The sequence below is a fragment of the Streptomyces sp. NPDC031474 genome (assembly GCF_055581185.1).
The window spans coordinates 1-54978 of record NZ_JBVIJX010000032.1 but is presented as its reverse complement, the minus strand read 5'-3'; the positions used below and the strand labels follow the sequence as shown (position 1 = coordinate 54978).

General features: G+C 69.3%; 51 protein-coding genes and 15 pseudogenes. 24 read left to right on the top strand and 42 right to left on the bottom strand.

The window, feature by feature from the left end; all coding sequences use genetic code 11:
• Nucleotides 1-568 precede the first annotated feature (568 nt).
• The 3 genes from ACZ5SK_RS43765 to ACZ5SK_RS43755 all read left to right on the top strand — a co-directional run bounded on the left by ACZ5SK_RS43765 (nucleotide 569) and on the right by ACZ5SK_RS43755 (nucleotide 2126).
• Complete coding sequence (locus ACZ5SK_RS43765) at nucleotides 569-1360, top strand: hypothetical protein (RefSeq protein ID WP_334581590.1); 792 nt, start codon at nucleotides 569-571, stop codon at nucleotides 1358-1360.
• Nucleotides 1361-1522: 162 nt separating this feature from the next.
• Nucleotides 1523-1777, top strand: a complete 255-nt coding sequence (locus tag ACZ5SK_RS43760; protein WP_334581591.1) for a TetR/AcrR family transcriptional regulator — start codon at nucleotides 1523-1525, stop codon at nucleotides 1775-1777.
• Nucleotides 1778-1802: 25 nt separating this feature from the next.
• A complete protein-coding gene (locus ACZ5SK_RS43755; protein WP_334581593.1) occupies nucleotides 1803-2126 on the top strand; it encodes a hypothetical protein in 324 nt (107 codons plus the stop codon).
• 69 nt (nucleotides 2127-2195) lie between these two features.
• Here the strand turns inward: ACZ5SK_RS43755 and ACZ5SK_RS43750 are convergent, their stop codons facing one another.
• From ACZ5SK_RS43750 to ACZ5SK_RS43730, 5 genes are read right to left on the bottom strand one after another with little or no spacing between them, the layout of a single operon-like run.
• Nucleotides 2196-3404: a lipid-transfer protein gene (locus ACZ5SK_RS43750; RefSeq protein WP_457495957.1), complete on the bottom strand. Its 1209-nt coding sequence runs from the start codon at nucleotides 3402-3404 to the stop codon at nucleotides 2196-2198.
• 1 nt (nucleotide 3405) lies between these two features.
• Nucleotides 3406-4116, bottom strand: coding sequence for an AMP-binding enzyme (locus tag ACZ5SK_RS43745; protein WP_468577729.1), 711 nt, complete (start codon nucleotides 4114-4116; stop codon nucleotides 3406-3408).
• On the bottom strand, nucleotides 4032-4955 hold the full coding sequence (locus ACZ5SK_RS43740) for an AMP-binding protein (RefSeq protein WP_457495956.1): 924 nt from the start codon (nucleotides 4953-4955) through the stop codon (nucleotides 4032-4034). Before ACZ5SK_RS43740 ends, ACZ5SK_RS43745 begins: the two co-directional genes overlap by 85 nt.
• 32 nt (nucleotides 4956-4987) lie before the next feature.
• Nucleotides 4988-6109 (bottom strand): DUF5938 domain-containing protein, encoded by a 1122-nt coding sequence (locus ACZ5SK_RS43735; RefSeq protein ID WP_334581595.1) that lies wholly within the window; start codon nucleotides 6107-6109, stop codon nucleotides 4988-4990.
• A gap of 43 nt (nucleotides 6110-6152) precedes the next feature.
• On the bottom strand, nucleotides 6153-6956 hold the full coding sequence (locus ACZ5SK_RS43730; RefSeq protein ID WP_334581596.1) for an SDR family NAD(P)-dependent oxidoreductase: 804 nt from the start codon (nucleotides 6954-6956) through the stop codon (nucleotides 6153-6155).
• A gap of 225 nt (nucleotides 6957-7181) precedes the next feature.
• On the opposite strand from ACZ5SK_RS43730, the gene ACZ5SK_RS43725 reads away from it, so the two are divergent.
• Nucleotides 7182-7826 carry a TetR/AcrR family transcriptional regulator gene (locus ACZ5SK_RS43725; RefSeq protein WP_468577726.1) on the top strand — a complete coding sequence of 215 codons (645 nt, stop codon included), beginning with the start codon at nucleotides 7182-7184 and terminating at the stop codon, nucleotides 7824-7826.
• Here ACZ5SK_RS43725 and ACZ5SK_RS43720 read toward each other — a convergent pair.
• Nucleotides 7825-7929: pseudogene (locus ACZ5SK_RS43720) on the bottom strand (IS5/IS1182 family transposase); the annotation flags it as partial. The gene ACZ5SK_RS43725 and the pseudogene ACZ5SK_RS43720 overlap by 2 nt on opposite strands.
• A 154-nt stretch (nucleotides 7930-8083) precedes the next feature.
• Here ACZ5SK_RS43720 and ACZ5SK_RS43715 point away from each other — a divergent pair.
• Nucleotides 8084-8242, top strand: a pseudogene (locus tag ACZ5SK_RS43715) (IS5 family transposase); the annotation flags it as partial.
• Nucleotides 8243-8260: 18 nt separating this feature from the next.
• Here the strand turns inward: ACZ5SK_RS43715 and ACZ5SK_RS43710 are convergent.
• Nucleotides 8261-8761 carry a GNAT family N-acetyltransferase gene (locus tag ACZ5SK_RS43710; protein WP_334581599.1) on the bottom strand — a complete coding sequence of 167 codons (501 nt, stop codon included), beginning with the start codon at nucleotides 8759-8761 and terminating at the stop codon, nucleotides 8261-8263.
• A 636-nt stretch (nucleotides 8762-9397) separates the two neighbouring features.
• Between ACZ5SK_RS43710 and ACZ5SK_RS43705 the strand changes: the two genes are divergently transcribed.
• Nucleotides 9398-11158, top strand: a complete 1761-nt coding sequence (locus tag ACZ5SK_RS43705) for a S8 family peptidase (protein ID WP_334581600.1) — start codon at nucleotides 9398-9400, stop codon at nucleotides 11156-11158.
• A 150-nt stretch (nucleotides 11159-11308) separates the two neighbouring features.
• Here ACZ5SK_RS43705 and ACZ5SK_RS43700 read toward each other — a convergent pair whose 3' ends face one another.
• The gene (locus tag ACZ5SK_RS43700; protein ID WP_334581601.1) at nucleotides 11309-11482 is read right to left on the bottom strand and encodes a hypothetical protein; all 174 of its coding nucleotides are present in this window, start codon (nucleotides 11480-11482) and stop codon (nucleotides 11309-11311) included.
• A gap of 36 nt (nucleotides 11483-11518) precedes the next feature.
• Here ACZ5SK_RS43700 and ACZ5SK_RS43695 point away from each other — a divergent pair, with 36 nt between their 5' ends.
• The 4 genes from ACZ5SK_RS43695 to ACZ5SK_RS43680 all read left to right on the top strand — a co-directional run bounded on the left by ACZ5SK_RS43695 (nucleotide 11519) and on the right by ACZ5SK_RS43680 (nucleotide 13410).
• Nucleotides 11519-11665, top strand: coding sequence for a hypothetical protein (locus tag ACZ5SK_RS43695; RefSeq protein WP_457496026.1), 147 nt, complete (start codon nucleotides 11519-11521; stop codon nucleotides 11663-11665).
• Nucleotides 11666-11684: 19 nt separating this feature from the next.
• Nucleotides 11685-12356 carry a hypothetical protein gene (locus ACZ5SK_RS43690; RefSeq protein ID WP_468577722.1) on the top strand — a complete coding sequence of 224 codons (672 nt, stop codon included), beginning with the start codon at nucleotides 11685-11687 and terminating at the stop codon, nucleotides 12354-12356.
• 68 nt (nucleotides 12357-12424) lie between these two features.
• On the top strand, nucleotides 12425-12811 hold the full coding sequence (locus ACZ5SK_RS43685) for a sensor histidine kinase (RefSeq protein ID WP_468577720.1): 387 nt from the start codon (nucleotides 12425-12427) through the stop codon (nucleotides 12809-12811).
• A complete protein-coding gene (locus tag ACZ5SK_RS43680; RefSeq protein ID WP_457496028.1) occupies nucleotides 12805-13410 on the top strand; it encodes a response regulator transcription factor in 606 nt (201 codons plus the stop codon). Before ACZ5SK_RS43685 ends, ACZ5SK_RS43680 begins: the two co-directional genes overlap by 7 nt.
• Before the next feature lie 245 nt (nucleotides 13411-13655).
• On the opposite strand, the gene ACZ5SK_RS43675 is transcribed toward ACZ5SK_RS43680, so the two are convergent.
• From ACZ5SK_RS43675 to ACZ5SK_RS43650, 6 genes are all read right to left on the bottom strand, one after another.
• On the bottom strand, nucleotides 13656-14594 hold the full coding sequence (locus ACZ5SK_RS43675) for an alpha/beta hydrolase (RefSeq protein WP_468158882.1): 939 nt from the start codon (nucleotides 14592-14594) through the stop codon (nucleotides 13656-13658).
• Nucleotides 14595-14650: 56 nt separating this feature from the next.
• A complete protein-coding gene (locus ACZ5SK_RS43670) occupies nucleotides 14651-15673 on the bottom strand; it encodes an alpha/beta hydrolase (protein WP_334581610.1) in 1023 nt (340 codons plus the stop codon).
• Between the two features lie 101 nt (nucleotides 15674-15774).
• Nucleotides 15775-16179, bottom strand: coding sequence for a (R)-mandelonitrile lyase (locus ACZ5SK_RS43665; RefSeq protein ID WP_334581611.1), 405 nt, complete (start codon nucleotides 16177-16179; stop codon nucleotides 15775-15777).
• A gap of 141 nt (nucleotides 16180-16320) precedes the next feature.
• Nucleotides 16321-16650 carry a carboxymuconolactone decarboxylase family protein gene (locus ACZ5SK_RS43660; protein WP_334581612.1) on the bottom strand — a complete coding sequence of 110 codons (330 nt, stop codon included), beginning with the start codon at nucleotides 16648-16650 and terminating at the stop codon, nucleotides 16321-16323.
• Between the two features lie 584 nt (nucleotides 16651-17234).
• Nucleotides 17235-18629 (bottom strand): MFS transporter, encoded by a 1395-nt coding sequence (locus ACZ5SK_RS43655; protein ID WP_334581613.1) that lies wholly within the window; start codon nucleotides 18627-18629, stop codon nucleotides 17235-17237.
• The gene (locus ACZ5SK_RS43650; protein WP_334581614.1) at nucleotides 18626-18796 is read right to left on the bottom strand and encodes a hypothetical protein; all 171 of its coding nucleotides are present in this window, start codon (nucleotides 18794-18796) and stop codon (nucleotides 18626-18628) included. The genes ACZ5SK_RS43655 and ACZ5SK_RS43650 overlap by 4 nt, the downstream gene beginning before the upstream one ends.
• Before the next feature lie 116 nt (nucleotides 18797-18912).
• Between ACZ5SK_RS43650 and ACZ5SK_RS43645 the strand changes: the two genes are divergently transcribed.
• Nucleotides 18913-19479, top strand: coding sequence for a TetR/AcrR family transcriptional regulator (locus ACZ5SK_RS43645; RefSeq protein ID WP_334581615.1), 567 nt, complete (start codon nucleotides 18913-18915; stop codon nucleotides 19477-19479).
• 40 nt (nucleotides 19480-19519) lie between these two features.
• Here the strand turns inward: ACZ5SK_RS43645 and ACZ5SK_RS43640 are convergent, their stop codons facing one another.
• The 5 genes and pseudogenes from ACZ5SK_RS43640 to ACZ5SK_RS43620 all read right to left on the bottom strand — a co-directional run bounded on the left by ACZ5SK_RS43640 (nucleotide 19520) and on the right by ACZ5SK_RS43620 (nucleotide 23516).
• Nucleotides 19520-20308: an SDR family oxidoreductase gene (locus ACZ5SK_RS43640; protein WP_334581616.1), complete on the bottom strand. Its 789-nt coding sequence runs from the start codon at nucleotides 20306-20308 to the stop codon at nucleotides 19520-19522.
• 472 nt (nucleotides 20309-20780) lie between these two features.
• Entirely contained in the window at nucleotides 20781-21323 is a 543-nt protein-coding gene (locus tag ACZ5SK_RS43635; RefSeq protein WP_334583743.1) for an MmyB family transcriptional regulator, read from the bottom strand.
• Nucleotides 21324-21497: 174 nt separating this feature from the next.
• Nucleotides 21498-21572: pseudogene (locus ACZ5SK_RS43630) on the bottom strand (hypothetical protein); the annotation flags it as partial.
• 95 nt (nucleotides 21573-21667) lie between these two features.
• Nucleotides 21668-22387 (bottom strand): annotated as a pseudogene (locus ACZ5SK_RS43625) (FAD:protein FMN transferase); the annotation flags it as partial.
• 229 nt (nucleotides 22388-22616) lie between these two features.
• Nucleotides 22617-23516, bottom strand: a complete 900-nt coding sequence (locus ACZ5SK_RS43620) for a helix-turn-helix transcriptional regulator (protein ID WP_334581618.1) — start codon at nucleotides 23514-23516, stop codon at nucleotides 22617-22619.
• Between the two features lie 368 nt (nucleotides 23517-23884).
• On the opposite strand from ACZ5SK_RS43620, the pseudogene ACZ5SK_RS43615 reads away from it, so the two are divergent.
• Both ACZ5SK_RS43615 and ACZ5SK_RS43610 read left to right on the top strand, forming a co-directional pair.
• Nucleotides 23885-24484, top strand: a pseudogene (locus ACZ5SK_RS43615) (aldo/keto reductase); the annotation flags it as partial.
• A 49-nt stretch (nucleotides 24485-24533) separates the two neighbouring features.
• Nucleotides 24534-24944, top strand: a pseudogene (locus tag ACZ5SK_RS43610) (zinc-binding dehydrogenase); the annotation flags it as partial.
• Nucleotides 24945-25131: 187 nt separating this feature from the next.
• Here ACZ5SK_RS43610 and ACZ5SK_RS43605 read toward each other — a convergent pair.
• Nucleotides 25132-26040, bottom strand: a complete 909-nt coding sequence (locus tag ACZ5SK_RS43605; RefSeq protein WP_334581619.1) for a helix-turn-helix transcriptional regulator — start codon at nucleotides 26038-26040, stop codon at nucleotides 25132-25134.
• A gap of 152 nt (nucleotides 26041-26192) precedes the next feature.
• On the opposite strand from ACZ5SK_RS43605, the gene ACZ5SK_RS43600 reads away from it, so the two are divergent.
• The 6 genes and pseudogenes from ACZ5SK_RS43600 (at nucleotide 26193) to ACZ5SK_RS43575 (ending at nucleotide 30514) form a co-directional block, all read left to right on the top strand.
• Nucleotides 26193-27122, top strand: a complete 930-nt coding sequence (locus ACZ5SK_RS43600) for an alpha/beta hydrolase (protein ID WP_334581621.1) — start codon at nucleotides 26193-26195, stop codon at nucleotides 27120-27122.
• Between the two features lie 233 nt (nucleotides 27123-27355).
• On the top strand, nucleotides 27356-28024 hold the full coding sequence (locus ACZ5SK_RS43595; RefSeq protein ID WP_334581622.1) for an MFS transporter: 669 nt from the start codon (nucleotides 27356-27358) through the stop codon (nucleotides 28022-28024).
• Between the two features lie 105 nt (nucleotides 28025-28129).
• Nucleotides 28130-28630 (top strand): annotated as a pseudogene (locus tag ACZ5SK_RS43590) (MFS transporter); the annotation flags it as partial.
• Entirely contained in the window at nucleotides 28548-28931 is a 384-nt protein-coding gene (locus tag ACZ5SK_RS43585) for a nuclear transport factor 2 family protein (protein WP_334581623.1), read from the top strand. The pseudogene ACZ5SK_RS43590 and the gene ACZ5SK_RS43585, both read left to right, overlap by 83 nt.
• A gap of 21 nt (nucleotides 28932-28952) precedes the next feature.
• Nucleotides 28953-30026, top strand: coding sequence for an NAD(+)/NADH kinase (locus ACZ5SK_RS43580; RefSeq protein WP_334581624.1), 1074 nt, complete (start codon nucleotides 28953-28955; stop codon nucleotides 30024-30026).
• A 41-nt stretch (nucleotides 30027-30067) separates the two neighbouring features.
• Nucleotides 30068-30514 carry a hypothetical protein gene (locus ACZ5SK_RS43575; protein WP_334581626.1) on the top strand — a complete coding sequence of 149 codons (447 nt, stop codon included), beginning with the start codon at nucleotides 30068-30070 and terminating at the stop codon, nucleotides 30512-30514.
• A gap of 10 nt (nucleotides 30515-30524) precedes the next feature.
• Here the strand turns inward: ACZ5SK_RS43575 and ACZ5SK_RS43570 are convergent, their stop codons facing one another.
• The 5 genes and pseudogenes from ACZ5SK_RS43570 to ACZ5SK_RS43550 form a co-directional block, all read right to left on the bottom strand.
• Entirely contained in the window at nucleotides 30525-32111 is a 1587-nt protein-coding gene (locus ACZ5SK_RS43570; protein WP_334581627.1) for a Na+/H+ antiporter, read from the bottom strand.
• An 18-nt stretch (nucleotides 32112-32129) separates the two neighbouring features.
• Nucleotides 32130-32799: pseudogene (locus ACZ5SK_RS43565) on the bottom strand (SDR family NAD(P)-dependent oxidoreductase).
• A complete protein-coding gene (locus tag ACZ5SK_RS43560) occupies nucleotides 32796-33851 on the bottom strand; it encodes an NAD(P)-dependent alcohol dehydrogenase (protein ID WP_334581628.1) in 1056 nt (351 codons plus the stop codon). The pseudogene ACZ5SK_RS43565 and the gene ACZ5SK_RS43560 overlap by 4 nt, the downstream one beginning before the upstream one ends.
• A gap of 76 nt (nucleotides 33852-33927) precedes the next feature.
• The gene (locus ACZ5SK_RS43555; RefSeq protein ID WP_334581630.1) at nucleotides 33928-34311 is read right to left on the bottom strand and encodes a DUF2255 family protein; all 384 of its coding nucleotides are present in this window, start codon (nucleotides 34309-34311) and stop codon (nucleotides 33928-33930) included.
• A 34-nt stretch (nucleotides 34312-34345) separates the two neighbouring features.
• Nucleotides 34346-35745, bottom strand: a pseudogene (locus tag ACZ5SK_RS43550) (MFS transporter).
• Between the two features lie 175 nt (nucleotides 35746-35920).
• Here ACZ5SK_RS43550 and ACZ5SK_RS43545 point away from each other — a divergent pair.
• Nucleotides 35921-36805, top strand: coding sequence for a helix-turn-helix transcriptional regulator (locus ACZ5SK_RS43545; RefSeq protein WP_334581632.1), 885 nt, complete (start codon nucleotides 35921-35923; stop codon nucleotides 36803-36805).
• Nucleotides 36806-36848: 43 nt separating this feature from the next.
• Here the strand turns inward: ACZ5SK_RS43545 and ACZ5SK_RS43540 are convergent, their stop codons facing one another.
• From ACZ5SK_RS43540 to ACZ5SK_RS43515, 6 genes are all read right to left on the bottom strand, one after another.
• A complete protein-coding gene (locus ACZ5SK_RS43540) occupies nucleotides 36849-37742 on the bottom strand; it encodes an aldo/keto reductase (protein WP_334581633.1) in 894 nt (297 codons plus the stop codon).
• 50 nt (nucleotides 37743-37792) lie between these two features.
• Nucleotides 37793-38167: a DUF2255 family protein gene (locus ACZ5SK_RS43535; protein ID WP_334581634.1), complete on the bottom strand. Its 375-nt coding sequence runs from the start codon at nucleotides 38165-38167 to the stop codon at nucleotides 37793-37795.
• A 115-nt stretch (nucleotides 38168-38282) separates the two neighbouring features.
• Nucleotides 38283-39317: a zinc-binding dehydrogenase gene (locus tag ACZ5SK_RS43530; RefSeq protein WP_334581635.1), complete on the bottom strand. Its 1035-nt coding sequence runs from the start codon at nucleotides 39315-39317 to the stop codon at nucleotides 38283-38285.
• 50 nt (nucleotides 39318-39367) lie between these two features.
• A complete protein-coding gene (locus ACZ5SK_RS43525) occupies nucleotides 39368-40336 on the bottom strand; it encodes an aldo/keto reductase (RefSeq protein ID WP_334581636.1) in 969 nt (322 codons plus the stop codon).
• Between the two features lie 27 nt (nucleotides 40337-40363).
• Nucleotides 40364-40777, bottom strand: a complete 414-nt coding sequence (locus ACZ5SK_RS43520; protein ID WP_334583745.1) for a (R)-mandelonitrile lyase — start codon at nucleotides 40775-40777, stop codon at nucleotides 40364-40366.
• A gap of 108 nt (nucleotides 40778-40885) precedes the next feature.
• A complete protein-coding gene (locus ACZ5SK_RS43515) occupies nucleotides 40886-41869 on the bottom strand; it encodes an aldo/keto reductase (RefSeq protein ID WP_334581637.1) in 984 nt (327 codons plus the stop codon).
• 179 nt (nucleotides 41870-42048) lie between these two features.
• Here ACZ5SK_RS43515 and ACZ5SK_RS43510 point away from each other — a divergent pair.
• Nucleotides 42049-42255, top strand: a pseudogene (locus ACZ5SK_RS43510) (helix-turn-helix domain-containing protein); the annotation flags it as partial.
• An 83-nt stretch (nucleotides 42256-42338) separates the two neighbouring features.
• Here the strand turns inward: ACZ5SK_RS43510 and ACZ5SK_RS43505 are convergent.
• The 3 genes and pseudogenes from ACZ5SK_RS43505 to ACZ5SK_RS43495 all read right to left on the bottom strand — a co-directional run.
• Nucleotides 42339-42428: pseudogene (locus ACZ5SK_RS43505) on the bottom strand (hypothetical protein); the annotation flags it as partial.
• Nucleotides 42425-42829 carry an IS3 family transposase gene (locus tag ACZ5SK_RS43500; RefSeq protein WP_334581638.1) on the bottom strand — a complete coding sequence of 135 codons (405 nt, stop codon included), beginning with the start codon at nucleotides 42827-42829 and terminating at the stop codon, nucleotides 42425-42427. The pseudogene ACZ5SK_RS43505 and the gene ACZ5SK_RS43500, both read right to left, overlap by 4 nt.
• Before the next feature lie 139 nt (nucleotides 42830-42968).
• Nucleotides 42969-43061: pseudogene (locus tag ACZ5SK_RS43495) on the bottom strand (hypothetical protein); the annotation flags it as partial.
• Nucleotides 43062-43199: 138 nt separating this feature from the next.
• On the opposite strand from ACZ5SK_RS43495, the pseudogene ACZ5SK_RS43490 reads away from it, so the two are divergent.
• Nucleotides 43200-43997, top strand: a pseudogene (locus ACZ5SK_RS43490) (ISL3 family transposase); the annotation flags it as partial.
• 8 nt (nucleotides 43998-44005) lie between these two features.
• Here ACZ5SK_RS43490 and ACZ5SK_RS43485 read toward each other — a convergent pair.
• Nucleotides 44006-44296, bottom strand: coding sequence for a hypothetical protein (locus ACZ5SK_RS43485; protein ID WP_457495744.1), 291 nt, complete (start codon nucleotides 44294-44296; stop codon nucleotides 44006-44008).
• Here ACZ5SK_RS43485 and ACZ5SK_RS43480 point away from each other — a divergent pair.
• Nucleotides 44229-44948, top strand: coding sequence for an alpha/beta hydrolase (locus ACZ5SK_RS43480; protein ID WP_468577731.1), 720 nt, complete (start codon nucleotides 44229-44231; stop codon nucleotides 44946-44948). The genes ACZ5SK_RS43485 and ACZ5SK_RS43480 overlap by 68 nt on opposite strands.
• Before the next feature lie 1709 nt (nucleotides 44949-46657).
• Here ACZ5SK_RS43480 and ACZ5SK_RS43475 read toward each other — a convergent pair.
• The 6 genes and pseudogenes from ACZ5SK_RS43475 to ACZ5SK_RS43450 form a co-directional block, all read right to left on the bottom strand.
• The gene (locus ACZ5SK_RS43475; RefSeq protein ID WP_334581642.1) at nucleotides 46658-47551 is read right to left on the bottom strand and encodes an alpha/beta fold hydrolase; all 894 of its coding nucleotides are present in this window, start codon (nucleotides 47549-47551) and stop codon (nucleotides 46658-46660) included.
• A 24-nt stretch (nucleotides 47552-47575) separates the two neighbouring features.
• Entirely contained in the window at nucleotides 47576-50182 is a 2607-nt protein-coding gene (locus ACZ5SK_RS43470) for a WD40 repeat domain-containing protein (protein WP_334581643.1), read from the bottom strand.
• A gap of 362 nt (nucleotides 50183-50544) precedes the next feature.
• Nucleotides 50545-50775 (bottom strand): annotated as a pseudogene (locus tag ACZ5SK_RS43465) (hypothetical protein); the annotation flags it as partial.
• Nucleotides 50754-50948: an Imm21 family immunity protein gene (locus ACZ5SK_RS43460; RefSeq protein WP_334581645.1), complete on the bottom strand. Its 195-nt coding sequence runs from the start codon at nucleotides 50946-50948 to the stop codon at nucleotides 50754-50756. The gene ACZ5SK_RS43460 and the pseudogene ACZ5SK_RS43465, both read right to left, overlap by 22 nt.
• Before the next feature lie 1410 nt (nucleotides 50949-52358).
• Nucleotides 52359-52631, bottom strand: coding sequence for a hypothetical protein (locus tag ACZ5SK_RS43455; protein ID WP_334581647.1), 273 nt, complete (start codon nucleotides 52629-52631; stop codon nucleotides 52359-52361).
• Entirely contained in the window at nucleotides 52631-52864 is a 234-nt protein-coding gene (locus ACZ5SK_RS43450; RefSeq protein ID WP_334581648.1) for a hypothetical protein, read from the bottom strand. The genes ACZ5SK_RS43455 and ACZ5SK_RS43450 overlap by 1 nt, the downstream gene beginning before the upstream one ends.
• Nucleotides 52865-53419: 555 nt before the next feature.
• Between ACZ5SK_RS43450 and ACZ5SK_RS43445 the strand changes: the two genes are divergently transcribed.
• On the top strand, nucleotides 53420-53755 hold the full coding sequence (locus ACZ5SK_RS43445) for a hypothetical protein (RefSeq protein ID WP_334581650.1): 336 nt from the start codon (nucleotides 53420-53422) through the stop codon (nucleotides 53753-53755).
• A 1035-nt stretch (nucleotides 53756-54790) separates the two neighbouring features.
• Here the strand turns inward: ACZ5SK_RS43445 and ACZ5SK_RS43440 are convergent.
• Nucleotides 54791-54880: pseudogene (locus tag ACZ5SK_RS43440) on the bottom strand (IS5 family transposase); the annotation flags it as partial.
• Between the last annotated feature and the right edge of the window lie 98 nt (nucleotides 54881-54978).

Here is a 54978-nt window from a genome sequence, read left to right as displayed (position 1 = left end):
TGTTCCGGCTGCAAGGTCTACTCCGGCTCAATGGTTCATGTTCCGCGGAAACGTGTCCTGGTGGATGCCCTGGCGTCGCTGCCACGTGATCAGCGGGAGCATCTGGAGCGGAGCGAGACCAGGTTGATCGAATACCTGGACAGACAGCCCCGCGGCGACACTTCACCTGGTCGTTGATGGTCCGACGGATTTCAGGCGACGCCGGGTCGATCCGGATCGGCAGCGTCCTTGGAGCACCGGTCATACCGTTTTCCTGCGTGCGGTCTGCGGCCGGCTGGTCAGTCGCCGCTTCTCCAGGGCGGCTTCAAGCTGCCCGGCGAAGCCCTCGACTCGTGGCTCGAAGCCCTGGCTCATAGGCTGGACACCCCACTGGGCGAGCAACGTATATCGCTGGTTCTGGGCAGCACTTGACGATCACATCGCTCGGAAATGTCGATGAGAGCCGCCTCGTCCGTGCCCTGACCGACGCCATGGGCGTCGAGTACACCCCGGTCGGCAAGCAGGTCTGGTTCCGCGTGGCGCGGAGCCCCGGCCTGCTCGACCCACAGTCTGGATGACGGGAGCGCACATGCTGCACGAACCCTTATCGGGCGACAACAGGCTCCGGGACCTGGAACAAAGCGCCCTGCAGTACGGCGTGCCGGTGGAGGACGCTCTGCTGATCGCGGTGAACCTCTTCGGCATCACCTCCGAGCACCAGGAGCGCCACCGGGCCCGGATCAATCTGCGTCTGGTGCGGCAGCCAGCCGTGGCATGGCAGGTGATCGTGCCCCTGAACCAGCCCGCCTCGCCGTTCCGGCTGCGCGATGAGGACCTCGTACTCGACGGGAAAGTGATCGCTCACATCGAGCGAATCAATGCCGACGAGGCCGTCGGCGGCTACTTCCGCAACAACGGCCGCGCCGCGACCCTCAACCCCAACGCGCGCAGCCGCTGCGTGGGGTGCGCCTTCTGCCCCAACACGCTGGAGGCAGCCGCCGATCCGCGGATGGGCGAGGACCAGGGCCTGGACGAACTGCTGCTCGCCCTCGTCGAACAGCACCCCCGCCACGACCTTTCCGAACTGACGGAAGTCACCGTCTCGACCGGCTGCTTCGAGCGGGAGGAGGCCGCGCTTTCCCACCTGGTCTCCCTGCGCGCCGCGCTGACCCACGCAGGTGTGAAGGCCAGGATCGGGTTTTTGACCTCCGCGCTGCGCACTGACGCCGCCTTCGACGCCCTGGCCGAGAAGGTCACACGTCCTACACGTACATCGTCGGTCTGGATCCCATGGACCGCATGGTCGAGGGCAGCGGGGCGATGGCGGAGGGGTCGACCTGCTTCCCGAACTTCCAGGTGTTCCAGGCCCACACGCCGTTGATGGCCGGCCCGAGGGTGGCGGGAGCCGAGCCCCTCGCCTGCGAAGCGTTACCTCTCACCCAATACCGCAGGAGCTCGAATACTGACCGCGCGGCAACTTTTAAGGTCGGATTGACGCGCACAACCGATTCAGGCCGGCGTCGTCCAGGAGAGTGAGCACACCGTGGGCCAGGCAAGAGCGCGGGGGCCATACGTCAAGACACCGGCCCGCCGGGCGGAGATCGTACGGGCGGCACGCGACAGCTTCGCCGAGCGCGGGTACGCCAATGCCTCCCTGCGCGACATCGCGGAACGGGCCGGCATCACCCACGCCGGGCTCCTGCACCTTCCGCAACAAGGACGAACTCCTCGCCGAGGTACTCGCCGAGCGGGACTCAAAGGAGTGGCAACAGGCCCTCGACGAGGTCGACAGCCCTGACCAACTCGGGCCCTGCCTCGGCGAGTTGATCCGCCACCATCAGAAGGCGCCCGAGCTGCTGCGCCCGTGCATCGAGCTCGCGGCCGCGGCCTCACGGCCGGACCATCCCGCGCACACGTACTTCGTCGAGCGCTGCAAGCGCAGCCGCGCCCAGTTCGCCGACGGCTTCCCCGGACGAGGCGGCCCGCGCCAGGCTCCGCGAGGGAGTAAGCCCCGAGAGTGCCGCGGCCCTCTTCCAGGCCGTACTCAACGGGCTCCAGCTGCAGTGGGTCTCGACCAGGACCTCGACATCGTGGGGCCGGTCACCGATTTCGTACGGCTGCTGTTCGAGCAGGACGACGCCGGGTAGCGCCGACCTTGTCCGCAATTCCAATGCTGAGCAGGTGTCCTTGTGATTCCAGAAAGCCAAACGCTACAACTATTGGTGGCTCTGCCGCGCCCTGGGGGCGCTCTCGTACAGAGTGACCACGCAGGCCCCGCCGAGGCCGATGTTGTGCTGGAGCGCGAGGCGTGCGTGTTCGACCTGGCGGGTGTCGGCCTGGCCACGGAGCTGCCAGACGAGCTCGGCGCACTGGGCCAGGCCGGTCGCTCCGAGGGGGTGCCCTTTGGAGAGGAGGCCTCCGGAGGGGTTCGTGACGACCTTGCCGCCGTAGGTGTTGTCGCCGTCGAGCACGAACTTCTCGCCGGTGCCCTCCGGGGTGAGACCGAGGGCTTCGTAGGTGATCAGCTCGTTGGTGGTGAAGCAGTCGTGCAGCTCCACCACATCGATGTCCTCCGGCCCGTATCCGCTTGTTTCGTATACCTGTTGGGCGGCGGCTCGCGTCATGTCGTAACCCACCAGGCGCATCATTTCGTCGGAAGCGAAGGTGCTGGGTGAATCGCTGGTCATGGCCTGGGCCCGGATCACTACCGGTGAGGACACCCGGTGCCGGCGGGCAAAGTCCTCGCTGCAGAGCACGGCTGCGGCGGCCCCGCAGGTGGGCGGGCAGCATTGCAGCCGGGTCAGAGGGCCGTAGATATGAGGCGACGCGAGGACCTCCTCCTCAGTGAGAGGGGTTCGGAACACGGCGTACGGATTGCCCGCCGCGTGACGGCGGGCCTTCACCGAGATCTTGGCGAAGGTGGCGGGATCGGCGCCGTACTTGTTCATGTAGGCGACTCCGGCCCCTCCGAACAGCTGGGCCGCGATCGGTGTCCGTTCGTCATGGCCCTGCAAGTGGGTCATGCGGTCGAGGAAGCGGCCCAACGGGTCGGGCCGGTCGTCCCATACGCTCGCGAGGGCTCCGGGCCGCATCTGCTCGAAGCCGAGGGCCAGCACGCAGTCGGCCGCGCCGGTGGCGACCGCCTGACGGGCGAGCCAAAGGGCGGACGAACCCGTGGCGCAGTTGTTGTTGACGTTCATGACAGGGATGCCGGACTGGCCGAGGGAGTAGAGGGCGGCCTGACCGGCGGCCGAGTCCCCGTAGACGTATCCGGCATAGGCCTGCTGGACGACGTCGTACGGCAGTCCGGCATCATCCAGGGCCGCGTGGGCGGCACGCTCGGCCATGACGGGATAGCTCTCGCCGGCTCCGGGTTTGCGGAACGGGATCATGCCGACCCCGGCCACGTGCACCTTGGCTGCCATGTCAGTCATGCGCGTTCCCGAGCAGTTGGGATCGAACCTCGTTCTTGAGGACCTTGCCGACCTTGGAGCGGGGGAGGTCGGGCCATACTTCGACCTGCTTGGGAGCCTTGACACTCCCGATCCGGGCCTTGACGAAGTCGCGTATGCCCAAGGCGGTGACGTCCGTGGCGCTCGCTCCGGCGTGGAGCTGGACGACGGCGGTCACGCGTTCGCCCCATTTGCCGTCGGGCAGCCCGATGACCGCGCAGTCCTGGACGGCAGGGTGCTGCATCACCGCCTGTTCGACCTCTGTGGAGTAGACGTTGAATCCGCCGCTGATGATCATGTCCTTGGCGCGGTCGACGATGAACAGGTAGTTGTCGGCGTCGAGGTAGCCGATGTCCCCGGTGTGGTGCCATCCGTGCCGGGACGCTTCTTCGGTGGCCGAGGGGTTCTTGTAGTAGCCCGCCATCACCAGTGAGCCGCGCACCACGATCTCGCCGCGCTCGCCGGGCGGCAGCAGTCTCCCCTCGGCGTCCATGATGGCGACGCTCACCAGCGGTGTGGGCCGGCCGGCGGAGGCGAAACGCTCCACGGCGAGTGAACCGTCGGGGTGGAGGTGGTCCTCCGGGGACATGGTCGAGATCATCATGGGCGCCTCGGACTGGCCGAAGAGCTGTGCCATGACCGGGCCGATCCGCTCGATGGCCTCCTCCAGCCGGGCCGTCGACATGGGAGCGGCGCCGTACCAGGGCAGCGCAGCGAGGTCAGGTCCGTGGAGGGCAGGTCGGCGTGGCCGAGGAGCATGTAGATGAGTGTCGGCGGCAGGAAGGTGTGGGTGACCCGGTGCCGTGCGACGAGCGCGAGGAACTCGGTGAGGTCCGGCGTGGGCATGATGACGATCTCGCCGCCCAGCGTCATGACGGGGAAGCACAGCACCCCGGCGGCGTGGGTCAGCGGGGCCGGCGCAAGGTAGACCGGGCGGGTGCCGAACGGGTAACTCATCAGCGTCAGCGCCGACATGGTCTCGATGTTCCGGTCGGTCAGCATCACGCCCTTGGGCCGGCCCGTGGTACCGCCCGTGCCGACGAGCATGACGGTGTCGTCGGCCGGTGCCGCTTCCCACGGGCCGGCGGGCAGGCCTGCCAGCCATGTGTCCAGGGAGGTCGCGAAGGGAGGAGACCCGTCGAGGCAGACCAGCATGGTCAGGTTCGGCAGGTCGGGAAGGATCTTCGCAACCAAGGGGGCGTAGGCCTCCTGGAAGATCAGGCAGACGCAGTCGAAGAGATCCAGCAACTCGCGATTCTCGGCGGCCTCGTTACGCGGGTTGACGGGGCACCACACCGCGCCCGCCCGGGAGATACCGAACACGCAGGAGAAGGCCGTGGGGTCGTTGGCGGACAGCACCGCCACCTTGTCCCCGGGCCGTACGCCTGACCGGTCCAGGGCCCGGGCCACCCGCCAGGACAGTTCCTGGACCTCGCCATAGGTGAGCGTGTGTCCCGCCGTGGTGAGGCAGGGGGCACCGGGCCCCAGCGACGCGCCCTTGTCGAGATAGTCGGTCAGACGCATGGCGTCATCCTCGTTTCTGAGGTTCTTGCGGCTCAGCTGTGGACGGTCACGACGGGGTCGAGCACGAGCCCGAACGCCTTGAGCACACCGAGCAGTTCGCGGTGACCGAAGGCCTGGCAGGCCGAGGCGAGACCGACGCGCCGGGGCGGCTGCTGGAGCAGGCTGTAGGCGGCATACGCCTGCAGCAGCCCGGTCTGCTTGTAGTTGCTGTTGCCGTGGATCACGCAGTGGGCACGCCCCAGCGGGCCCGAGGCGTGGACGGAGTCCACGGAGGTGTTGACGCGCGGGTTCTCCCGGGGCGGCATGGTGGCCTGTACCGAGGCGGCCACCTCGGCGAGGGCGGCGTCCTGCTGGTCGGCGGGGAGGGTCTTGATCTGGGCCTCGACCATCTTGACCGTCTCCACCACGCCCTGCATGACGCCACGGTCCATCACGCCGCCGAGGACCTTGCAGGTCGCCACCCGGGGGTCGTTCTTGAACCACACGGGATGGAGAGTGCCGCCCCACGGCGTCGCGAGTGCCGTCTCGTGCTGTCCGGGGACGGCGATCTCCACGGCGGTGAGCGGGTCCCACCTGCGGTACTGGTTCTCCTCCAGGTAGTGCCAGTCGGCCTTGAGGATGGTGAAGATCGTCTGAGTCGACGCGTAGGTCGGGAAGCCCTTCCACAGCACCGCGATGTCGAGGGTGTCCAGGCCGGGGGTCTCCAGGCAGATGTTGGCCGCGATCTCACCGGTGGTGTACATCTGCGCCACGCCGGGAGAAAGAAGCAGCCCCTTCTCGGCGTACCGGTCGCCCCACCGGGCCTGCGCGTCGAGGACCCAGTCCTGCTCGCCCGTCGTGTCGAGATAGTGGCACCCCGCGGCGAGGGCGGCCTCGACGACCTCCGGCCCGTACTTGATGAACGGGCCGACCATGTTGCTCACCACCTTGGCGCCGCGGAAGAGCTCGGTCAGCGGGCCGACCGCGTGCTCGACCTCGACGACCTCGTGCTCCACGGTGTCGATCCCGGGGACCTTGTCGAGGACCTCCTGGATGCGGGCCTTGTCGCGTCCGGCGGCGATGAAGGGGATGTTGTACTCGCGGAGGTACTCGCAGACCAGGCGGCCGGTGTAGCCGGAGGCCCCGTAGACGACGACGGGCTTGCTGCTGCTCATGTTCGATCGACCTTTCGTAGGGGGAGACGCTGAGGGCAGCCCGTCACATGCCCATGCCGCCGTCGACCGGCAGGCCGGCCCCGGTGATGAAGCGGGCGCCGTCTGAGGCGAGGAAGACCACGGCGTCGGCCATGTCGGCCACCTCGCCGAGCCGGCCGAGCGGGGTCAGCCCGATCACGCCGCCGACCGCGGCCTCCGCGCTGGGGAAGAGCCCGAGCGTCTCCATGTCCGCGGCGAGCCGGGCGCCCATCTCGGTCGGCACCAGGCCCGGGTAGACGCAGTTCACGCGCACGCCGTAGCCCAGCTTCCCCGACTCCAGCGCGGCCACCCGGGTCAGCCGGTCCACCGCCGACTTCGTGGCGGAGTAGCCCGCGATGCCGGGGAAGGCGATGGTCGCCGCGACCGACGCGATGTTGACGACCGAACCGCCGGCGCCGGCCGGACCGCCGGGGCGCATCGCCCGGAACGCGTGCTTGATGCCGAGTGCCGTCCCCAGGACGTTCACCTCGAGCATCCGGCGGATATCGGCCGGGTCCAGGTCGACGACCAGGCCGGAGATCTCGATCCCGGCGTTGTTGACGACAATGTCCAGGCCGCCGAGTTCATCGATCGTCTGCGAGACCGCTGATTCCCAGCTCGCGTCCTCGGTCACGTCGAGGGAGACGAACCCCGCGGTCGCGCCGGACTCCCTCAGCGAGTCGGCGGTCGCCTTGCCCGTCTCCTCCTGGATGTCGCCGATGACGACGGCGGCACCGGCGCGGGCCAGCGCCTCGGCCATCCCCGCGCCCAGTCCTCGGGCCCCGCCCGTCACCAGCGCCTTGCGCCCGGTCAGGTCGTACACGCTCATGGAACCTCTCCTCGTCGAGATGGCTGAGTGGCGTCAGCGTCGAGCATTTCTTGACAGTCGTCAAGACTTTCTTGGACGAGTGTCAAGATTTTGTTGGACGCTCGGACTGGTCTTGCTGGACGAGTGTCAAGAATCTCGCTGCGTGACCGTCCCCGGCCGCGATAGCCTGGCGCAGGAGCCCGCACGGGGCGGGACCTTGTCGGAGAGGCTGACGGGAATACAGCTGTGACCCAGACCGTGCGCAAGGACGGCAAGAACGCGGACCGGATCTCCCGGCGACAGGTCGACAAGTTCGCCGCGCGACGGGCCCAGCTGGCCTCATCCGCGCTGCGGACCCTCTCCGAACTGGGCTATGCCCGTACGAGCCTGCGCGAGATCGCTCAGAACTCCGAGTTCTCGCACGGCGTCCTGCACTACTACTTCCGCGACAAGGTGGAGCTGATCACGTACTGCATGCGGCAGTACAAGGCGGAGTGCGTCACGCGCTACGACCAGATCGTCGTCAGCGCCGACTCGGCCGAGGAGCTCAGGCGGGGCTTCGCCGAGACGATGACCGCCACTCTGCGCGAGGACGCGGCGATGCACCGGCTCTGGTACGACCTGCGCAATCAGAGTCTGTTCGAGGAGTCGTTCCGAGACGACGTCCTCGACATCGACCAGAGCCTGGAACGCATGATCTGGCGCATCGTCAGCCAATTCGCGGACCTGGTCGGCTCGTCCCCGGCCGTGTCATCTCCCGTCGCGTACGCGCTGTTCGACGGGCTGTTCCAACAGGCGCTGCTGAAGCATCTGAGCGGTCGCGAGAACGCTGCGGCAGATCTGACGGCGAGCGTGGCACAGCTTCTGGATCAGCTGGTCATCCCTGTCTGAACAGAGGAATGCATATTTCCAGTTGGCGCATGGTCAGGTTGGTGCGGTAGTCCATCGCTGTCGCCGACACGCGCTCGGCTGAAGGCAACGACCACGGACGACCTGCATACGCCGATTCCACCCCGCACCCGCACGACCCACAACCGACGAACCACATCACCTGCAGCTCCGGGAACGGCTCCACGCACACCCGCTCAGCCCTTTCGCTGCACCCTCCCGGACAAGGCCAACCACGCCCGCAACGCAAGAAACGCTGCTCCCCCGGCGGCCGGCCGCCGAAGTTCGACCCGGAGGACTACAAGGCGCGGCATGCAGTGGAGTGCGGCATCAATCGCCTCAAAAGGCACCGCGCCGTGGCGACGCGCTATGACAAGCTCGCGGTCCGCTACGACGCGACCGTCCTCGTAGCGGCCATCACGAATGGCTGTGACCACTCACACGGCTCGTTCCATGCAGACCAGCTGGTCCCGCTCGTCCCACGACTCGGTGACGGTGAATCCAAGTCGCTCGTACAAGGCGATCGCGCCAGCCCGCCACTTCCACACCGACAGCCGCACCGCGCTGACGCCGTTTTCCGCAGCATGCACGAGCGCGGCGCTGACCAGGCTTGACGCGATACCCTGCCCCCGGAACGCCGGGTCCGTCCAGAGTCTCTTGACCTCGGACCGTCCGTCGACAGAGGTGGTCACCACCAGGCAGCCCACCGCGGTGTCCCCGCTCAACGCCAGCAGCACGACATCGTCAACGAACACGGCCTGTGGATCCGCGATCTCTATCCGGTAGCGGTCCGGCAACCCATCCACACCGGCGACGGCCTCACCCTTCTCGGCCTGCGTCTGCAGATGGTAGGCCGCCAGCAGATCTGCCAGCCCATCCTGGACGGAAGGGGCCTGACCTGGCCAGCGAACGATGGCGACCTCGGGTTGATCAGTCATGACGTGAGCATCGCATGACACATGCGAGGGCCAGAACAAGTATCTTGATCCACTTTCGGTACACGCCTTAGCTGCTGCGCCAGAAATCCTGGCGCAGCACACTGGGGCTTCCCGCTGTGGCATCCCTGCGTCACATCGCACTGATCGAGGCGCTGACCGCCGGTCGGCCTGAAGACTTCCTCGGCCAGTCCGAGACCTCTACCACGATTTGGGCCTGTTGAGACGTCGCCAGCAAATGAGGCTGCGGCGCGGTCCGCTCCACGAGTTGCAGCTGGACGGACGTGGCCGGCACGTCGCCGACGGCCACCAGGGCGCGGGCGGTGTCGGTCGCCCCGCGGGTCCGGCGCTCTGGTGCGGCAGCACGGCCGGCACCAGGCCGCGGCGTAAGCCAGGGCGCGGTCGACGTCGCCGAACTCCCGGCGGATCTCGACCCCCCGATGCCCGGAGTACGTCTCTTTTCAGCCATGCCCCCATAACGTCCCTGTACGGAAAGGTACTTCCGCACAGGAGCATGCACCTGACATCTTGCATCCACCACTCGTTTCGTACGGCCCCGCCGGTGCCCTCAGCACGGCCGGGCCGTCTCCGGAGGACGCATTGATACCCCACATATCCAGCCGACCTAGACGCACGCTAGTGCTGGCGGCCACGCTCGGCGCCGCCCTCGCGTTCGGCGTCCCGGGCGCCCTCGCGGGCACGCTCCCCGTCGCCCCCTCCACCGCGCCGACCGTCAAGGCCCACGCTCCGGCCGCCGTGCCGGCTTCCCAGAGTGCGACCTGGGTGGCCGGCACGCGTGCCTACCTCGTGATCACCGCCCCCGGTGACAGTTCGGCGGTCCGCTCCGCGATCGCGGCCAACGGCGGCACCGTCTTCTCGAACTTCGACGCCATCGGCGTGATCGTCGCCCACTCGGCGTCCAGCGGATTCGCCGCGACCATGCGCGGCGTTGCCGGCGTGCAGCAGGTCGGCGCCACGCGTACCTCGGACGTCCCGGCCGACGCCTACACCCCGGCGCTCCCGGCAAATCCGGCCCAGGCCTCGACCCCGGCCGGAGAACCGGTCCGGGCCGACATGAGCCAGATCAAGGCCGACCAGGCCTGGGCCGTGAACCCGGGCTCCGCCTCCGTCACGGTCGGCATCCTGGACACCGGTATGGACGACCAGCACCAGGATCTGGCGCCCAACTTCGATGCGGCCGACTCGGTCTCCTGCGCCTACGGCAAGCCCGACACCCGTGCCGGCGCCTGGCGGGACGTCGACACGCACGGCACCCACGTAGCGGGCACCATCGCCGCGGCCAAGAACGGCAAGGGCGTCGTCGGCGTGGCACCCGGGGTGAAGATCGCCGCGGTCCGGGTCGCCGAGCCGGGCAACTCCTTCTTCTTCGCCGAGAACACCATCTGCGGCTTCGTCTGGGCCGGTGACCACGGCTTCAAGGTCACCAATAACAGCTATTTCACGGACCCGTGGCAGTTCAACTGCCCGGACAACATCGACCAGGCCGCCATCATCGAGGGTGTCAAGCGCGCCCAGGAGTACGCCGAGGGCAAGGGCTCCCTCCAGATCGCCGCCGCGGGCAACGAGAACTACGACCTCGCCCACAAGACGACCGACTCCGCGAGCCCGAACGACTCGACGCCGGTCACCCGCACCATCACCAACGCCTGCCTCGACATCCCGACCGAGCTGCCGGGCGTGGTCACGGTCGCGGCCAACGGCACGGGCGTCACCAAGGCCTCATTCTCCAACTACGGGCAGGACGTCATCGACGTCGCGGCGCCGGGCAGCAACGTCTACTCCACAGTCCCCGGCGGCGGCTACGGCAGCAAGAGCGGCACCTCGATGGCCACCCCGCACGTGGTCGGCGTGGCGGCACTCATCGCCAGCGCCAACCCGGGCATCACCCCGGCGCAGCTCCGCGCCAAGCTGGCCGCCCAGGCCAACGACATCGCCTGCCCCTCGGACAGCCGCTGCACGGGCACGACGGCGAACAACTCGTTCTTCGGCGAAGGACAGGTCGACGCCCTCAAGGCCGTCGGGACCACCCCGCCGCCCGGCACGTACTTCGAGAACCTCGCGGACTTCGCCATCAACGACAACGCGACCGTGGAGAGCCCGATCGTCGTAACCGGTGTGACCGGCAACGCCCCGGCCACCCTCAAGGTGGGTGTAGACATCAAGCACACCTACATCGGTGACCTGAAGGTCGATCTGGTGGCGCCGGACGGCACCGTCTACACGCTGCACAACCACGCCGGCGGCAGCGCCGACAACATCGCCCAGACCTACACCGTGAACGCCTCCTCGGAGGTCGCGAACGGCACCTGGAAGCTGCGCGTCAACGACAACGCCGCCTCCGACACAGGCAAGATCGACGCCTGGAACCTGACCTTCTAGCTAGTGCTCTGACCGGGGTGCCTGACCGGAGAACAGCGTTTCTGTAGCTGTCCGCACAAAAGTGCGTACGGCGCGGTAGATCTGCGACTGCCTACACCGACGGCCGATGCGAGGTGCCCCGACGGACAGCGCCTGCCGCCGGGGCACGATCTACTTGTCGCCTCCCGCGCCGGACTTCCGGGCGATCAGCACCGCCACCGCCCGGGCGTGGTTGGCCATGGCGCGCAGGTGGTCGGTGATGGTCTGGGCGGGGTGCTCGGCCGAGGGGCCGCACGGGGCGATCGGATTGGACGCGAGAGCGACGAGCCAGAGGAGCCCGAGCAAGGCGGGAACGATCTGGGCACGGGCCTCGTTGACGGCATGCTGATCGGCATCGCCATCGGGCTCGCGCTCGGGGTGTCCGTCTTCGACAACGCGGCGATCGGTCTGACGCTCGGTAGCGGCGCAGGCGGAGTCCTCGGTATCACTTTCACGCTGGCTCAGCGCTCACGGCGGTGGTCCCCATGAGTTCTGCGAAAGGTGGCTCTTGCAGCCGCCCGACCACCGAACCATCGACGACCTGCTCGCCAAGGCTCGCACCCGTGACCGGTACGCCACCTACAACATGGCCGCAGCCGAAACCCGGCTGCGCACCCGGCAGACCGCCCGCCACCGGCCGCTCCGGCAGCGCACCACCGACACCGCTCTCGCCCACACCGCGTGGACCCCGCCCGCGAACGACAGCACCCCAGACGCCGACCGCGCCTGGTGGAACCTCAACGCCGTCTGCCTCCTGGTCCTCGGACCCGACGCCGACAGCCACCTCGCCGACTTCATGATCAGTCAGTACGCCGAGAAAGCCGGGGCACTCGTCTTCGCCTGCCTGCTCCACCTCACCGACGACAGCGGCGGAGCCCGCTTCTGGTGGCGCTTCGCCGCCGGCGCCGGCCACCAACTCGCCGAGTACTGCCTCTTCCTCGAACACGCCCACAGCGGCGAGTACCACGACACCGACTACTGCCGGCACCACTGCGAGATCGGCATCATCCCCCTCCCCCAGCCCGCCCTGGTCGACCAACTACGCAACCTCACCTCCCCCCCTGTGAGCACGGACCAAGCCCCTTCACCTTGCCCGAGCGGGCCGCGTTACGAACGATCCCGCAGCGAGGCGAGGACGGCGGCCGCGTACACGCGGGATCGGTCCCAGACGGCGAAGTAGTCGGTGTGCAATTCTCGGAATCATTCGCGACTGGGGCCCGCGGCGTCGTCGGCAGCAGCAGCAGCAGCTTGAGAACGAAGATCTGCAAGACGCGAACTGGTTCAAGTCGCAGCTGCGTCGACCGCACCGGCACACCCGCCGAGCTCGTCATCCTCGACCAAGCCCCGCCGGAGCTTCCTCCGTCCCGGTCCGAGGTCCTGGTGGCCGCGGTGCGGGAGGCCCTGCTGAACGTTGAGAAGCACGCGCGGGCGAGCGCGGTCCTGGTCACCGTCGGACGGTTCGGGTCGGCGCTCACCGTGGCCGTCCATGACGACGGGGTGGGACTCGGCCACGACCACCGGCCCGGACTTGGCCTGACCAGCACCGGCGACGCCCTCGCCCGCTTCGGCGGCTCGCTCACCGTAGCCTCCGATGCCGACGGCGGTACGGCCTGGCGGGCTCGGTTGCCATGCTGACCACCGAGCCCATCCGCATCGTGGTTATCGACGATCACCCAGTCGTCCGGGACGGGGTTGCCGCCCAGCTCCAGCAGCACCGCAAGATGACAGTCGTCGGATATGCCGTCACCGCTGCCGACGGACTGCGGGTCTGCGCGGCCGAGCAGCCGGACGTCGTACTCCTGGAGCTGCGCCTGCCAGACGCCCCCGCCGCCAAGGTGGTCGCCGAGCTGCGCCGCACCGCCCCGGACAGCCGGGTGCTGGTGTTCACCGCCTTCCCCGAGCATGCCGCCGTCGCCCCCACACTCGCCGCAGGCGCCTGCGGCCTGCTCGTGAAGGACGCCAACGGCATCACCGTCCGCGACGCCATCCGCAGTGTCGTCCGCACCGGGATCTACCACGCCGCCCTCACCAAGCCCGCCGGCGCGCCGGTCTCCGCCCTTGAGTACGACGTCCTCCGGCTCGTCGCCGCAGGTCACACCAACCCCGAGATCGGCGCCGAGCTGAACCTGTCCGTCAACACCGTCAAGACCTACCTGCGCGAGGTCATGCACAAGCTCGGCGCCCGCAACCGCGCCCAACTCATCATGAACGCACGGTCGAGCGGATTGCTCTGATCACGTCCCGACGGGCCCTGTCAGCTGCGTGCGTGCCGACCAGCGGCGAGATGCACGGCGCCGCTGACCTTGGGGCTCTTGGACCTGGAGGTGGTCGTGTCCGCGTTCCAGGTGCGCCGTGGTGCGTCGGGGCGCCCCGGTCGGTGTCGCTCGCCAGACGTCAACGGCCTCGGAGGGTCAGCCGAGTTGGGCAGGAGGCCGCGTTCGGCGTTCATGCAGTCAGCGACGGTCGCCCGGGGCGGGCATCAGAGGTGCTTGCCGAAGAAGTCCGTCAGCTTGGCGAGGACCTCGGGTACGAACTGCGGCTTGTCGTACAGGTCGATGTGCGTGGCGCCATCGACGACGAACACCTCCTTGGGCTCCTTGGCGGCGGCGACGGCCTCCTCGCTGAAGTAGCGGGTGTCCGCCTTGGAACCGGCGATCATCAGCAGCGGACGTGGCGAGATCGACTCGACATGCGTGAAGGCGTCGAACGCCATCTGCTTGTCCAGGCTGGTGAAAACGTACTTGCCGGGCGCGTTCGGGTGCATCGCGCGGGGCGTGCAGTAGTAGTCGTAGCCCTCGCGGTACAGCTCCGGGGTGTTCTCGTCGATCTCCTCGGCGGACATGGGTACAAAGTTGATCAGGCGGAGTGGTTCACCGGCGGCCTCCTTGGTGCGCTGCTCGCCGATCTCCTTCAGACGCTGGACGCGGAACTCCTCGGAGAACAGACCGCGCGGGACGCCGTTACGACGTGCGTCACCGACGTCGAAGGCGCTGACAGTGGCGACCGCCTTGATCCTCGCCTCGGTCTGCGCCGCGTTGACGGTGTAGCCGCCGCCCGCGCAGATGCCCAGGGCGCCGATCCGCTCCGGGTCCACCTGCGGGTGGTTGCTGAGGAAGTCGATCGCGCAACGGATGTCCTCGACACGGTCGCCAGGAACCTCGAACAGACGCGGCTCGCCGCCACTCTCGCCGTAGTGGGAGGCATCGTAGGCCAGAGCGATGAAGCCCTGCTGCGCCAGCTTCTCCGAGTACAGGCCGGAGGTCTGCTCCTTCACGCCGCCGAACGGGTGCGTCGCGACGACGGCGGCATACTTCTTGCTCTCGTCGAAGTCGGCGGGCAGGAAGAGGTTGCCCACCACATAGTGCCGACCGTGCGGGAAGCTGACCTTCTGCTTGGTCACGCCGGTGCCCTGAGACATGTTGGATTTCCTTTTCGATTTTGGCTCTTTTCGGGGGTTGGAGCGTGGCCTCGGGGTCAGGCCAGGCCCTTCTTGGCGAGGAAGTCCGAGATCTGGTCGGCGATCTGCACGTTGTTGAGGTCCGAGAAGAGGAAGTGCGTGTTGCCGGTGATGCCGATCTCCGGCAGGTGCACGAGGGTGGCGTCGCCGCCGTGGCGGTTGATGGCGTCGACGAACAGCCGGGCCATCGCGAGTCGGACGCGCCAGTTGTCCCGTCCGGCGATCTCGGTCGGTTCGGTGGGGATGTTGTCGCCGTAAAACACGACGATGGGGACCTCGGTCAGCCGACGGAATTCCTTCCGCGGCACAGCCTCGCCCGCAAGCGTGCCTGCGGAACTCGGCATCGGGTCCGGCACCTCGCCCTCCGGGAAGACGAAGCCGCTGCCCGGCTCGAGCGCGACCACGGCCCTGATGTTCCGATTCCTCATCGTCGCGTCCCAGCCGAACCCGCCGGCGTGGGAGTGCGTGACGAGGATGCCCTGGCCGATCTCGTCGAAGAGTGCCGAGACGCTGTTCGCGAGGATCTCGCCATCGATCGGGCCGGTGTCGGGGAGCATCGACCGGAAGAACTGCTCGCGTGCTTCCTCGCCCTTCGGAAACTGCCCGCCCGGGTAGAGGTCGGGCCACAGGCCGAACCGGAACTGGTTGTAGAACCACTGATCGGAGGTCGAGGCGTCGGTGGCGGTGCTCACCGTGGTCTGCCCGGCGCTGCCCCTGCGCGGCTGGTCGAGGGTGTACACAGCGAACCGGCGGCGCAGGAAGATGGTCTGGAAGCCCTCGCGTCCGTCCGGGGTGGTTCCCCAGCCGACCCCGGACTGCTTGTACCCGTGCCACAGCACCAGTGGCAGCTTCCGCGGGCGCATCGGCACCTGGTAGAAGACGCGGGCGTGGTCTCCGTGCAGCGTCTGGCCGGCGGGATCGGTCGGGTTTCGGGGATCGAAAGTCCCGGGGGTGGTGATCACCGAGCCACCGACGGCGAAGCCTCCCTGCTCCCGGACTGTCAGTGGAGCGAAGCCACCTCGGGGGTCAGCTGCGGTCATGTCGACGCCTGTCTCTGTAGCGGAGGCTCGCGCCCCGGAGCCGAGTCCGGCCGCTGAAGCCGTAGCGGCAGCGGTGAGTCCCATGACGACGTTCCTGCGTTTCACTGAAAGCTCCTGTACTCGTCATCGCTGACGTGCTCGCCCCACTCGACGTCGGGCACCGCCGGATCACCGGAGCTCTCGGACAGCGCCAGGTGGGTCATGAAGTGGTCGGCTGCGGCGCCGTGCCAATGCCACTCGCCCGGAGGCGTGTGGATGGTGTCACCCGGGCGCATGACCACAACTTCATTGCCGCGGGCCTGCATCAGCCCGATACCCTCGGTGACGCGCAGCGTCTGTCCGACCGCGTGCCGGTGCCATGCGGTGCGGGCGCAGGGCGCGAACCGCACCATGGCCACGCGCAACCGCGAGGGTGCCGTACCTTCGGTGATCGCGTCCACCCAGACGTCCCCGGTAAATCGTTCCGCCGGACCCTTCGTCGAGGGGTTCTTCGGCAGGACCTCCATGGACGTTCCCTTGCTCGAATCAGTTGTCATGTCGGCGCCTGTCTCTGTAGCGGAGGCGCGCGCCCCGAAGCCGAGTCGGGCCGCTGATCCCGTAGCGGCAGCGGTGAGCCATGCTCACGGGCGGCCGGCAGGGCGCCGCGGCTATCGGGTGGCGTCGTTGTCGACGATTGCTTTGAAGCGGGTGAGCGCCCCCATCCCGCTGGGCCACCCGGCGTAGAACGCCAGATGGGTGAGGGCTTCGACGAGTTCCTCTTGGCTCAGTCCGTTCGTGAGCGCCAGGCGCAGGTGGTTTTCGAGCTGCTCGGGACGGTGCAGGGCCACGAGAGCGGCGACGGTGACGAGGCTGCGGTCGCGCGGAGACAGACCCGGGCGCTTCCAAACATCGCCGAAGAGGACGTCGTCGGTCAGCTCGACGAGCTTCGGAGCGAAGTCACCGAGGAGTTGTTGCGCGCGGCTGGGTTCCTTGGCCATCAGGTGCCCTTCTTCGTAAGAGCGCGCTGGGAATGCTTGAGATGGTGATGAATGCAGAGAGATTCGGAGAGATCTCCAGCGCGGTTACAGCGTGCGGGCGCCGATCACCGGGTGGCAGACCGTGTCGTGCCGGGGAGTGGTGTTCCGGGGTATGACAGGGCCACCCTCGTGGCTTGCCCTTCCAGGTCATGGCGCGCTGCACGGCCGAAGCGATCGTTCCCTGGGACGACGTCGACCCGAGCGAGGGCGCTGTGGGCCGACCGCTCAGCCAGCTGTCGGGGTCCCGTGGCTCGCGTTCCGCGCAATTCGGGTGGTGAAACGATCGGCGGGGCGGAGCCCAGGTCAGTGTGATGGGGCTGGACCTATGGCCCGCGAGCGCCTGGAGACGCGATCTTCTCAGCTTGCCCTCGCTGGCCGGAGGCTTCGGCCTGTCGTCCCGAGCCGTGCAGCGATGACGACGAAGCGGGAGGACAGGTCCGGGACGGTCCGGTGCCTGTACCTGGCGCACATCGAGGGGATGGGGCCGTCGGTACCCAAGGTGCTGTCCACCTTGGGCCGCGAGGGCGACCTTGACCGCGATGCGGTCAAGCGTCAGGTCGGGGCCGCACCAGCATGAGCGCGAGGGCCCCCGCGGCGAGCGCGATCGCCGCGATGAGGAAAGACGTGAGGGCATAGGCGTGCACTACATCGCTCGGGCCCTGCGGCGTGCCGAGGACGGCGATGAACACGGCCACGCCGATGGCCATGCCGATCTGTCGCAGCATGTTCACCACCGCTGAGCCGGTCGCGAACGAGTGGGACGGAAGGGACGCCGATCCGGTTGCCATGAGCGTCGGCAGGGCAAGGCCGGTGCCGACTCCGGTCAACAGCATGCCGCCGAGCATCTCGCCGACATAGTCCGGTCGTGCGGCTGCGGCGACCCCCCACCAGGCCGCGCCGATCGAGAAGACCGTGCACCCCGCGGCGATCAGCGGCCCCGGTCCGAACCTGGGAACCAGACGGCCGCTGAGGGAGGCGAAGAGGGGGACCATCAGTGGGCCGGGAGCGATCGCCAGGCCGGTCCGCAACGGAGACCAGCCCCACACGTCCTGGGCCCAGAGCACGCGCGACAGCAGCATCGCGCCGAAGGCCGCGGAGAATACGAGCGCCACGGTCGAGGCACCGGTGAACGTGCGTAGCGCGAACAAACTGCGGTCGATGAGCGGGCTGCGGTGGCGAGCCGTGTGGATCACGAACAGGACGACAGCGGCCGCCGCGGCCGAGAGCACCGCGATCGTTGTGGCGTTGCCCCAGCCCCAGTCCGCGCCCTTGACGAGCCCGAGGGCCAGCAGCCCCACACCGCCCGTGATCAGCAATGCGCCGAGCAAGTCCGGCACCGGGACCGGGTGGCCCGGCACATGCGGGAGCTTGCGGCGGCCGACGAGCAGTGCCACCACCCCGATGGGCACGTTGACCAGGAACACCCATCGCCAGTCGGCTGCCACGAGCAGTCCGCCCGCGACCGGGCCGAGCGCCGCGCCCAGGCCGCCGACTGCGGCCCAGGTGCGTACCGCGGAGTGGCGTCGTTCGGGCGGAGTACTCGCGAGGAGCAGGCCCAGCGAGGTGGGAGTCAGAAGCGCGGCTCCGGCCGCCTGCACGACACGGAACGCGACCAGCATGACCAGGCTCGTGGCCATGCCGCACGCCGCTGAGGCCAGTACGAAGATCGCGACCCCGAGCAGGAACCCCTGCTCACGAGGGAAGCGGTCCGCGAGCCGTCCGAAGAGGACGAGGAACGCGGCATAGACAACCGCGTAGGCGTTGAGCACCCACGACAGGTCAGCGAGGCTGTGCACGCCGAGGTCGGCCGCGACGTCCGGCAGCGCGACGTTGACGATGAACAGATCGAGGCTTGCGAGGATGACGCCCGTGCACACGATCACGAGCACCGCTGCCGGCGACGTGTCGGGACCGGATCGCTGTCCGAGGGAAACCGTCACCGAGCCACGGACCGATCCTGGACGGGCCCGGTCAGTGAGGCTCGTCCGTGGCGCGTCATGTCGTCGGAGGTATGGATGTCCACGCGATGGATGGGGGTGTACGCCTCGCCGACCGTGCCCTTGGCGATCGACGTACGGACGGCGTCGACGGTGACTGCATCGCGCACGGCAGTTCCCCTTGGTAGCTCGATACGGACTGATCGGTCCGATATGGATCCCATGCTTGTGTGCGTACCGGCGCTCGTCAATGGATGGGGAACGATCGGTCCGTTATTCTGGTCACGTGCCTCGCCCACCCACGCCCGGACTTCGTGACCGCCTGCTGGCCGTCGCGGGGGAGCTTTTCTACGAACGCGGCGTGCGCGCCGTGGGCATGGCCGAGATCGTCGACAAGGCCGGCTGCGGCAAGAACGCCGCCTACCGCCTCTTTCCCAGCAAGGCCGGCCTCGTCGCCACCTATCTCACGGAATTCGCAGCCCGTCGCGATGCCCAGATCGCTTCCGCGCTCGAAGACCTCGGCGACGATCCCGCGGCCGCGCTCGAGGCCTACGTCGCCGAGGCGGTCGGTCAGGCCCGACACCCCCGCTTCGCCGGCTGCCCGGTGCGCAATTACATGCGCGAGGCGCGGGCCGACGACGACGAGCCCGTCCGCGCCGCGCGGTCGTGGCTGACGGACTCGCGCGAGTTCGTCCGCTCGCTCGCAGCCCGGCTCGACGCCGACGATCCCGACGCGCTCACCGACCAGGTCTGGCTTGTCGTCGAGGGTGTCTACGCCGGTGGGCCCGAGGTCGCCGACGCTGCTCTCGTCCTCACCCGCCGCCTGCTCGCCGACGCCGTCCGACCTCGCTGACCAACGGTCACGCGCCGCTGTCCAACAGTCCCTTCCGCCGTTACTCGACCGGCTCGCTGTGACTCCCCCTCATCAGCCGCAGATCGTGCTGCACCCGGTCGGGTTCCTCCTCGAAGGGCATGTTCGCGGAGTCAAGAGCCGCATCCAGCGCGCCAGGCGTGTCAGATGTAAGAGCGGCGAACAGCGGGGCGAGGTCATCTGGGGCAGGACCGCGTTCGGCGACCAGCTCGAAGGTCTTGCGTTCGGCCGGCTCGGACACGAGGCTCGTGACGAGAACCTGGGCGAGCTGGCGCCGGGAGATGACGCCGTCGCTCGGATTGCCGGCATGGCGCGTGTCGCCCTGAAGCAGCACCAGGCGCAGCTCGTCGGGGTCGTTGTAGTCGAACCAACCGGGCCGCACGATCGTGTACGGGCGGCCGCTCGCACGCACCAGGCGTTCGGCCCGGCGCTTCCAGTCGTGTGCCCCAACGCGGTCGGTCACTCCGATGGCCGTCATGAGGGCGATGCGGGCCGGCCGTGAACCCAGCGCTGAGAGGACGTTGCGGACACCCTCGTAGTCGACGGCCTCAGCGGTGCCGGCGCCGCCGTGGGAGCCGTGGGTGAACACGACGGCGTCGACGTCGGCCACGGCCTGCCGCAGGCTGTCCGGGGCGGTGAGGTCACCCACGACGACTTCCGCAGGCTCGGGTAGAGATCGCCTGGCGCGGCGGGGATCACGCACGAGGGCTCGCGTCACGAACCCCTGCCTGACCGCTTCGCCGACCGCCAGTCGGCCGATGCTGCCGGTCGCGCCCACAACGAGCACTCTTATAGGTCCAGCATGCGACATGTGGAACTCCGTACCTTGGTCTTACTGATGGAGTGCGGCAGGAACAGCAGTGCCCGGTACCTGGCAGACTCGGTTCGCCGGTCACCAACGCTTCCCGAGGGTGGTGCCCTGTAACAGGGCGCATCGTGCCGGGGAACGCGGTTCCGGGGCATGGCAGAGCCCCCCACAGAGGTTGCTTCTCAGCCGACGAGCCAAAAGCCGACCCGGCGGCCCAGGCGCGGGCCGCCCCGGAGTCGCGTGTCCTGGCCCGCTGTCGTACTCGCACTGGTTGGCCCGGTTGGACGCAGCGGGCGTCGTCGAGACGACCCGCGGTCCACTCTCCAGGCCCTCCAGGGTGGGTGCTCCTGCGCAGCCTTTGCCTCAGTGGCGCGGTACGCACGTCCGGCTTCCGAGACGAGGTTGGCCAGGTACACGGAACGTACACATGCCGCCGATCGAGGAGCTCGGTACCCGTAACGCTGCTCGACGTGGGTCAGCGGTGGTGGCCGGCAGGGGACTGCGAATTGTGTGGGTCCGTGGGTCTGTCGAGCAGGACCATAGCGTCGCGCTCGGAGGTTTGGGGGCCGGCGTAATAGGCGACCAGGCGGTGGCCAGGGGTGCCTTCCAGCGGCAGGGACTGGTAGCCGAGGGTGAGGTCACCGACGTCCGGGTGGTGGAAGGTCTTGCGACCATGGGCGTGCGGCTTCACGTCGTAGCGTTCCCACAGCCGGGTGAACTCCCGGCTGTTCAGCAGGAGTTCGTCGACGAGCGGGACAAGGTCGGGGGTCTTGGGGGCGGTGCCGGCCAGGGCGCGGAGGCGGCCGGGGCACACGAGGATCTGCTCGTCCCACCTGTCGAACAGCTTCGGGGCCTGGGGGTGGAGGAAGAGGTAGCGCACGAAGTTGCGCTTCTTGGCAGGCCACTCGTCCAGTCCGGCGAACAGCCGCAGACAGCTCGGGTTGCAGGCGAGTACGTCCATGGTGCGGTTGACGACATACGCGGGATTGGGCCGCAGGGCCTCCAGCAGCAGCTTCACGCCGGGTTGTACGGCCCGGCTCGGCGCGGTCGACTCCTGGGGTGCGGTGGCGGCGCCGTCTGCTCGAGCGGACCCGAGAGCGTCGGGGAGCGCGGCGCGCATAGCGAGCTCGCGCAGATGTTCGTGCGCGTGTTCACCCAGGTGGAGGGCACGTGCGAGGGCGTCAATGACAGAGGCGCTCGGGTGTACTTCCCTGCCCTGCTCCAGGCGCGTGTAGTACTCGACGCTGACCCCGGCGAGCGTGGCCAGTTCCTCGCGGCGCAGCCCGGGTGTGCGGCGCAGGCCGATTCTCGGGTGGGGAGGCCGGTCCGGGCGTCGAGGACGTGGTGCAGCCCGTCGCCCCAGGCCCGGCGGGTGGTGCCCGAGGCGCAGAGCGCGCGGCCCTCCAGGCGCGCCACGCCGATCACGCGTCGTGCATCGAAGGGGTGCTCCAGACCGACCCGGATACCGTGCCGGCCGGTATGGAGGAGGTCGCCGCCGGCGTCGACGACGAACCGGGCGATTCCGGCCTCCTGGAGGATCGCCGAGACGATGTCGACCAGGTAACCCTTGCCCGCTGCTCCAGCATCGATCACCAGCGGGCGACGGGTGACCAGTGTCGTGCCGTCCCTGACTACATCGGCCGCCCAGGTCGCCCGCCCCCGGGCCCGCTCCTCGGCCCATACCGCGTCGGGGGCGGGTACGAGCGAGTACATGGCGTCGTAGCCGAGGAGCTCGAGTTGGCGGCCGACGAGCGGATCCACAGCCCCTTGGGTGGCCGCGTGGAGGTGGTCGTAGAGGTCGAAGAGGGCGAGCGAGTCCTCGGGGAACCGAAACCGGCCCCCGTCAGGGGCAATGGAGATCTGGGACACGAGAGAATCGGGCCGGAAGCGGGAGTACGTGGTGTCGAACCGCCGGATCCGGTCGAGGATGTGGTCGCGCAGATCGCTGCTCAACGATTCTTCGCTGTCGATCTGCCAACGGGTGCCGATGGCGTCGAAGGTGAACTGGCAGGCCCCCTTGTCCGGTCCGTACGGCTCGGCCGGGCTTGAAGAGTCGCTGGTCGCCAGCTTGTCGTGATTCACAGTAATCAGGCTGCTGGCCACGCGCGCGGTACGGCAGACCGCGCTGTTCCGGGGAGTGGCGTTCCGGGGTGTGACAGGGCCCCCCGGGTAGAGACAACGTGGCTCCCAGAGGCGGCGAGAAGGGGCGGCGTCCTGGCCAGGGTGACCATGGGTGCTTCGGCGGCCGATCAGCCGGCCTTCTTCCCATCTGCTGCCCAAGACATTGCACCCGGGCGGGCGGCTCGGCCTGTCACGCCCGCTTCTCCACAGGCTCCACCGCCGGCGAAGACGGCTCGTGTGCGGCCATGTCGAGGAGCACCAACGTGTCGTGCTCGGGGGTGCCGGGTTCCGCGTAGTACGTGACGAGGCGGTGGCCCGGGGTGCCTTCCAGTTGCATGGACTGGTAGGCGAGAGTAAGGGTGCCGACCTCGGGGTGGTTGTAGGTCTTGCGGCCGTTGGCGTGCCCCCGGATGTCGTAGCGCTCCCACAGGCGGGCGAACTCCGGGCTCTTGAGGAGGAGTTCGCCGACGAGAGCGGCCAGATCGGGGGCGTCCGGGTCGGTTCCGGCCAGCGCGCGCAGGCGGGCGACGCAACCACGCAACGAACTCTCCCAGTCGTCGAAGAGTTCGCGGGCCGCGGGGTGGAGGAAGGCGTAGCGGGCGATGTTGCGCTGCTTGGCCGGCCAGTCCGTCATCCCGGCGAACAGGCCGAGCCCGCCGGGATTCCAGGCGAGCAGGTCGGTGGTGCGGCTGACCACGTAGGCGGCGTTGGGCCGCAGGCTCCCCAGCAGCAAGCTGACACCGGGCCGCACGGCGCGGCTCGGCGAGGTCGGCGGCTCGGGTGCGCTGCGGGCGGCGAGAGAGGCGAGGCTCCGCAGGTGTTGGTGTTCCTCTTCCTCCAGGAAAAGGGCGCGGGCGAGGGCATCGATGACGGAGATGCTGGGACGGGTCTCCTTGCCGCGTTCCAGGCGCGAGTAGTAGTCGATACTGATCCCGGCAAGTGTGGCCAACTCCTCGCGCCGCAGCCCGGGCGTGCGGCGCAGCCCGGAGCCGGTCGGGAGGCCGGCCTCGGCGGGGGTAACCCGGGCGCGGCGGGCGCGCAGGAAGCGCCCCAGCTCGGTGCCACCGCCGGTGGTCTGCTCACGTGTCATGACCTCCAGTGTGGGGCCGCCGGCACTTGCATGGCGGGCGTGTGGGGGGCCCTGTCACACCCCGGAACACCACTCCCCGGCACAGCACGGCCTGCCAGGACGTGCCCTCGCGGGGCAAGCCTAGGGGCGTGGAATACTTCCTTCCCCTTTGGCGAGCCGGGGCGATCTGTCCGTAGTGGCTCGGTACGCCGCCACGCTTCGCGCTGACCTGGCGGTCCGGACAAAGGTCACGCCCGCTCATAGTCACCCTGTGATGCGAGGAACGCGAGGGCGAATGGTCCGCCTCCGACCCGGCAACCGGAGATGCGTGCCTCAGTACATGCACGCGACGCAAGACATCCACGCGACACACGGGCCGCCCCTGGTGGATGAGCCGTCACGGCCATGGGGCGCTGGGCGGCCTTCGGCTGAACGCCGCCCAGCTGCCCGGGAGCCGGAGCCGGAGCCGAAGCGGGGGCAGGACGGCACCGACGGGGGCGTGCCAGGCGAAGTCCGCTTCCAGTTGCCATCAACCGACACGACCCGAGAGGAACAGACAGCATGCGCACCACCACACTCGGCACCATGGGACCCGAGGTCGGCGTAATCGGCGTGGGGTGCATGGGGATGACCCATGGCTATGGCCCGTGGCTATGACCCATGGCTATGGCCTGAAAACCCCGCGTGACCACGAGACGTCGGTCGCGGTGATCCGCCAGGCATTCGACCTGGGCGCAACGCTGATAGACACCGCCGATGTGTACGGGCCGTACACCAACGAGGAACCGGTCGGGCGGGCGCTTTCGGGCGGTTACCGCGACCGGGCCGTGCTGGCCACCAAGGTCGGCCTCGCTGTGGACGACCCGATCGGCGGTCCCGGTGACACCCCCTCATACGCGAACAACGGCCGACCCGAGCACATACGCAAATCCATCGACGAGAGCCTGCGTCGGCTCGGCACCGACCGTGTCGATCTCTATCAGCTGCACCGGGTCGACCCCGCAGTGCCCGTCGAGGAGACCTGGGGCGCCATGGCAGAGATCGTGGCGGCCCACCGATGTCGTCGCCGAGCGGGGCGAGGAAGGCATCGAGCGCGTTGGGGAGCTGACCGGCGGCGCCGGCACCCATACCGTGCGGGAGTGTGTCGGCACGCTGCCGGCGTACCGGATGTCGATCGGCGCGGTCCGCGCGGGCGGCACCGTCAGCCGGGTCGGTGCGCCGCAGTACGACCAGGTGCCTCTGGGATTCGCGGAGTTCATGGGCAACATCACCCTCACCGGTGGTGTGGCGCCGGCCCGCACGTACATCGAGGAGCTGCTGCCCGATGTCCTGGAAGGGAAGATCGAGCCCGGCCGGGTGTTCAACCGCACTGTCGGCCTCGACGAAGTCCCCGACGGCTACCGAGCCATGGCCGACCGCGAAGCCCTGAAGGTCCTCGTCCACCCCTGAGCAACCCTGCCCTTGACCGTTCCTTGACCGTTTGGTCCCGGCCGCTTGAGCGCGTCGTGAGCCCAGGGCCGGCGCCCGGTGGGCCGGTTTCCGCTGTGCTGTGAGAAGCCACGCCGATACCGGCTCGTTGGTTGGTCCGAACACGCTGTCCAACCCGCTGAGTTGTGCGTCCTACCGCAGGGCGCGGCTACTCCGTCCGAGGGGACGGCGCCGCGCTGTCGGCTCGCTGGGGAGCGGTCGCTTCCTGTCCGGTTGCAGTCCAGCTGGCCAGCAGTTGGAGGGCCTCGTGGGAGGCCGAGCCGGGTTCCGCGGTGTAGCCGATCAGCGTCAGACCGGTGGTGCCGGCGATCTCCAGGGCTTCGAAGGCGAGGGTCAGGTCGCCGACCAAGGGATGGCGGAACTGCTTGGTGCCGCGCCGGTGGGCCTGTACGTCGTGTGCGGCCCAGCGGGTGCGGAACTCCGTACTGCGGGTGGCCAGTTCCCCGATGAGCCCGGTGACCGCCTTGGAGTAGGGCGAGCGCGTCGCTTCGACGCGCAGCAGCGCAACGACCACGTCGGCCACCTTCTCCCGCTCCGGGAACACGTCCTCGGCACGGTCGTTCAGGAAGACGAACCTGGCCAGGTTCGGCCGCCCGGTTGCTCGCTCGTAGACGCCCGCATACAGGGCCCGGCCCAGTGCGTTGGCTCCGACGATGTCGAGGTGACCGTTCTGCACGAGCGCCGGGGCGGTGACCATCGCGTCCATGAGTGCCTGAACACCTTGTGGGACCTGCTGGAAGGACGGACGCTTTTGTGTCGCCCGCTTTTCGGACTTCCCGGTGACAGCCCGGGCGAGATCGAACAGGTGCGTCGTCTCCGCCTCGTCCAGCTGCAATGCGTTGGCGATCGCGAGCAGGACCTGCTCGGACACGCCGGCGATGTCCCCGCGCTCGATCTGGATGTAGTACTCGGGGCTCACGCCTGCCAGGACCGCGACCTCCTCACGGCGCAAGCCTGTGACGCGACGACGTGAGCTCGTCGGCAGGCCCACCTGAGCGGGGGTGATCTTCGCTCGGCGTGTCATCAGGAAGTGCTTGATGTCCTGGGCAATCTCCATGACGCCAGGCTAGGCCCGCTCTCCCCTCCGAGGCAGAGGCTGCTGGTACCCCTATAGGCAGCGTCTCCCACGCCCACGAGAAACCGCTCAGTGTGGGTGGTGTCGCTCGGACCGACCGGTCGAGTGCACCACCACAACACCAGGGACCACCGATGGAAGCCATCACCTTCCCCAACGGCACGATCACCATGGCCGGCAACCTCTACCTCCCCGTCGGCTTCGACCCCCAGGGCAGCTATGCCGCGGTCATCACCGCTCACCCCGGCGGCGGCGTGAAGGAGCAGGCCTCCGGTCTGTACGCGAGCAAGCTGGCCGAGCAGGGCTTCGTCGCGCTCGCCTTCGACGCCTCCTTCCAGGGTGACAGCGGCGGCGAGCCGCACCACCTCGAGGACCCCTACGCCCGCGTCGACGACGTGCGTGCCGCGGTGGACTACCTCCAGTCGCTCGACTACGTCGACACCGAGCGCATCGGCGCGCTCGGGATCTGTGCCGGTGGCGGCTACACGGTCAACGCCGCGATGACCGACTACCGCATCAAGGCGGTCACCACGGTCAGCGCCGTCAACATCGGCACCTCCTTCCGCCGCGGCTGGTACGGCACCGACTCCGATGCCGCCGCCGTGCCCACCCTCGAGGCTGTCGCCCAGCAGCGCACCGCCGAGGTGCTGGGCGCCGAGACCGCCTACCTCCCCTACGTTCCGGCCGAGCCGGACGAGAACACGCCGCGCGACCTGGTCGAGGCCCACGACTACTACCTCACCCCGCGCGCCCAGCACCCGAACGCCAAGAACAAGTTCCTGTTCACCAAGAGCGTCTCCCGCCTCTTCACCTTCGACGCCTTCCACATGGTCGAGGACCTGCTCACCCAACCGCTCCTCGTCATCGCCGGCAGCGACGCGGGCTCACTGTGGATGTCCATCGAACTCCACGGCCGCGCCCGCAGCTCCAAGAAGCTCGTCGTCGTCGAGGGCGGCGCCCACATGGACTTCTACGACGTGCCCAAGTACGTCGACCGTGCCATCGAGGAAGCCACCCCGTTCTTCACGGAGAACCTCGCCGCACAGGACTCTGCCCAGGGCTGAGGCACACTGCCACGTGAGAGGCGGCACCCCGCGACGCCAGCCTGGCTGCCGCCGTCGCACCCCCGCCCTCGCACCAGCAGGTACGGCCGCACACCGGTGATTCGCCCCCCACATACGGAAGACATCCGGTGGGGGGCCCTGTCACACCCCCGAACAACACGGCCTGCCACCCGGCGCCTGCGGCCAGCAAGGTGGATCACGTCGCAGATACCCGTCCCTCAGGAGAACGCCTCATGCCCGTTCCGCTGACACCCGCCGGGAAACCGGTCGGCACCGCAGCCGGGGAACGAGGCTCGGGATCGCCGACCGCCGCGTTGACGGCGGCCGTTCTCGGCTTCTTCGTCATCACTCTCGACGCCCTGGTCGTCAATGTCGCACTGCCGTCGATCCAGAACGATCTCGGCGGCGGCGTCACCGGCCTGCAGTGGGTCATGGACGGCTACACGCTGATGTTCGCGGCGCTCCTGCTGTCCTCCGGGGCGCTGTCCGACCGGACCGGCGCACGCCAGGCGTACGCGGGCGGGTTCACGCTGTTCATCGTCACCTCGGCGGCCTGTGGGTTCGCGCCTGGCCTGGGCGGGCTGGTCGGCGCGCGGCTGGTGCAGGGACTGGGCGCGGCGGTGATGCTTCCGGCTTCCATGGCGCTGATCCGTGAGGCGTACCAGGACTCGGCCAAGCGGGCTCGCGCGATCTCCGTCTGGGCGATGGGCGGCGCGGTCGCCTCGGCCGCCGGACCTGTGCTCGGTGGCTTCCTCACCGAGCTGAGCCGGCGGACGATCTTCTTCATCAACCTGCCGGTCGGCGTGCCGGCCATGGGGGGCCTGACGTACGGCGTGATCGAGGCGGGCGCCGACGGTTTCGGCGCACACCGCGTGTTCTGGCCGCCCTCACGGTGGCGGTGATCGCACTGGCCGTCCTCACCGCGCAGAAGCGCGGAGCCCACCCGATGGTCCCGTTGGACCTGTTCCGCTCCCGGAACGTCGTCATTCCGCTGCTGGGCGGCCTTCGCCTTCACCGTCGCCTTCTACGGCCTCGTCTTCCTCCTCAGCCTGTACTTCCAGGAGCTGCGGAGCCTGACGTCCCTCGGAACAGGCCTCGCGTTCCTGCCGACGACCATCGTGACCGCCTTCATGAACCTGGTCGCCACCCGAGCGGCCGAGACGTGCGGCACCCGTGTGCCGCTGGCAGGCGGACTGTTTCTCATGGCCGTGGGCCTGGTCGTGCTGTGTGCCCTGCCATCGACGACGGCAACTTGGTTGATGGCCCTGCTCATGGTCCCGGTCGGAGCGGGCGGCGCTCTCGCGGTCCCGTCGCTGACCTCCGTACTGCCGCGACGGCCAGCGCGCCGCCCACACGCTTCTCATACCCCGGCACGCCTTTGGGAGCACGTCCCCGTCCAGGTCCCCCGCAACAACAGGAGCCATCGTGCAGCCGTCAGCCGAGCAGAGCGCCCACGAGGACATCCTCGATGCTCACCGCGCCTATGTGAAAGCCATGGACCAGGGTGATACCAAGGCGCTGGACGACCTGCTCGACGGCGGCTTCACCCTCACCCACATGACCGGATACGTGCAGCCGAAGGAGGAGTGGCTGTCGCAGATGCGGGAAGGCCGGTTCATCTACCACACGATCGATGAGAAGAGCATGACCCTCGACATCGAGGGCGACACGGCCAGGCTTGTCGTTCGCACCGTCACCGATGCGACGGTGTACGGCACCCGCGCGAACTGGCGGCTGCAACTGGCCACCGACTACGCCCGCGAAGGCGACACGTGGGCCACGCTCCGCACCGTCGCCACGACCTGGTGACATCGCGTTCTGGAGGCAGATGTGACAGTGAAACGGCTCGGCCTGGTCGTACACGGCGGGCGCGCGGAGGCCGTGGCAGCCGCCGGTGTGGTCCGGGACTGGTGCCAGGAGCACGCCGTGCGGTGCGCGGACATCGACGTGTGGCACGACGGCGGCCGGCACAGCGCCCGGGAGGAGGTCGAGGCCGCGGGCGATCCTGATCTCGTCGTGACCCTGGGTGGAGACGGCACCTTTCTGCGCGGTGCCCGGCTGGCTGCCGCCAACGACGCCCTCGTGCTGGGGGTCGACCTGGGGCGGGTCGGCTTCTTGACGGAGGTGTCCGCCTCCGAAGTGCGCTCGGCGCTGGACGCGGTGCGCGAGGACCGTCTCAATGTCGACAGCCGTATGCTGCTCACCCTCCGTGCCTCCCGTCGACTGGAGGTGCCGGCGGGCATGGAAGCCCTGATTGAGTACGGCCGCGGACCGCTTCTGCCTCCTCCCCAGGTACGTTCCGACTGCGAGACCGACGACGAGTGGGGCATCCCCCTGGACGTCACAGCGCTCAACGACATCGTCTTGGAGAAGCTGGCCAGGGACCGCCAGGTGTCGGTCGGGGTCTACGTCTCCGGCAGACTCCTCGCCTCCTACTCGGCCGACGCGCTGCTGGTGGCCACGCCGACCGGATCGACCGCCTACAGCTTCGCCGCCGGTGGACCCGTCGTCTCACCCCGTGCGGAGGCACTCGTCTTCACTCCAGTCGCCCCGCACATGGCGTTCGACCGGTCGGTCGTCACGGCCCCCGACGAGCCCGTTGGGCTGCGCGTCCTGGAACGGTCAGGGCAGGCCGCGGTCAGCATCGACGGTCAATTGCGCGGCGTGCTCGACCCGGGGGACTGGATCGGCGTGTACGCCGCTCCGCGCCGGCTGCGGGCCGTACGGCTGGGGCCGATGGACTTCTACGGTCGTCTGCGCGAGCGGATGAATCTGACTGACGCACCGGCCGCGGTCGCCGACGGATCGCCGGCGCCGCTCTGGTCGGTGACCACACCTCCGCCCGGTGACCTCGCCCATCTGAAGCTGCTGACGGCCCCGGACGGCCATTCCCCCGCTCTGTGATCGCTTCGAAATCCAACCTCACCCAGGGAGAACAACCCTCCATGCCCGCCCTGAACAGGAAGATCGCGACCGCCACGATGCTCGGAGCCTCCGTCTCCGCAGCCGTCGCCGGTTGCTCCGCCGCGGATGAGCAGGACGGCGCCGGCTCGCAACGAGCCTCAGCCTCGTCGTCTCCCTCGGCGTCCACCCGGAACCCGGGCTACACCGACGGCACCTACCGTGCGACAGGCTGGTACGGCAGCCTGCCCTCCAGCATCGACGTCGCGGTCACTCTCGACCACGATGTGATCACCGATGCCGAGGTCACCCCGAACGCGACGGACCCGACTTCGCTCGACTACCAGCGCCGCTTTGCCGAGGCGATCGGAGACATCGTCGTCGGCAAGGACATCCACGAGGTGCGGGTCTCCCGCGTGGCGGGGTCCAGCGGCACGCCCGACGGCTTCAACGACGCCCTCGATCGAATCAAGGCCGAAGCGGCACGGTGACCCGGAAGGGTCACTCGGCCGGCGGCCGCCGGGACAGGCGTACCTCCTCGATGTCCAGGCGCCGCTGCACCTGGCGCAGCACGGTGTCGTCGATCGCGTGCTCGTCACGCAGGCGCAGGACGGCGGCGCGTTTGCGGGCGAGGAGTTCAAGACGCAGCGCGGTGTAGTGCTGGTCGTGGCGCAGCACTTCCTCGTCCTCGGTCTCCCCGCCGCTCGCACGCAGGAACTGCAGGTGGGTCTCGTACTCCTGGCGCATGCGTTCCGCGACCGCCGGGTCGGTGCCGAGCCCGGCTGCGACCTGCGGAAGTGCCTTGAGGGCTTCCTCGGTGGCCGTGGTTTCCGCGAGGAACCGCTCCTCCTCCACGGAGGTGTCACGGGGAAGACGTGCCCAGCGGACCACGCCCGGCAGGAGCAGACCCTGCACCACGAGGGTCGTGACGATGACACCCGAAGTGACGAAGACGATCATGTCCCGGTCGGGGAACGGCGCCCCCGAGTCCAGAACGGTCGGCACCGACAGGGCGACCGCCAGCGACACGGCGCCGCGGAAGCCGGACATGGCACTGACCACGCGGGCGCGGTGGTTCATACGCCGCAGACGCTGCTGCGGGCGGCGATCCACCAGGCGGATCAGGTACACCACGGTGAACAGGAAGACGAAGCGCGCTGCGACGACCACCGCGGAGACGGCCCCGACCGCGATCAGCGCATGGGTGAGGTCGTCACCGTTCAGGCTGCGTACGGCGGACTGCGCCTCGAGGCCGACCAGGACGAAGAGGGCTCCGTTGAGCACGAAGGTGGCCAGCGACCAGAACTCTTCGCCCTGACGGCGGGTCGCCGCCCCGACCAGCCGCGGGCTCGCCTGACTCATGATCAACCCGGCGACCACGACGGCGAGCACACCGGAGGCGTGGATCAGCTCGGCCAGGAGGAAGGCCGTGAACGGCGTCATGAGGGCGGCCACGTTCCCCAGCAATGGGTTGTCGAAGACGCGGCGCACGCGGATGCCGAGCCAGGCCGTGAGCGCTCCGGCCGCCGATCCGCCGACGTAGGAGACCAGGAACAGCCAGGTGACGTGCGGGGCGGTGAAGTGTTCGTCGCCCACCGTGACGCCGACGGCGAGCCCGTAGACGACGAGCGCGGTGCCGTCGTTGATCAGGCTCTCGGCACGCAGCAGGGTGACGTTGCGGCGGGGCAGTGCCTTGGCGAGGACGCCGACGGCGGTGGCGTCGGTCGGAGCGACAGCCGCGCCCAGCACCCAGGCAGGGCCCCAGCTGAGCCCCAGGGAGTGTGCCACGACGGCGACGGCGCCGGCAGTGGCGATCACCAGAGTGGTGCTGAGCAGGATGATGCCGCGCAGGTCGCGGCGGATCTCCCGTAGCGAGGTGGTCAGACTCTCCCAGTACAGCAGCGCCGGGAGGAACACCAGGAGCATGGCCTCCGGCGGCAGGTGGACCTCGCGCAGTGCGGGGACGAAGCCCAGCAGCGCACCGATGACGAGCAGCAGCACAGGCGGCGCGAGGCGCAGGCGGTGCCCGATGCCCTCCCCGAGCAGGAGGGCCAGGCCCAGGACCACGATGAGTTCGAGGCCAAGCACGGTGTGTCCCCCGTCGGTTCAGGAATCGAGATCGTCGGCGAAGTGGCGGAAGCCGTCGCGGTCGACGTGCAGGGACCACAGCGTCTCCGCGAGCACGGGCGGGTCCTTCCGGTGGTGCCCGGGGATGATCGCACCGGGGATGACCAGTTGGCCGACATGGATGCCCTCGGTGGCAAGCGTGTGGGGCAGCAGACGGCCGTATGCGCTCTGCGCGGCGAAGGCGATCGACGTGCCCGCCCGCTCGGGATGTGGGACCACCGCGGTGCCGCCGTTGACGAACGGGATCGTGCCGCGGCCCAGGGCGCGCATGTCCGGCAGCACCTCCTGGACGGCGGCGACCGGGCCGTACAGGGAGAACTCCACGGGTCCTCCGGTCAGGTCCGCCGGTGTGGTCTCCAGCACCGGCCGCATGAAGTCCGCGCGATGGACCGGGCTGTACTGCGGGATCTCGATCGGGCCGAGCGCGGCGTGCGCAGCGTCCAGCGCGGCCTCGAGGGACTTGGTCTCGTGCACGTCGGCGGAGAAACCGCGCGCTGTGACGCCCTCGCCGGCGAGTTCCGCCGCGAGGGTGTCGAGCCGGGCCTGGTCGCGGGCGACGAGAGCGATCTCGTGACCCTCGCAGCCCGAACCGGCGGGCGACGGCGGCCCCGAGGCCGGTGCCGGCTCCCATGACGGAGACGGTGGTCATGACGCGTTCACGTCCGAGAGGGTGGCGGTGTCGATGACGAAGCGGTAGCGCACGTCCGAGGCGAGGACGCGGTCGTACGCCTCGTTGATCTGCTCGGCGGAGATGACCTCCACCTGCGCGCCGACCCCGTGCTCGGCGCAGAAGTCCAGCATCTCCTGGGTGGCCGGGATGCCGCCGATCTGTGAACCGGCGAAGGCGCGCTGGTTGCGGACCAGACTGGAGCGGTTGAGCGAGTACTTCGGCGTGGCGCCGACGATGGCGAGGGTGCCGTTCACAGCGAGCAGCGACATGAAGGCGTCGACGTCGAGTTCGGCGCTGACCGTGTTGACGATCAGGTCGAAGGTGCCCGCCAGCTGCTCGAATGTGGCCGGATCGTTGGTGGCGTGGTAGTGGTCCGCGCCCAGGCTCAGGCCGTCGTCCTTCTTCGCCGGCGTGCGTGACAGGACGGTCACCTCCGCGCCCATCGCCTTCGCGATCTTCACGGCCACATGGCCGAGGCCGCCCAGGCCGATGACGGCGACCCTCTTGCCCTCGCCGGCGCCCCAGCGCTTGAGAGGCGAGTACGTCGTCACGCCGGCGCACATCAGCGGGGCGGCCTCGTCGAGCCCGATGCCCTCGGGAATCCTGAGCACGAAGTCCTGGTCGACGACCACGTGGGTGGAGTAGCCGCCCTGTGTGAGGGTGCCGTCGCGGTCGACGGAACCGTAGGTGAGGACGGTGCCGTTCGTGCAGTACTGCTCCTCGCCGGCCCGGCACGGCCCGCACTCCCGGCAGGAGTTGACCATGCAGCCGACGCCCACCCGGTCGCCGACGGCGTACTTCGACACGTCGGAGCCGACCTCCGTGACGACGCCGGCGATCTCGTGGCCGGGGACGACGGGGTAGTCGTTGGTGCCCCAGTCGCCGCGGACCCAGTGGATGTCCGTGTGGCAGATGCCGCAGTACGCGATGTCGATGAGGACATCCCGCGGGCCGACCTCGCGTCGCTCGATCGTCATCGGGGTGAGCGGTTCGGTCGCGGACGTGGTGGCGTACGCGTTTGCGGTAAGCACAGTTCTCCTGTGGGGTCGGATGTTTCCCAAGTCCGGCGGCCGGGCCCCGGCAGCCGGAGTCCGCAGAGACCGGTGATCAGCGCGGGACGAGCCGCGTGGTCGTCGACCTCGCTTCGTCGCTGGTGACGGCCTGGATGATGGACGCGGCGTAGTGCGCGTACTTGCGACGGTATTCGGCGTCGACGGCCTCGTTGATCTCTTCGTCGGCATCGACAAAGGTGACGTCCTTGGTGACACCGCCGGCCTTGATGCGTCCCTCCTGGCGGGCGCGGGTGCCGCGGTACCAGGCGGAGCCGGGGCCGTACACGGAACGGACGTAGATGTGGTCGCCGACGCGAACCACCCAGATGGTGCGCCAACTGCTCAGTGTGCCGCTGAGACGCAGGGACGCGACGTCGAGTTCCTCGGCGTGCTCGACGCTGTCGAGTTCGTCGTCCGTCCAGGTCGTCGTGGTGGTCATGGGTGGTACTCCTTGCGTGGTTCCGGGAGGGCGCTCACTGCTGCGGGGCGGGCCGCAGCAGCAGGCTGGCGGCCGCGGAGATCAGGACGAGAACCGCGGCGGTCAGGAGGCTGGAACGCAACCCGTGGAAGAAGGTCGCGTGCTGGGCGACCAGGGCACCGAAGACCGCCACCGCGAGGGCGCCGCCCAGCTGGCGCGAGGTGTTCAGGACACCGCTGGCGGTGCCCGCACGTTCGGCCGGGACGCGGTCGAGCAGCAAAGACGTCACCGCGGGCACGGCGAGGGAGCCGCCCGTACCGACGGGGATCATCAGCAGCATCATGAGCCAGGTCGGCGCTGACGCCTGGGGAAGGCACAGCAGGACGAGGCCGCCGGCCATCGCGAGCTGACCGGTGATGATGGGCATGCGTGGGCCGAACTTCCGGGCGAACCAGGCGGCCGTGGGGCTGACGAAAGCGGTCAGCAGGGTCATCGGTACGAAGGCGAGACCGGTGGCCAGCGGCGACAGGCCGTGTTCCTGCTGGAGGTACAGGCTGAGCAGGAAGATCATGCCGTAGAAGCCGACGTTGAGGGCGAAGCCGACCGATGCCGAGATCACCATCGTGCGTTCGCGGAGCAGGGGCAGCGGCACCATCGGGTGCCGGCCGAAGGCCTGCGCGGCCACGAACACCGCACCCGCGATCACGGCGACCACCAGCGCGATCAGGACCCGGGGAGCGGTGAGGCCGGCAGCGCCTGCCTCGATCGCGGCGTACGTCAGGCCACCCATCGCCGCCACCGCGGCCACCTGCCCGGTCCAGTCGAACGGGGTGCCCGCGCGGCGCGGGGAACGGCGAGTCCGGGACAGCAGGAACAGCGCCAGCAGGCCCACCGGCACGTTGACGAAGAAGATCATCCGCCAGCTGACCAGGCTCAGTACGCCACCGGCCACCGGACCGGCGGCCGACCCGACCGAGCCGCCCAGCGCCCACAGCGAGATCGCCCGGGCCCGCCTGGCGGAGTCCGGGTACGCCTCGCGGATCAGGGCCAGTGAGGCGGCACGATCACCGCGGCCCCCGCGCCCTGCACCAGCCTCGCCGCGACCAGCACGCCCAGGCCGGGAGCCAGGCCGCAGACCACCGAGGCGGCGGTGAACAGGGCCAGCCCGCCGCCGAACGCCTGCCGCGCGCCGATCCGGTCGGCGATCGACCCGGCGGACAGCAGCAGCGCGGCGAACATCAGGGTGTAGCCGTCGACGACCCACTGCAGCCCGGTGATGCCGGTATTGAAGCCGCGGCCGATCTCGGGCAGCGCGACGTTGACGATCAGGGCGTCGAGCGTCATCACGAAGAAGCCGAGCAGCGCGGCCGCCAGTGCCCAGCGGGCATCGGCACCGCCTGGACGGCTCCTCTTGGCGCCGGCTGATGGCCGAGTGGGCGTGACGGGACTGGACACGGGTGTCTCTCCAGTGAATGGGGTGGGTTCCGGCGGTATCCAGCCTGCTCGCAACGCGCGATGGGCGGCAGGCCGCGCTGTGCCGGGGAGCGGCGTTCCGGGGTGTGTCAGGGCCCCCCACGTTCTGTTCCGACTGTTCACAGGCGCGCCACAGGCGACCTGCAACACTGGGGGCATGGCACGTGAGCGGCAGGGCGGCAGCGGCGGCACGGAACTGGGGCGCTTCCTGCGCGCCCACCGCACGCGGGTAACACCCGAAGAGGCGGGAATGCCCGTCGGGCCCGGCCTGCGCCGCACCCCCGGCCTGCGTCGCGAGGAGCTGGCCACCCTGGCGGGGGTCAGCATCGACTACTACACGCGCCTGGAACGCGGCAAGGAGTGCAACCCCAGCCAGTCCGTGATCGACGCCCTCGCCCGTTCCCTGCAGCTGGGCGAGGCCGAGCACGAGCACCTGCGCGACCTCGTTGCGCGCGCCGCACGCAACGCCGTACCGGAGTCCCCCGGCGAGCTCGACCGCGCCGTAAGCCCGGGGGTACAGCTCCTGTTGGACAACCTGCGGCCCTTCCCGGCGTACGTGATCAGCCGGACGATGGACATCATCGCCTGCAACCCGAGCGGGCTGCGTCTGTTCGCGGGTATGGGCGACTGGCCTGCGAGCAAGCGCAACGTGGTGAGTTACGTGTTCCTTCACCCGCAGGCCCGCGACCTCTTCAGCGACTGGGACGAGCAGATTCGGGCCTGCGTCGGCCGGCTGCGCGCCCTGGCCGGCATCGAGCCGGACGCTCCCGACCTGGCCCAGCTGGTCGGCGAACTTCTTTCCAAGAGCCCGGAGTTCACCGACCTGTGGGAGCGCTACGACGTGCGCTGGCACACCCACGGCAGCAAGACCTTCCACCATCCCGAGGTCGGCGACGTCACGCCTGGCTACCAGTCCATGCTGGTCGAGGGCACCCCGGGGCAGCGGTTCATCGCCTACTACGCCGAACCCGGCACGCCCGACCACGACAAGCTGGTCCTCCTCGACATGCCCCTCGCGGAGAAGTCGCCGACGTTGCCGTAGTTGGTTGGCGTCTGCGCTGACCCTCGTCAGTGGAGGGGTGGACTTACCGAGTGCGGCGTCCGAACGAGTCGAGCTTGATGTTCTCCGGGTCGGGTCCGCTGCGCAGTCCAGTGTCGAGCGCGTCGATGGCGGCCACCTCATCGGGGGTGAGCGCGAAGTCGAAGACACCGAAGTTTTCCGTGATGCGGTGGGCCTTGACCGACTTGGGGATCGCGCAGAGGCCGTGCTCGATGTGCCAGCGAAGCACGACCTGGGCCGCCGTCCTGCCGTACTTGGCGGCGAGTTCGGTGACGACCGACTCCGCCAGAGCGCTCCGGCCGCCGTTCGGGGCGTGCTGCCAGTAGCGGGTGATCCCGCCGATGGGCGACCAGGACTGGGTGATGATGCCGAACTCGGTGTGCACTGCGCGTAGTTCGCGCTGGATGAAGTACGGGTGCAGCTCGACCTGATTGACCGCGGGCACCACCTCGGTGCGGTCCATCAGCGTGCGCAGCAGACCGGGCGTGTGGTTGGAAACGCCGATCGCCCGCACCCGGCCGTCGACCAGCAGCTTCTCGGCGGCCTTGTACGCGGCCACCCACGGCTCCGGATCGAGCGGAACGGGCTGGTGCAACAAGTACAGGTCGAGATAATCCAGGCCGAGTTTGGCGAGGCTGGTGTCGAAGGCACGCAGGGCCGAGTCGTAGCCGTAGTCGTCCAGCCAGAGCTTGGTGGTCACGAAGACGTCACCACGGTCGATGCCGGAGCGGCGAATGCCCTCGCCGACCTCCTTCTCGTTGCCGTAGGCGGCGGCGGTGTCGATCAGCCGGTAGCCGTCCTTGAGTGCGGCCTCGACGGCCGGGACGGTCTGCTCAGGGGGACTCTGGTACACGCCGAGACCGAGGGCGGGCATCTCGACGCCGTTGTTCAGCTTCAGCAGGGGTGCGGGGGTCGTCATGGCTGGTGGTTCCTGTCTCGTCGGTACGTGACTCGTCGGTATGTGGTCCACTACGCGCGCGGCTTGAGCCGCATCGTGGTGGAACTCGCTTCGGGGCTGGTGATGGCCTTGATGATGTAGTCGGCGTAACGGCCGTACTTGCTGCGGTAGGCGGCGTCCAACCGGTTGTTGGGGGACGGGTCCGCGTCGACGAAGGTGATGTCCTTCTCCACGCCTCCGGCCCGGATCCGGCCCTTCTGGCGGAGGGTGCCGCGATACCAGCCGCAGCCGGGCCCGTTGACGGAGCGCACGTAGATGTCGTCGCTGTCGCGGACCACCCAGATGGTGCGCCGGCTGCCGAGTGCGCCGTTCCCACGCAGGGACGCGATCCGCAGTTCCTCCGCGCCCCCGACGCGATCGAGTTCGTCTTCGGTCCAGGCTGTCATTGGGTGGACGCTCCTTGCGGCGTGGGTTACGGGCGGTGGGCGGGCGAAGAATGCGGCCGGCTCGCATCCACCGAGTGATGGGGAGTGTCGCGCCGTTTGAGCCGACCACCCGTGGTCAGGGCTGGATGAGGACCTTCAGCGCGGTGCGGTCGGCCATCGCGCGGTAGCCGTCGGGGATGCCTTCGAATCCGACGGAGTGGTTGAAGACCCGGCCCGGCCGGACGGTGCCGTCGAGGATGTCGGTGAGGAGTTCCTCGATGTAGGCGCGGGCCGGGGCGGCGCCGCCGGTGACGGTGATGTTGCCCATCATGGTGTCGAAGCCCAGCGGGACTGAGGTGTACTGGGCGACCCCGAGACGGCTGATGACGCCTCCGTGGCGGACGACGCCGAGTGCCGTCCCCATCGTCTGCTCGGTGCCGACGGCCTCGATGACCGCGTGGGTGCCGTCGCCACCAGTGAGGTCCCGGACGCGCTCGACGCCTTCCTCGCCGCGTTCGGCGACGACATCGGTGGCTCCGAAGTCCCGGCCGAGGTCCGTGCGGTCCTGATGCCGGCCCATGAGGATGATCTGTTCGGCGCCGAGCCGCTTGGCGGCAACCACTGCGCACAGGCCGACCGCTCCGTCGCCGATGACCGTGACGGACTTTCCGGGGCCGACCTGGGAGGTCACCGCGCCGTGGTGGCCGGTGCAGTACACGTCGGAGAGGGTGAGGAGGGAAGGCAGCAGTGTGGAGTCCTCGCCGACCGGCAGCTTGACCAGCGTGCCCTGGGCCTGCGGAACACGGACTGCCTCGCCCTGGCCGCCGTCGACGCCGTTCGGGCCCCACTGGCCGCCGTGGCGACAGGAGGTCTGCAGACCCTCACGGCAGAAGTCGCAGGTGTTGTCCGCCCAGACGAAGGGCGCGACCACCAGGTCACCGGACCGCAGCCCGGACACCTCCGCGCCGACGTCCTCCACCACGCCGAGAAACTCGTGGCCCATGCGGCGCCCTTCGACGGTGGCGGGCATCTGGGCGTACGGCCATAGGTCGCTGCCGCAGACGCAGGAGCGGACGACGCGGACCACGGCGTCGGTCGGGTTCTGGATCTTGGGGTCGGGGACGTTCTCCACACGGACGTCACCGGCGCCGTACATCACTGCTGCTCGCATGAGATCTTCCTTTGCACAATGGCGAGTTGACGATGTATCAGTACTGGGCCTCAGAAGTAGCGGCCGCCTGTCGGGACGGGCAGCGCTTCAAGCTCGGCGAGGTCGCCCCAGGTCAGCTCGACGTCCGCCCCGCCGGCGTTGTCGGGCAGGTACTTCGGGGTCTTGGTGCCGGGGATGGGAACGACGTACTCGCCATGGGCCGGCACCCAGGCCAGCGCGACCTGTGCCGGTGTAGCCCCGAGACGTTCGGCGATCTGCTTGACCGTGACGGCGACGGCGAGGTTCTGCCGCAGCGCGTCCTGCTGGAAGCGGGCCGGACCGCGGCGGAAGTCGTCCTGCCGCAGGTCGTCGAAGGAGGTGAAGCGGCCGGTCAGGAAGCCCTTGCCGAGCGGCGAGCAGGGGACGAAGGCGATGCCCTGTTCCTGGCGGTAAGGCAGTACTTCCCGCATCCAGTCCCGGGTCCACAGCGACAGCTCCGACTGCACGGCCGTGATCGGGTGGACGGACTGGGCTCGCTTGATCTGCTCGACGGTCACCTCGGACAGGCCGATGTGACGCGCCTTGCCCGCAGCCACGGTCTCGGACAGTGCGCCGACGCTCTCCTCGATCGGCACCTCCGGGTCGACGCGGTGCAGGTAGAACAGGTCGACATGATCAGTACCGAGACGGCGCAGGCTGTCGTCGATCGAGCGACGGATGTGGTCGGGGCTGCCGTTCGGCATCGGACGCGACGAGCCTGCTGAGCCTCCGTGGACCACGCCGGCCTTTGTGGCCGGCACCGCCCGCTCGCGACGGCCGCCGGCCAGCGCGCGCCCGACCAGCTCCTCGTTCGCTTGCGGCCCGTACACATCCGCGGTGTCGAGGAACGTCATCCCCGGATCGAGTGCCTGGTGAATCACCGCGATGGACGCGTCCTCGTCCCGCCGGGTGCCCATGTCGCAGCCGTACGACATGCCCATGCAGCCCAGGCCGATGACACCGACGTCCGGTCCCTTGCTGCCGAGCGTCGTGGTGCGCATGTTTCTTCTCCCCTCCGGGGCGGGCGTTCAGCGGGTGCTGCGGCGCGGCCGCGCGTACTCCTCGTCGCTGACCTTCTCCAGCCAGTTCGTCTCCGGGGTGCCGTCGCCGCGGCCTTCCCACAGGGCGAGGTGTTCCATGAAGGCGTCCGGAGCGGCACCGTGCCAGTGCTCCTCGCCCGGCGGCGTGTAGACCGTGTCGCCCGGGTGGGCCTCGATGACCGTGCCGTCGCGGCTGCCGATCAGGGCGACGCCGGAGACGATGTGCAGGGTCTGGCCGAGGGCGTGGGAGTGCCAGTCGGTGCGGGCGCAGGGCGCGAAACGAACGAGGTTGAGGCGGGCGTGGGACGGCTCCTGCCCTGCGTAGACGACGTCCCACCACACGTCACCGGTGAACCAGTCTGCCGGGGCCTTGCTGGTGGGCTGTCGCTTGAGGATTTCCACGGTGCTGTTCCTTGCTGCCGTTGTTCGGTCGTAGCCGGTGACCCGAGTCTCGACGATCTCCCAGAGCCGGGAGATCGCGCTCACGACGGCAGGCCATCCGGCGTACGGTCAGTTGTGGTCGATCATGTCCATGTGGTCCTTGCCGAGGCGGTCGCCGACGGCCGGGGTGAGGTCATCGAGCTTCCGTAGCACGTCGGCGGACAGCTGGATGTCGTGGGCCGAGGTGTTCTCCTCGACGTGGGCCACGCGCCGGGAGCCTGGGATCGGGACGACGTCGTCACCCTGGGCGATCAGCCAGGCGAGGCACAGCTGTCCCGGGGTGACGCCGACCTCGTCGGCGATGGCCTTGACCTCGTCGGCGATGTGCAGGTTCTGCTGGAAGAGCTGGGAGTCGTTGAAGCGCGGCATCGTCGCACGCAGGTCGACCTCGGGGTCGAACCAGTCGGTGGTGCGGAAACCGCCTGCCAGGAAGCCGTGTCCGAGCGGGGCCCACGGCACGAAGCCGATGCCCAGTTCGCGCGTCACGGGGAAGATCTCCTGCTCCGGCTCACGGAACCACAGGGAGTACTCGGTCTGTACCGCGGTGAGGGGGTGCGTGGCGTGGGCGCGGCGAATGGTGCCCGGGCCGGCCTCGGACAGACCGAGTGCGCGGACCTTGCCCTCCCGCACCAGCTCGGCCATGGCCCCGACGGTCTCCTCGATCGGCACGGTCGGGTCGACGCGGTGCTGGTAGAGCAGGTCGACGTAGTCGGTTCCGAGGCGCTTGAGCGAGCCCTCCACCGCGAGCTTCACGTTGTCCGGGCTGCTGTCCAGACCGGTCTTGCGGCCCGTGTGTGAGACGAATCCGAACTTCGTGGCCAGGACCACCTGCTCGCGGCGGCCCTTGAGGGCCCTGCCGACCAGCTCCTCGTTGAGGAACGGGCCGTACGCCTCGGCCGTGTCGATGAAGTTGACGCCCAGGTCGAGGGCGCGGTGGATGGCGCGGATGCCTTCCTCATCGTCCGCGTTCGCGCCCGTGTAGAGCGCGTTGATCGGCATCGCGCCCATGCCGATCCGCGAGACGTCCAGATCGCCGAGCTCTATGTGCTTCATGGTGTGCTCCGTTTGGCGAGTGTCCGCCGGGTTGATCTTGACGGGGCCGGAGACCGCGGACAGAAAAGATCGATCTTCAGCCCCTTCCAGAGTGAGGGTCCCGGGCGTCCGGTGGCAGGCCGCGCCGTGCCGGGGAGTGGCGTCCCGGGGTGTGACAGGGCCCCTCACGTGCCCGCACAGGTCAAGGGGTCCGCAAACTGGACGGTATCGAACTGGCCACCCTGGCCGGTATCAGCATCGACTACTACACCCGCATGGAGCGCGGCAAGGAGATCCGGCCGAGCCCGTCCGTCGTGGACGCGCTGGCCCGCGCCATGCAGTTGAGGGAGGAGGAACACGAGCATCTGCGCAGCCTCGCGCCCCTGGCCGCGCGTTCTGCGCCCGAAGCACGGTGGACGAGCTTGCCGGGCTCGACCTCGTGGGAGGCGAGGGCGTACTCCAGCGTGGTCAGCACCAGGTCGGCGTCCGCGTGGGCGGAGGTCTCCCACGCGACCACCCGGCGGGAGAACGCGTCGCGGATCGCGGAGAGCCACAGGGGCCCCTCGCCGGTCGAGATCATCGTGAGGTCGGTGACCCACAGCCGGTTCGGGGCCTTCGCGGTGAAGTCGCGCTCGACCAGGTCCGGGGCCAGGGCGGCCTTGGGTCGCGGCGCGTGAAGCCGCCCCGGCGTGGGCTGATGCCCGCGATGTCGGCCTCGCGCATCAGGCGTTCGACGCGTTTACGCCCGACGTGGACGCCCTCGCGTTTGAGGACGGCGTGGACGCGCGGTGAGCCGTAGACGCCGCCGGAGTCGGCGTGGATCTCCTTGATCTGCTCGGTGAGTTCGGCGTCACGGCGCACCCGTTCGCACGGCTCCTGTTCGGCGCGGCGCCACCGGTAGTACATGGAGGAGGCGATGTGCAGTTCCCGCAGGACGGGCTCTGCTCCCAGGCGAGGATGCTCATCGAGGAGGGCCGTCACCTGGGCCGGGTCGGGTCGAGCTGGGCCGCGAAAACGGCCGAGGCCGTCCGCCGCACGTCGTTGGCCCGCTTGAGCTGGGCGTTCTCCTTGCGCAGGGCCACCAGCTCGGCCCGCTCGTCCGGGTGAGCCGGTCGTCGCGCTCGCCTGCATCCGCCTCGGCCTGCCGGATCCAGCCGCGCAGGGCCTCGGAATGCACGCCAAGGTCAACAGCCAGCTTCTTGATCTGCGGCTTCGGGTCGGAGGTCCGCTACATCCGCACCGCACGCTCACGCAGTTCCAACGAGTGCTTCCTGGGGGCAGCCATGGTCGATGTTCCTCTCATGAGAACCATCTGACCCTCTGTCACCATCCTCCGCATCTCGGGGGAAGCTCAGAGGTCAAGGCCCACAGCGCCTGCTGGGCCACCGTGCTGGATGCACCCCTCTACGCCGGGCCGGCGCCCAGACCAGCCTGGAACGCTGGCACCAGGTCCACGGCCTGCTCGACCAGGGCGTCGGCTTGCTCGAGTGCGCCCGCCGTCTGCAGCTGGCTCTGAATACCGTCAAACGCTACGCGCGAGCCGATCGGCCCGAGCGCATGCTCCGCGTTCCCGAGTACCGCGCCAGCCTCGTCGACCCCTACCGCGAACACCTGCGTAAACGCCGAGCCGAGGACCCCGCCGTCCCCGTCAAGCACGTCTTCGAGGAGATCAAAGCCCTCGGCTTCACGGGCTGCCTGAACCTCCTTACCAAGTCCATCAACCAGGGGCGCGCGGACGCCGACCGAAGCCATATCTCCCCGCGCAGGCTCGCCCGGATGCGGCTGACCCGGCCCGACAACCTCAAGGCTGAGCAACACGAGCTCCTCGCCAAGTTCACCGCCGCTTGCCCCGAGACAGCCCAACACGCGACCCGTATCAGAAACTTCGCCCCGCTCCCTACGCCGTACACCGACAACGCCGACGCGCTCACGTGCTTGGATAGCCCAAGTCCGAGCAGCCGACCTGCCCCATCTACATGCCTTCACCCGGGGCCTCGACCGGGACATCGACGCAGTGATCGCCGGGCTCACGCTTCCGAACAGCAACGGCCCCACCGAGGGCGTCAACACCAAGACCAAACGGATCGCACGCCAGATGCACGGACGAGCAGGCTTCACCCTGCTTCGGCACCGCATCCTCCTCGGATAGCAGCACGCTCAGTCACCACCGAATGTGAGACAGGGCCGCTCGTTTGACAGACCCGATCCGGCATGCGGGACGGCCGTGATCGTGGTGCAGTCGAGCGGGTTCTGCTCGTCCTGCGACGAGCGGCCGGTGGTGGGCTCCAGCTCCGAGAGGGTCTCCGCCAAGTCGTCCGGCGTCGAGACCTTGTGACCTCGGGTAGCGGCGGCGCTCGCCGGGACGCTCGACGACGGGCGGCTGCTGACCTTCGCAGGTGAGGGGCACACCGTGTACAACGGCAGCGCGTGTGTCAGCGCCCTGGTCACGGACTACCTCGCCACCCTGGCGCTGCCCGCGCGGGGCGCCATCTACGCGGACGAGGCTCCCTGGAGGCGGTCGGCCGCCTCAATGCGGATATCGGGCCCGCCTCGTACGTCGAGGTGGACGAGACCGCGACGGGATCCTCATGCTCCCCTGAGTAGCCTCAGGGCGGCACCACCGGCGGGGCCACGACCGAGCACCGTGGCCCCGTCCGCGCGCCCGCCGGGCCGCAGCCCGCCCTCCGCCCCACCTCCTCCGTCAAGCGGGTTCAAGGAGTTCGCGCCACCGCTTGCGCAGGATGGTACGCAGGGCGTCGTGGAAGAGGCGGTACACGGTGACCTCGTCCTCGCGGTCGGTCACCAGGTAGGCGCCCAGGCGGGAGCCGAGGAGCCAGGCGATGTCGCTGTCCCCGTAGGTGCGCGGCGGGGTCTCGACCGTTCCCGGTTCGTCGGCGACAGCGTTGGCGACGGCCGGCCAGATCTGGGGCCACGGCAGTCCGCGCCCGTACGCGAAGGCCACGGCACGCAGCAGGTGCACCGCCCGGACCCGGTCCTCGCCGTCGGGGAGCGTGCGGTGCAGGTCATGTCGGAACACGCCGAGGACGCCTTCTCCGATCGCGGCCCGCCACCGTGGATCGTCCGGGTCCACCACGTCTGACCGGCGCGCGAGGGAGGTGCCCGCGATCCGTGCCACGAGGAACGAGGTGCCCGCCTGCGCCGCCAGGACGGAGGCCACTTCGGCGGCCAGACCCCTGGCGTGGTCGCGATAGGGGGAGTCCCCCTCGTGCAGCAGGATCTCCGTAGCGTAGTCGACCATGTCCTGCGGGTCCCACCAGGGCTGTTCGTCCACACGGATCCGACAGGCGCTCAGCAGCCGCTCGGCACGGTCGGCGAGGGGCGGTCCGCCGCCTCCGCCAACCGGACTTGGAGCGGTGCCGTCGGGCCCGCCCGGGGAGCGGACACCGACGAACAGGCGCACCTTGCGGTGGGTCGGGGCGCCAGGGTCCAACCGGGCCAGAACTCCGGCCAGCAGGCCGTCCGGATCGCTTGCCTCGTCCAGGGCGTCCACCACGATGGTGACGGGCCGCTCCCGCCGCTCTAGCCAGCACTGCCACGCGGACATCCACCCGTCGAGGTCCTGCACCGAACCGGGCGAGCCGTGGCCGTGACCGAGCCCGCCGGGGCCCGGCACGTCGAGGGCCCGGAAGATCTGGGCTATCACCTCCTGGCCGATCTTTCCGGTGGCGAGGACCGCGACGTCAACCGCGCGCGGCCTAGGCGCCAGTCCGGGAGGTACCGCGGCGGCCTCCGCCCGGTATCGGTCGAGGAATACCGGGTCGCTCAAGGTCACCAGCCGGGCCAGGACGGCGGACTTCCCGCTCCCTGCGGAGCCCGTCACCAGTACAGCGCCGGGCTCCGCTTCCGTGGCGTCAACGAGCCCCCGCATAATCCGCTCACGGCCCCTGAACAGCCAGCCCGGGGAGGCGGCTTCGGTGACCCCCCGGGAGCGAGGCTCCCAGTGCGTCTCCAAGTCCTGCCGGGATATCGCGAGATCGCCGCGCGCAGGCTCCAGGGGTACGGAACTCGCCTCCCGGTAGTGTGGGTTGGGCAGACACGGGTGCGGTCCCGAACGTTGGCTCCCGGGGAGCGGTATGAGGCGCTGACCCGGTCCCAGGCGGCGTTCCACCGCGTCGAGGAACACGGTGACGTCGAGGTGCTGGTCCAGGCCGTACTTCTGCCCGACGGGGGAGGCCAATTCGGCAAGGAACTCGGCGATCGCCGTGGTGAGTGCGCCGGTCACGGCCTCCTGGTTCTTCGTCGCGCTCGGCAGTACCAGCCAGGTGCCGGGGATCTCCCGGGCGAAGACCGCGGTCTCGGCGATGGTGTGGCCCGCGTAGCACAGGTCCAGGACGAGGAAGAGGTGCTGGACGTCGGTCTCGGAGAGCCATCCCACCAGGTCGGCGGTGCGCAGGGCGGTGGCCTGGAGGCGGTTGCTCTCGGTGGCTTTGAGCGCCGTCCAGTGGCTGCCGTCGCCGGTGGTCCCGTGCCCGGTGACGAACACAACGGCGGCGTCCCCCGCGCTCCAGCGCTCGGAGTGAGGGGGGTTGCGCAGCGCCTTGCGGATGTCGTCCTCGGTGGGGTCGTACGCGAGATGGGGGTGGGCGTGTGTGAACCTGCGGGTACCGAGGCCGTCCGCGCACAGCCAGTCGGCCATGGCGCGGACCTCCCCGTCGACGCCGAGCGGCTCCCACAGCGGGTCGTCGTAGGTGGAGGTGGCCACCGCCACGAAGTGCCTACGCAAGATGTGTCCGTCGGGATCATCCGTCGGACCGGTGAACGGGGGCGCTGCTTCGGCCGGTTCACCCGTCACGGTGCCAGGCCGGGCATGACCTCCAGGACGGCTGAGCCCGTCTCCCGCTTTCCGAGGTAGCGTTCCACGGCGTGCGCGTCGCCCCGGTTGTCGACCGGCGGCCGGTCGTCCACTCCGGGCCACCAGCGCCGCAGGGCTCCGCCGCAGGTCACGGGATCCCGGGCATCGCGGATGTTGACCCAGGAGCCAAGGGTTACCGGCAGGCCACGTACGCGGCCGTAGTGCGGGTTGGGCAGCAGTCTGCTCACCATGCGCAGGCTCAGAGGGGAGCCCAGTGTGATTAGGCGCTCCAAACGGTGACCAGGGTTCTGCCGGACGTACTCGAACGCGATGACGGAGCCTAGCGAGTGGCCGATCAGCACCCGACAAGCCGGGCTCACACCGGCCCGCACCGCGGCGTCGATGCACTCCTTGAGCTCCGCGTCCTTGAGGTACTGCCGCACTTCGCGCAGCGCGCCGAGGTAGAGAACTCCGGCCGAGGGGCCGAACTTCCGGTCCATAGCCCTCAGTACGGCCTGGAGCGGTATTGGCACCCGGGTGTACGCCTTCGCGGGGGACGCGGCCGCGGCTTCGACCTCCTCCGGGGTGACGGCCTCACCGGCCGCTTGCAGGAGGTCTTCGAGCTCTTCCCCGTCGAGCCCCGCGAAGAGTTCCCCGGGCTCGGCGCGCCCCGGCCCCTTCCGGCCGGGACCCGGCCGGGGCCCGGCCGACGTGCTCGCGGCCGGCGAGAAGAGGTGGCCGTAGAAGGCCAGGTCCAGGGGAGGTTCGGGCATGGCGGAGCCGCTCGCCCGTTCCAGGCCGTCGCGCAGGGCGGCCCTCCAGGAGGGCGCCATCTGATGACGTCCGGACTGCTGCTTGCCGATGCCGTGGATCCCTACGATCGCGGTCACCGCACCACCTCCGAATCGGTCATGTCATGTGTCTCCACCAGCCGTCAGCGACGGCGGCTGCGGCTGCTGCGACGGCCGGGGCTCCGGATCAGGCAACGAGAGCGACACCACTGCGAGTCCGTCCCCCGCGAGGACGATCACGAGCCGGCCGCCCACCACCCCGGCGCGGACGCCCGTGGGGACGGCCGGCAACCGCAGGAGCGGTCCGACTGGGGCGCCGGTGGCGAGGTCCCATACCCGTGCGCTGATGTCCCGGCTGCCGGTGACGGCGAGGACCCGGCCGTCGGGCACTTCGGTGATCGCCAGGCTGGTGATGCCTCCCAGATGGCGGTCGAGGGGTTCGCCCACGGGGGCTCCGGTGACGAGGTCCCAGACCCGCACCGTGCGATCAGCACTGCCCGTGACCGCTACCGCCCGGCCATCCGAGAGCACCGCGGTCGCCAGCGCGGTGATTTCCGCGGTGTGGCCGGTGAGGGGTCCGCCCACGGGCGTCCCGGTGAGGAGGTCCCACACGTGCGCCTTGTAGTCGCGGCCGCCGGTCACGGCCACCGCCCGGCCGTCCCCGAGCACCGCCGTCGCCACTGCGGTGACGTCCCCGGCATGGCCGGTGAAGGGTTCGCCAACGGGCGCCCCGGCCATCAGGTCCCAGACCCGGGCCGTACGGTCCGTGCCGCCGGTGACGGCGAGGACCCGGCCGTCGGGCAGCTCCGCCGTCGCCACCGCGAGCGGCGTGTCGATGTGGCCGGCGAGGGGTTCGTTGAGGTGGGTGCCGGCGGCGAGGTCCCAAACGTGGACCATGTCGTCCCAGCCGATGAGGACGGCGACCACCCGGCCGTCCGGCAGCACCGCCGTCGCCGCCGCGATCTTCGGGGGCTCGTGCAGCGATCGCGATCTCGGGTGCTCCGGGTCGTCGGCGCCCATCGGGTAACCGCTGACCAGGTCCCACCAGCGCTTCGTCCCACCCCAGCGGCCGGAGGCGAAGCAGGGCCGCCCCGTCACGGACGTAACGGACCAGACGGCCTCGATGCGGGTCTCGTCCAGCAGCCCGCCGTCCGCGAGGTGCCACACCCGCACTCGATCGTCCCAGCCCGCGGTGACGGCCACGCCCCGGCCATCTGGGAGCACGGCCGTCGCCAGCGCGGTCTTTGGCCCCACCACCCTGCCGGACGGTGCGGCTTCCGACTGCGGAGCGGAAAGGTCCCAGGTGCGTACAGTCCCGTCGTGGCTGCCGGTGACCAACAGCGGGCGGCCGTCGGGTAGAGGAACGGTCGTCGCCGCGACCACCCGGTCGGTGTGGCCGGTGAGGGGGCCGCAGATCGCTTCGCCGGTGGCTAGGTCCCAGGCGCGGGCCTGCACGCTCCACCCGCAGGTGACCGCGGCCACCCGGCCGTCCGGCAGGACCATCGTGGCCAGCGCGGCGATCCGGTCGGTCACGTGGGTACGGGCCGGGAGCACGGCCTCCCCGGTGCTGAGGTCCCACACGTGTGCCATGTCGTCCCAGTCGCCCGTGACGGCGACCACCCGGCCGTCCGGCAGCACCGCCGTCGCCGCCGCGGACAGCCAGTTGGTGTGGCCTGTGAAGGGCTCTCCGACAGGGGTGCCGGCGGAGAGGTCCCAGACCCGGGCCGTGGTGTCCTGGCTGCCGGTGACGGCGACCACCCGGCCGTCGGGCAGCACCGCCGTCGCCACCGCCGTCACGTCATACGCGTGCCCGGCGAGGGGACCGCCGACCGACGTGCCGGCCTCCAGGTGCCACACCCGGGCGGTGCCGTCCGCACTGCCGCTCACTGCGACCACCCGGCCGTCCGGCAGCACCGCCGTCGCCAACGCGAGCACCGCGCCGGTATGGCCGGTGAGCGGCGTGCCCACGCACTCCCCGGTGGTCAGGTCCGATACGTGCACGGTCCCATCGAGGCCGCCGGTGACGGCGACCACCCGGCCGTCGGCCAGTACGGCGGTGGCCACCGCCCGCGAGTTGGGCAGGGTGAGGGGCTCGCCGAGGCGGGCGCCAGTGGAGAGGTCCCACGCCTGTACGGTCCTGGAAAGCACGCTGGTCGCGACGAGTCCGACAGCCCTGCCGTCGGGCAGCACGGCTGCCGCCACGTCGACCACCGGCGCGCGCAGGCGGATGACGATCTCGCTGTCGCCGAGATGCCAGTCCGCCCAATGCGGGGTCCAGAACAGCTCTTCGGCCGGCACCCGCGGGCTCAGCCCCGCGCAAGAGGCCCAGAAGGCGAGGGCGTTGGCGTTCGCCTCCGGAGACTCCCAGCTCCACCGATGCGCCACCTTCCGCCACACCCGCATCAGCGCGGCGTGGTCCGCGGGTCCGTCCATGCCACCGCCGCCGTCGAGGGACAGGGCGCGCAGCCGTTCGGCATCGACGAAGGGCAGGAACCCGTCGGAGAGTAGCGACTCGTCGAGCGTCCGTCCGGCCGCCGCGTGCTCGACCGCGTGTCTCCGTACGTACGGGGGCGGCGGCAGCACGGTGTCTGCGGCACGGCGGGGGCGGGTGAAGCGCTGCAGCTCGGCGGCGATGCGGGCCTCGACCTGGCGACACTCCTCGGCGACCGTGGCCGGGTCGCGCGGGGGCACGCGTTCGACGGCGCTCGCGTCGCCTGCCTCTCCGGGCATCCGGCCCCCGTTGCTCACAACCGTTTCCCTGGACTACACGGTGATAGCACAGCGCGCTGCCCGGCGGGAGGCCAATCCGGATGTGCAGGGGACGCGGCATCACCTGCCAGGAAGGTGGCAGTTGGGCGGGACGCCGTGGTAACGAGGGCCGGGACGCTGCAGACAGGGTTGGCCGATGCGGCGGCGTGGACGGGGGGATGAGCACGAGGAAGTCCTTCCAGATCGCTGTGAGCGGGCAGAGCGACGCCCAGGCAGGGTGGTTGGGGTTGCCGGGGTGTTGAAGGCGGCTAGGCGGGACAACGACGGTCGAGCTGGCGAATCCGCGGTGCGGCCGAGGTGTGGGTACTGCCGCGTCAGACCGGTCATGCGGTATCTCCTTGGGGGTGAAGGGAGTTGGCTGCCCAGAGCAGGCGCATCCCGGCGTTGTCGGTGATCAGTTCGGCAGCCTCGTGCAGCGGACACGAGGCGTCGCCGTCGCGGTCGAGCTCGATCTGCTCAGCCCGCCGTGCGGCGACGGTGACCAGCTGCGCGAGGGACGCCATGAGCCCGCCGGGCGGGTCGGTGTCCTCGCTCAGCTCGCGCAGGATCGAGGCTCGTCCCCGGGGACGAGGGCCTCGGCTCCGTCGGGCAGTGCAAGGACTCCAACGAGATCCATTACCTCGCAGGCCCGGTCGTAGTCGCCCTCCGTTCCCGACCAGTGCGCCAGCGCGGAGCGTGGAACCACGATGAACGGGCCGCCCTCCGTCTCCAGCCACGTCAACGACATGCCGCCTCCACCTCCAGATCGCAGTTCCGGGGCGACAGCGTGCGCGCTGGGTCGGACAGGACGCCTGTGGCCCGCGGTGACGGGCCCAGGGTGCGTGACTATCGCTTGCAAGCGCACACTGCCGTCACTCTCCGCGATCGCTCCCCAAGATCTGTGCCAGAACCGAGTTTTGACACCACGTGGGCTCTTGTGGTGGGACTCTGGGGTCACCCTCCTGGATGAGGTCGACACCGATGGACGACAGGCCCTTGGTCTTGCGCCAGTAGATCCAGCCCCGTGCCTCCATCGCCAGCAGAACACGATCCGCCAGGAACACCGCGACGCCCAGAGCAACCGCTACTCCCGCAACCACCAACACTGTGTCCACTGGTCAACGACCGCGCCTCAGCCGATCGACCCAGCGGCCAGGGCCCCGTCGTGACCGGCGAGAACGCGGCCGAAGCGGCCGGCGATCCTCTGCTCCCGCAGGACCGGCTTCTCCGGGGCATCGCCCCCAGTGATCGTCAGGCGACAGGATCGGCGCCCTGCGCTCCGCTTGAGCTCGGATCTCAACGTGAGATTCGTGAGCCGTGATACGGAACGCCTCCTCATACGAGGCCAAGACTGCACTCATGGCCCCGCCCGCGAGGCCCCGGCGACGAATACGTGATGCCAGCCATGCAAAGAAGCCCAGGACCACTGCGAGGATCGCAACCAAGATCAGGAACGGTAAGAACGCACCCATAGGCAGGAGCCTACTTCGCTGATCCTTGAAACCCTCCGATGCCAGCCACCATGACGACACCAAGGACGTGAGCACCTGACCGGGGTCAGTTCTCATCGACATTTTCCGGCCCTGTGATCACCAAGTGCTGCCCTGATTCGGTGATAAACGGTGTCGCACGTCAGTTACGAAGCCACTCGGGGGCCCGGAGTGCCTCAGAACGCCGCAGACGGCCGTACGGGGCGGGATCATGTGCGCCGAACACTGGCGACCTGTCGTCACAGGTGAGGGCAGATGTTCGAGCCCCGTTCTGCGAGCTCTGCTCTCAGGGGGGTGCAAGGGCTCGCCATGCGCCTGCGGCACGACGGCGGTCGCCCGGGTCGAAGAGGCCTCGGCAGCCGGCGAGGACAGCCCGCTGCAGAACATCGACCTCGGGGTGGCGACAACATCCCTCGCGTACTGCGAGACGCCGCACGGCATCGTGCCGTTGTCGGCGTGGTCCGCGACGCCGGGCCACCCGTCCAGGTCCACGACGTGCACGGGGCACAGGTACGCGAGCCAGGCTGCACCCGGCCCGGTGTCCTGCGCCGGGCCTTCGCGGAGCACGGTGGCCTTGAAGGGACACTCCACCACCGTGCGCAGCCCGCCGAGATCGCGGTGACCGGAGAGCTCCTGGACGATGGACGGCACTGCGGCTCCTTCGCTGCTCAGACTTCGATGTACGCGACGACCACCACGGTGCGCAGCGCGGTGACGAAGTACAGGACCCGGACGGACTCGACTTCGTCGAGGTACTGGCGCAGCTGGGGGCCGGAGGCGTCGCCGGGGATCGGCTCACCGATGTCGGGGTCGACGGAGACGACGACCAGGGCGCGGTCCAGGGCGTGGACCTCCGCTTCGCTGGTGACGTTCTCCAGTTGCTTGGCGGCGGAGTCGGAGAAGGCGATCCGTGCGCGGCGCGGGCCGTGCTGCGGGGGCATCAGGCGACGGCCGCGCGCTGGGCTGCGAGCCGGGCGAGGTGGGCCTCGCGCAGTTCCTCCCACGGCGTGCAGTCCTCCACCGCGGGCAGACCGTTGGCCGCGATGTCCTCGAGGACGGCGGCGAACTGGTCGGCCTTCTCGCGGGTCTGGGCCGCGTACGCGCGCACCGCGTCGGCGGCCGCGGGCTCCAGCTGCTGCCGGGCGTGGTCGGCGGTGGCCGGCTGTTCACTCATCGAGGGCTCCAGAGGGCAGAACTGGCGTCTGCTCCAACGGTATCGGCCGCCCCGGGCCCTGGGGACCACTCCGGACGAACCGGCTCGAACGAGGGTGCCGGGATCCAGGAGCCAGGACCCAGAGACCCCGGTCCCGGGGGCGCTGCTGGTGTCCCGTCTTAAATGATCTGACTCCGAGTCGGGGTCCTGACCTGCGACGACCAGTTCAGATGAGACGTGGAGATGCTGGGGATCTCAGGTGATGTGGTCCCGGGCAGGTGAATGTCGGATGGTGTCTCAGCTGATCCGGTCCTGGTCCGGATTCCCTTCGAAGACAAGATGCGAGGAAGGTGGCGATGTGTCGCGAAACTCGGCAGCGTCGTCGGAGCTCCCCCAGCCCTGATCACTGAGGCGAAGACTCAGCCGGGCGCGTCAAGGCCACCTCGGGCATATCTGCATGATTCGGATGCAATCGTGCCGTACCGCATCAAATTGGCACACATAGGCAACAATTCTGATCGGGCGACGTAGAAGCCGCCCTATCAGCTCCAACCGAGGCACAAGAAGCAGGGGATCATGGCACGCAGTTTTCGGGTGTTCCATCCGAATCAGTCGCCTGGCGCTCAAGCCAAGAACTTCAACATCAACGGATTCGACATCTCCAACGGTCACGCCGTGTTGGCCACCGCGGCGATCTTTCCGGGGGGTCCGGGCTCCTTCGGTCCGGACCTCAATCTCCGGCTGCAGGTCCATGGCCCCATCGTGTGGGTCTCCAACATCGTCCCGCACGGCGGACCGAGCGAGGCCACGGGCATCGAGTACGTAGTGCACGTTGACAACACGGACACTCCCGTCAATGTTGCCGTCACTCTGACTGTGTTCGATGAATGCGAGGGCTTCGGCGTCGTCTGACCGGGGGCTTCGCGTCGGCTACGAGGACAAGTCCGCCCCCAACGCACGGCATCCGGCGCAACGATGCCAGCTCTACGCAGTTCGAAGTAACTTCTTCGGCACCGATAGCGGCAAACGGTTCGGCGGATACTTCAGCATCGGACGGACTCCTTCCAGGAGTCCGTCCGATGGAAACCGCCCTGTCTACTCGCCTACGTGTTAATACGGGCTCTCAGCTTCGCGGCGGGGCCGACCGCGTTCTCAGACTATCGCGCGGCAGTCGACGCTAGCCCGAACCAGATCACCTGAGACGGGGACCAGATCCCTAGAGACGGGACAGCTGGGTCCGGTGCCGGCCCGCTGCACGATGACACAGATCAGCTGAACGGTGACACAGTGAGTGTGTCCACCTGGGAAAGCAGGGGGGCGATGACACAGATAGGCCGGACTGTCCAGGCGGGCGAGGGACCGGATCCGATACGGACCGTAGTCGCTCTGAGAGTGCTGTCACGCTGATCGGCAAGGTGGCCCGAATCCGGGGGTAGGGCCCGTGATTCCGGGCCGAATCGCCAGCGTGACACCTCAACGTGACAACCGGATCGGGGTGCGTGACACCGGTGACCGTGACAGCGTGACAGTCACCCTCGGTGATCACGGGCGCGTCTGTTCCTCCGGGTCCCTCACAGGCTCACAGGTCACCTCCCAGGAACGCGTCTGCCTGGGGAAACGGCCACCCCACCTCCCAGACATCGCAGGTGTTCCGGGGTATTTCCGGCCCCTGTCCCCCAGGTCCCTCACAGGTCTGTCTCCCAGACGTCGACGCCGGGGACAAGGCGGGCGAGTTCGGCGAGCAGCGCGGCGTGCGCGAGGACCGGCGGGGCGAGAAGGCCGGCGGCGGCCTCGCGTGCTGCCGGGTCGCGGTAGTGCCCGAGGTGCGCGGCGACGGCGTGGGCGAGCCAGGCGTCGACGTCGGCCTGGACGTACCCGCCCGCACGGCGGGTGAGTTCGTCGCGTACGGCTTCGTCCCCGTCGCGGGGCTCGGTCTGCTCCAGCGTCGGGCCGACCGCCCGTGGAGCCCTTCTTCTTCCGGTTGGCGGTCTGATCCTTCTTCTCCGGAATGACTGCTCTGATGCCGCGTTTCCGCAGTTAACCTCGATTCGTCAGCGGGGTTCGGTGGCTGACTTGCTCGGCAGTTCGCCCGTAATGTCCTCGGGCCGTTCGAGGTGGGCCGTCGCGTGACGCCG

Coding starts and splice junctions, on each gene's coding strand:
- ACZ5SK_RS43765 (WP_334581590.1), top strand. CDS start 569: ATGCTGCACGAACCCTTATCGGGCGACAACAGGCTCCGGGACCTGGAA.
- ACZ5SK_RS43750 (WP_457495957.1), bottom strand. CDS start 3,404: ATGGCAGCCAAGGTGCACGTGGCCGGGGTCGGCATGATCCCGTTCCGC.
- ACZ5SK_RS43745 (WP_468577729.1), bottom strand. CDS start 4,116: ATGTCGACGGCCCGGCTGGAGGAGGCCATCGAGCGGATCGGCCCGGTC.
- ACZ5SK_RS43740 (WP_457495956.1), bottom strand. CDS start 4,955: ATGCGTCTGACCGACTATCTCGACAAGGGCGCGTCGCTGGGGCCCGGT.
- ACZ5SK_RS43735 (WP_334581595.1), bottom strand. CDS start 6,109: ATGAGCAGCAGCAAGCCCGTCGTCGTCTACGGGGCCTCCGGCTACACC.
- ACZ5SK_RS43730 (WP_334581596.1), bottom strand. CDS start 6,956: ATGAGCGTGTACGACCTGACCGGGCGCAAGGCGCTGGTGACGGGCGGG.
- ACZ5SK_RS43710 (WP_334581599.1), bottom strand. CDS start 8,761: ATGACTGATCAACCCGAGGTCGCCATCGTTCGCTGGCCAGGTCAGGCC.
- ACZ5SK_RS43695 (WP_457496026.1), top strand. CDS start 11,519: ATGCTGATCGGCATCGCCATCGGGCTCGCGCTCGGGGTGTCCGTCTTC.
- ACZ5SK_RS43680 (WP_457496028.1), top strand. CDS start 12,805: ATGCTGACCACCGAGCCCATCCGCATCGTGGTTATCGACGATCACCCA.
- ACZ5SK_RS43675 (WP_468158882.1), bottom strand. CDS start 14,594: ATGTCTCAGGGCACCGGCGTGACCAAGCAGAAGGTCAGCTTCCCGCAC.
- ACZ5SK_RS43670 (WP_334581610.1), bottom strand. CDS start 15,673: ATGACCGCAGCTGACCCCCGAGGTGGCTTCGCTCCACTGACAGTCCGG.
- ACZ5SK_RS43665 (WP_334581611.1), bottom strand. CDS start 16,179: ATGGAGGTCCTGCCGAAGAACCCCTCGACGAAGGGTCCGGCGGAACGA.
- ACZ5SK_RS43660 (WP_334581612.1), bottom strand. CDS start 16,650: ATGGCCAAGGAACCCAGCCGCGCGCAACAACTCCTCGGTGACTTCGCT.
- ACZ5SK_RS43640 (WP_334581616.1), bottom strand. CDS start 20,308: ATGTCGCATGCTGGACCTATAAGAGTGCTCGTTGTGGGCGCGACCGGC.
- ACZ5SK_RS43620 (WP_334581618.1), bottom strand. CDS start 23,516: ATGACACGTGAGCAGACCACCGGCGGTGGCACCGAGCTGGGGCGCTTC.
- ACZ5SK_RS43605 (WP_334581619.1), bottom strand. CDS start 26,040: ATGGAGATTGCCCAGGACATCAAGCACTTCCTGATGACACGCCGAGCG.
- ACZ5SK_RS43600 (WP_334581621.1), top strand. CDS start 26,193: ATGGAAGCCATCACCTTCCCCAACGGCACGATCACCATGGCCGGCAAC.
- ACZ5SK_RS43595 (WP_334581622.1), top strand. CDS start 27,356: ATGCCCGTTCCGCTGACACCCGCCGGGAAACCGGTCGGCACCGCAGCC.
- ACZ5SK_RS43575 (WP_334581626.1), top strand. CDS start 30,068: ATGCCCGCCCTGAACAGGAAGATCGCGACCGCCACGATGCTCGGAGCC.
- ACZ5SK_RS43555 (WP_334581630.1), bottom strand. CDS start 34,311: ATGACCACCACGACGACCTGGACGGACGACGAACTCGACAGCGTCGAG.
- ACZ5SK_RS43545 (WP_334581632.1), top strand. CDS start 35,921: ATGGCACGTGAGCGGCAGGGCGGCAGCGGCGGCACGGAACTGGGGCGC.
- ACZ5SK_RS43540 (WP_334581633.1), bottom strand. CDS start 37,742: ATGACGACCCCCGCACCCCTGCTGAAGCTGAACAACGGCGTCGAGATG.
- ACZ5SK_RS43535 (WP_334581634.1), bottom strand. CDS start 38,167: ATGACAGCCTGGACCGAAGACGAACTCGATCGCGTCGGGGGCGCGGAG.
- ACZ5SK_RS43530 (WP_334581635.1), bottom strand. CDS start 39,317: ATGCGAGCAGCAGTGATGTACGGCGCCGGTGACGTCCGTGTGGAGAAC.
- ACZ5SK_RS43525 (WP_334581636.1), bottom strand. CDS start 40,336: ATGCGCACCACGACGCTCGGCAGCAAGGGACCGGACGTCGGTGTCATC.
- ACZ5SK_RS43515 (WP_334581637.1), bottom strand. CDS start 41,869: ATGAAGCACATAGAGCTCGGCGATCTGGACGTCTCGCGGATCGGCATG.
- ACZ5SK_RS43470 (WP_334581643.1), bottom strand. CDS start 50,182: ATGCCCGGAGAGGCAGGCGACGCGAGCGCCGTCGAACGCGTGCCCCCG.
- ACZ5SK_RS43460 (WP_334581645.1), bottom strand. CDS start 50,948: ATGTCGTTGACGTGGCTGGAGACGGAGGGCGGCCCGTTCATCGTGGTT.
- ACZ5SK_RS43455 (WP_334581647.1), bottom strand. CDS start 52,631: ATGCCCCCGCAGCACGGCCCGCGCCGCGCACGGATCGCCTTCTCCGAC.
- ACZ5SK_RS43450 (WP_334581648.1), bottom strand. CDS start 52,864: ATGAGTGAACAGCCGGCCACCGCCGACCACGCCCGGCAGCAGCTGGAG.
- ACZ5SK_RS43445 (WP_334581650.1), top strand. CDS start 53,420: ATGGCACGCAGTTTTCGGGTGTTCCATCCGAATCAGTCGCCTGGCGCT.